Below are 57,186 nucleotides of genomic sequence, written 5' to 3'. Positions count from 1 at the left end.
GACGCTGCCACGTCGGCCTGCTACGCGAACAATCTGATCAATTCGCCGCTCAGTCTCGCGACGCCGGATGCGTGGTTCCAGTCGAACGGCGGCACTGCCGTGCCCGCTACCGACCTCTCCGGGGTCAATCTTGGCGCCGCGACGGTCACGAGCACGAATGGTTCGTCCGTGTCGAACATCCACGAAGTGATCCGGGTACAGGGCGGCCAGTCGTACACTTTCACCGACTATGTGCTCGCCACCACCAACGCAACGGTATTCCCCGGCGGCTCGATCCAGACCGACGACCCGAGCGGCACCGAGTTCGGCTGGGTGCTGAACACGAACACCGGTGCGATCGTGCGCGGCACGTGGGGCGCGGGACAAGCAACGGCGCTGAGCGCGGTGAAAGCCGGCAACTGGTGGAAAGTGACGATGACGCTGACCGCACCGGCGGGATCGAACAACGCGCAGGTGTTCATCGATCCGCCGACGTCGAACAGTGCAGGCGTGCGTTCGCAGCAGGCCGCGTATTTGAGCGCGACACATTACTGCCCGAGCCTCGCGATTCTGAGCGGCACGAAGTCGTAATCACGCTCAGCGCGACGCAGTTATCGACGATTCGTTGACGCGTCGCGCGATCGAAGGCACACTCGCTCACTATGCAAGCCCTCAGGACCCACTCGCTCGCAAAGCATCATCATGCGCATACCCGCGTGGGACTCCCTGTGGGGACTCGCATACGCATACGCCGCTAGACATCATTCGCAGCGGCATGCGCGAGAAAGCCCCGCCGGCAACGACGGGGCTTTTTGTTTTCCACGACCTTATCCGCTCATCGAACGAAGGATTGCCGCCATGACGCAGGAAGCACAGACGCCAGCCGTATCGAAGACCTTTGCGACGCCCATCGATCTTTACCGCGCCCTTGCACGTGTGTGGGCCGCCGATACGTCGAGCCCGACTCACGCGTGGTTGTCGACGAATCCGGCGCAGAATCATTGCAGCGTGACGTCTCTGATCGTGCAGGACTGCTTCGGTGGCGAGATTCTGACGACGCGTACGTCCGGCGGCACGCACTTCTACAACCTGATCGGCGGCAAGAGATGGGATCTGACCGTCAGCCAGTTTGCCGAGCCGATTCCATTCGACGATACGCGTTCGAGTCGTGAGGCGGCGTTCGCGGATACGTCGCGGGAGAAATATGAACTGCTGAAGTCGAGGCTCGCGGAAAGCCAGCTGAAATAAACACTCAATCGAACACGCGCGGCCGAACCGCATCGATATGCGCTCGGCCACGCCACGTCACCTCAACCAAGCACTTCCTGCTTCCCCGGAATGCCTTGCCCGCGCAACGAACACCCGCGCGTTTCAGGCACGAAGACCAGCGCAATCGCACCAACGACGCACGCCGCCATCATGTAGTAAGCGGGCACCAGCGCATTGCCCGTATGCGCGACCAGCCATTCGTTCGCCATCGGCGCCGTGCCGCCGAAAATCGACGTCGACAAGTTATACGCGATCGCCATCCCCGCGTAACGGACCTGGGTCGGGAACATCGCGGGGAACATCGCCGAGATGCTGGCCAATTGCGGCACGTACAACAGCCCGAGCACCGCAAAGCCGATGAACGCACCGGTCACGCTGAGCTTCATCAGCAGGAACATCGGAATCGCCGCGACGAACAGGCCGACCAGCGAAAACCACCACACGTTCTTGCGTCCGACGCGATCCGAGAACGTGCCCGCAAACGGCAGGAACACCATCATCGCGAGCATGCCGATCAGCGGCACGAGCAGGGACATGTTGTCGCTCATGCCAAGCTGCTTCTGCATGAAGGTCGGCATATAGGCGAGCAGCACGTAGTTGACGACATTCAAAGCAACCACGAGTCCGCCGAGCTGGATCAGCGGTCGCCAATAGTCGCTCAGCAAAGCCTTCAGCGTGACGCAGCTATGCTGCTCCTTGTGCATCGTTTCTTCGAGCTCGCGAAAGACCGGCGTGTCTTCGAGCTTGGAGCGCAGATAGAAGCCGATCAGGCCGAGCGGCGCCGCAATCAGAAACGGCAAACGCCATCCCCATGCATGCATCGCCGTGTTGCCGAGCGCGACCGAGCAGCCGAGCATCAGAAACGCGCCGAGCGAGAAGCCCGACAGCGTCGCGAACTCGAGGAAGCTGCCGCAAAAGCCGCGCTTTTTGTCGGGCGCGTATTCGGCCATGAAAGTCGCCGCGCCGCCATATTCGCCCCCCGTCGAAAAGCCCTGGATCATTCGCAGCACGACAAGGATCGTCGGCGCCCACCAGCCAATGCTTGCGTAAGTCGGCACGAGTCCGACCAGCAGCGTTGCGACCGACATCAGAATGATCGTCAAAGCGAGCACGTGCTTGCGGCCGAGGCGATCGCCGAGCGGCCCCCAGAACAGGCCGCCTAACGGACGCACGAGAAACGAAATGGCGAACGTCGCGAGTGCGAATAACGTAGCCTGTGAAGTGCTGCCGGGGAACAACGCGGCCGAAATGTAACTGAGGCCATAGGCGTAAATACCGTAGTCGAACCACTCGGTTGCATTGCCGAGCGCCGATGCGGCGATCGCGCGTCGCAGCAAGCTGCGCGCTTGCGCTTGCGGTTGCGCGCTCTGCGCGGTCCATGAATGTGCGTAATGCATGTCTCCTCCTGGGATGTCTCTATGCGACACAGGCAACGTCGCCCGAATCCAAGATACCGGCGGCACGCTTCTGCAACGATGTTCTAGGACGATGCAGGCATCGGGGTTTTCCATGAAGCCCGCACTGGATGCGGTAATCCGTACGCGTGCGTCGGCGATACGTCGTGCGCGATCGGGAAAAACAACACGATTCGGGTGCAATGCACGCTTTAAAATTTCAAGCCGTCGTTCGTTCTATCGATAAGCATTCGAGTGCGAGGCCAACCGGTGAAAGCAGCGCTCTGCATATGTGTCACCGCTTTGTCGATGCCATCGGCAGGGTGTCACGCCGACGCGGCCAGCTATCCGCCATTGCCGGCGCTCAACATCGATATCTCGCAGACCTCCGTCTCCGGCCTCTCGGCGGGAGGGTTCATGGCGGTGCAACTGGCGGTCGCGTACTCGTCGATCATCAAGGGCGTGGGCGTCGTTGCGGCCGGTCCGTACTATTGCTCGCGAAACAGCCTTCTGATCGCCACCACCCGGTGCTCATGCACCATCCGACCGGCGAGCGCCTGCCGGGTCTCGCCTGACAGCGCCAATGTGCCACGGCTCGTCTCGATGGCCAGGACGTTTTCGGCCAGTCGCCTGAACGACGATGTCGCCTGGATCATGGGCCAACGAATCGTCACGATATCGGGAGCGAAAGATGCGACCGTGCCTGCGCCCATCGTCGCCCAGTTGCAGGCGTTCTATGCGGCACTCGGCGTGCCGGCACAGAACATGACTCAAATCGGCATTGCCGATGCGGGCCACACGATGCCCACCATCGACTATGGCGTGGCCTGCGCAAAAAGCGAATCGCCTTTCATCGGCAAGTGCGATGTCGATGGCGCGAAGCAGATACTGGGCTGGATCTACGGACCTGCTCCGCTCGCGCCGCCTGCCGCGGCAACGCCACCGGGACGCTTCGTCCGCTTCGATCAGAGCCGTTATCTACCGGCCAGCCAGCCAGCGAGCTTTTTGCGCAGGACGGGCATGGACGCCACCGGATGGCTGTATGTACCGAGCGCATGCAATGCCGGGGCACCGTGCCGGCTGCACGTTGCGCTGCACGGCTGCCGGCAGGGGCAGGCGTATGTCCCGCTCGGCTCACCGACTGGGCTCTCCTACGGCACAACGTTCGTCCGACACGCGGGCTATACGCAATGGGCGGACAACAACCGGATCGTCGTGCTATATCCGCAGGCGGTATCGATTCCAACAACCAACCCGAACGGATGCTGGGACTGGTGGGGATATACCGGCCGACATTTCGCCGATCAGCAGGGCGTTCAGATGCGCGCGATCCGCAACATGATCGAACGGCTAACGTCGGGCGCAAGCCACTGAGTGGCTGAAAGCCCAACGTCATTCGTATCAGCGCATCAGCAACGGCAGCGTCATCAAACGCCCCTGCTCCGGCCTCGCGTCGTTCTCGCCGCACAGCCGCAAACACATCCATGCGGTCGCGAGATTGCTGCTGACCACCGGCTTGGCCGTAGCCTCTTCGATTCGCGCGATGATCCGCGCGGCTCGCACAGCGGTGCACGAGATAAACAGCGCGTCGGAGTCCCGCGCCGTCGCTTCGCGCGCAAAGGCGACGATATCGTCGTGCGAAATCCGTGCCATCTCCCGGTCGTCGGTCAAACCGACGCAAGAGAAGCGATCGATCGCGAAGCCTTGTGCGGCAAAGTACTCCGCCATTGGCCCACTCGTTTCGGCGGTGTACGGCGTCAGCACGCTGATACGCCGCGCGCCGAGCGTGTCGAGCGCAGTGACCGCGGCAGTCGTTGGAGTGACCACTCTGGCCGATGGCTTCGCTGCATGAATTGCGCGCTCGATCTGCGCATCACCGATCATCACGGATGCCGACGTGCACGAATACATCACGACGTCGAGCGTTTCGTCGGGCAGGATCAGCGCCGCGGCCGCGGACAGTGACGGTTGCATCGCGCGCAGATTGTCGGGCGTGACCGGGTTCGCATACGGCACGCGATTCACGTAGATGCCGATCCGCTCGCTCGCAACGAGTGCCGCGAAATCCGGCTCGGTGGTGTGATCGGTCGCGAGAATCACGAGGCCGATACGTTTTTCGAAAGCGCGTTCGATCAAATTCGGCGCGCGCTCGAACTGCCGAATAGTTATTTGCATCGTTCAATGCCCCGGAGCCGGAAAGCGCTTTTCAAGGACGCGCACACAGGCCACCGCGATCAGGCTGATGACCAGGAACAGCACACCGACCAGCGTCATCGGCTCCAGATAGCGGTAATCCGTATTCGCGATGATCTTCGCCTGATTCATCAATTCGAGGACCGTGATCGCCGACAACAGCGGCGTTTCCTTGAACATCGAGATCAGGTAATTGGCGAGCGCCGGCACCATCGGCGGCACCGCTTCGGGCAAGATTACGTGCTGCCAGGTTTGCGCGGGGCTCAGATTGCAGGCCTTCGCGGCCTCCCATTGCCCGCGCGGAATGCTTTCGATGCCGGCACGATAGACCTCGGCCGCATATGTCGCGTAATGCGCGCCGATTGCGAGCACACCGGCCGCGAGCGCCGGCATCCGGATGCCGATGTCGGGCAGCACGTAGAACACGAAATACAGCTGCACCAGCAGCGGCGTGCCGCGAATAAAGCTCGCAATCGCCGATGTGCCGCGCGACACCACGCGATTCGGTGCGAGCCGCAACATGGCTATCACCATGCCGACCACGGCGGCCACTACCGCGCCCAGCAAGGTAGCCAGCACGGTGATCTCCAATCCTTGCAGCAGCAGCGGCAGAATCTCTCGCACGAAGCTCCAGTCCCATTCCATACGTCTATCTCCTGATGCGGTCGAGACCGAAACTCATCCGGCTTTCCAGCTTGCGCATACCGAACGAGATCAGACAGGCCATGCCGAAGTACAGCGCGAGAATCGTCGCGAACGGGATCAACGTATTGCCGGTTTGCGAGCGCACCACTTGCGCCTGGAAGGTCATGTCGCCGAGCGAAATCAGCGACACGACGGCCGTGCCCTTCAGTAGCTCGATCGCGTTGTTGCCGAAGGTGGGCAGCATCAGCGGCAAGGCCTGTGGAAGGATCACGTGCCGCATGCGCTGATAGCGGGAAAGATTCAACGCAATGCAGGCGCTGCGCTGCTCGTGGCCGATCGCGGCGACCGCGCCGCGCACCACTTCGGCGCCGTATGCGCCGACGTTAAGCCCAAGCGCGAGCACGCCGGCCTGCAGCGGCGTCAGCGTGAGGCCGACCATCGGCAACACGAAGTACGCCCAGAACAGCTGCACGAATATCGACGTGCCGCGAAAGAACTCGATATACGACGTGGCCAACGCGCGCACCACGAAGAAGCGCGACAGACGCCCGAGCCCCGCGACGAACGCCATTACGAGCGCGAGTACCGCGCCCATCAGCGTCAGTTCGACGGTTGTCCGCGCCCCCTGCAAAATCAGCTCCAAATAACCGGACCAGTGGTTCATCGACGCACCTCGCGCGCAATGTATCGGGGGCCATGCGCGCGACCGTGCCGCGCGCATGGCGTGCTATCGCGGCCTCAGTTCTTCGCCGTGCACAGTTGTTCGCGGCTCGCCGATATCGCCGCCTTCGCCGAGAAGCCATAGGGCTCGACGATCTTCGCGAACTCGCCGGAATCCTTCATCTTCTTCAGCTCGACATCGAACGCATCGCGCAGCGCGGTGTCCTGCTTGCGGAACGCGACGCCGTCGCATTGCACCGGCGTGTTCTGCACCGGCGCGATCGAATCGAGGTTCGGGTCTTTCGCCTTTGAAAGTAGATCGGTGATCGAAAGAAGCGGCAACGCGAATGCGTCGATGCGGCCGTCCTGCAGCATCTTCAGACCGCTTTGCCCGTCCGGCACGATGATCACGCGATCGGTCGGAATATTCGCGGCGGTCGCGAGCTTCTGCTCGGTCGTGCCGCCTTCCACACCGATCACCGCTTTCGGATCTTTCGCGATTTCCTCGTACGTCTTGATGCTCTTCGTATTGCCTTTCTTGACCGCGAACGCTTCGACCGCACACAGCACCGGCTGCGAATAGGCGACAGCCGCGCAACGCTGCGGCGTCATGAACAGCCCCGCCGCAATCGCGTCATGCCGCCCGGCCGCGAGGCCCGGAATCATCGCGCCATACTCGGAGACCGACGCGACGACGTCGTTGACGCCCAGCTTCTTGAACCCCGCGCGCGCGACATCGGGCGCCGCGCCCGTCACTTTGCCGTCGGCGCCGACTGCGGTGAACGGCGGTTCGTTCGCGATCGCGATGCGCGCGAAACCTTGCTGGCGCAGCTGCGTGAGCTTGTCGTCGGCGGCATATGCGAGGCTCGCGAGCGTCAGCAGAGACAACCCTCCCGCAATCAGAATCCTCTTCAGCTTCATGATCTCTGGCTCCTTTGGCGTAGTGGTATGACGTAGTAGTGGGTGATGTGCAGCATGGAAAAACAATCTGTTGCGGCTCGGCTCAGATTCGATGCCCCGCGGCGAGGATCTTGCGCAGGAAGGTCTGGGTCCGCTCATGCACGGGATGAGTGAAGATGTCCTCGGGCTTGCCTTCCTCGACGATCCTGCCGCGATCGAAGAACAGCACGCGGTCGGCGAAATCGTGCGCGAAGCCCATTTCGTGCGTGACGAGTAGCATCGTCATATCGGTTTCGCGCGCGAGCCGCTGCATCACGTTCAGGACTTCCTCGACGAGTTCGGGGTCGAGCGCGGACGTCACTTCGTCGAACAGCATGATTCGCGGCGCGAGCGCGAGCGCCCGCGCAATCGCCACACGCTGCTTCTGGCCGCCCGACAGTTGCGCGGGACGGCTTTTCGCCTTATCGGCCATGCCGACCATGTCGAGCAGCTCTAGCGCGCGTTTCTCCGCCGACTTGCGGCTCTCGCCCTTCGTCAGCATTGGGGCGAGCGTCACGTTGTCGAGCACGCTCTTGTGCGGAAACAGATTGAAGTGCTGAAACACCATGCCGATCTTCTCGCGCATCTTCTGCAGATGCCTTTCGTTCGGGGGCACCATCTGGCCGCCGCGCGGCATATGAAACAGTTGTTCGCCGTCCACCTCGATATGGCCGCCATCGATCGTCTCGAGCGTCATCAGGATGCGCAGGATCGTCGTCTTGCCCGATCCCGACGGACCGATCAGCGCCAGTTTCTCGCCGGGCATCACGTCGAGCGATAGTTCGTCGAGCACGGTCAGCGCGCCATATCGTTTCGTGATCCGGTCGAGTCGGATCAATGGCCTATTCGCGGGGCTTTGTTCGCGGCGCGCCTGAGTGCCTGCGGGCGTGGCCGTGCATTCGGAGGAAAGACTTGCCGGGGCGATGCCTGAAGCGCTCAATAGATCGGTAACTCGCGCAGTGTTCATATCGATTCGATCCCGTTCGTCGTACGTGATTTGAGTCAATGGAATGCGGCTGCGGCGCCGGAAATGCCAGTGATGCGGACCAGAATACGCAGCCATATTTGCAAACCGGATTGCTCTAGAACAATTCTTTTTGCCGCGCCGGCGAAGGCGGGCGAAGGGTGCACTGCAACAAGACCACAGCATGCCCCGATGACGTCACCAACATTGAACTAGCACATTCGGAGGCGTTTTTTCGCGGCATTAGACTGCGGCGAGAAATACCCGTGGCGCCGCATTCACGTGCAACGCGCGCCACGTCCCGCAACGACGTCACGCTCAGAGAGAGGGGAAGATGTCAGATACGACGCAACAGAAATCGCGAATTGAGGTGCCCGTCGTGCGCCTGCCGTTCGAACGCGACGAATATGCCGCGCGTCTTGCCAAGACGCGCAAGGCCATGCAGGCGGCCGGCATCGAGCTATTGATCGTGTCGGACCCGACCAATATGGCCTGGCTCACCGGCTATGACGGCTGGTCGTTTTACGTGCATCAGTGCGTGCTGCTCGCGCTCGATGGCGAGCCGGTCTGGTTCGGCCGCGGTCAGGACGCGAATGGTGCAAAGCGCACCGTCTTCATGCAGCACGATCAGATCGTCGGCTATCCGGACCACTACGTGCAATCCACCGCGAGGCATCCGATGGACTATCTCGCGCGCGAGGTGATCGCGGCGCGCGGCTGGGCCAACGCGAAGATCGGCGTCGAAATGGACAACTACTATTTCAGCGCCGCCGCCTACCGCTCGCTCGTCGCGCATCTGCCGGACGCCAAATGGCAGGACGCGACCGGCCTCGTGAACTGGCAACGCGCGGTCAAATCGCCGCGCGAGATCGAGTACATGCGGGTGGCCGCGCGCATCGTCGAGAAGATGCACGCGCATATCGTCGAGCGAATCGAGCCCGGCATGCGCAAGAATGACCTCGTCGCGGAGATCTACTCGGCAGGCATTACCGGCATCGACGGTCATGGCGGCGACTATCCGGCGATCGTGCCGCTGCTGCCGACCGGCGCCGACGCGGCCGCGCCGCATCTGACCTGGGACGACACGCCGTTCGCGAAGGACGCCGGCACGTTCTTCGAAATCGCCGGCTGCTTCAAGCGCTATCACTGCCCGCAGTCGCGAACCATGTATCTGGGCAAGCCGCCGAAGCATTTCATCGAGGGCGAGCGCGCGGTGGTAGAAGGAATCGAGGCCGGGCTCGCCGCGGCGAAACCGGGCAATACCTGCGAGGACATCGCCAATGCGTTTTTCGCGGTGCTGCATAAATACGGCATCGAGAAGAACAGCCGTTGCGGCTATCCGATCGGCGCGAGCTATCCGCCGGACTGGGGCGAGCGCACGATGAGCCTGCGTCCTGGGGACAAGACCGTCCTCGAACCCGGCATGACGTTCCACTTCATGCCGGGCCTGTGGCTCGACGACTGGGGCCTCGAAATCACCGAGAGCATCCTGATCACCAGGACCGGTGTCGAGACCTTCTGCCGCACGCCACGCAAGCTGTTCGTGAAACCGTAAGCGCACGGGCGTCGTGCCCGCATCGACTCGCGGAGCACGATGCCCGTCTCAACACGAGGGGAAGCATGCTTCCGAAAACGATGAAGGCCATCGTGCTGACCGGGCACGGCGGCCTCGACAAACTGGTCTATCGCGGCGACGTGCCGGTGCCGTTCTGTGCGGCCGGCGCAGTACTGATCGATGTGACCGCATGCGGTCTCAACAATACCGACGTGTGGGTCCGCGAGGGCGCCTACGGCACCGACGACGACCCGCAAGCGGTTTCGACGTGGCGACGCGGCCGCTCGACGCTGACGTTTCCGCGCATTCAGGGCGCGGATATCGTCGGCCGCGTGGTCGCGGTGGGTCGCGGCGTCAGCGATGCGCGGATCGGCGAGCGCGTGATCGTCGACGCGTCGATCTACAACCGCGACGACGACAGCCTCGCCGATATCGACTACATCGGCCACGGCCGCGACGGGGGGTACGCTGAATACACGGCCGTGCCCGCGGACAACGCGCATCGCGTCGACTCCAGCTATTCCGACGCCGAGCTCGCGACGTTCTGGTGCGCTTATCACACCGGCGAGCAGATGATCGAGCGCGCAGCCGTCAAGCGCGGCGAAGCGGTGCTGATTACCGGTGCGTCCGGCGGCGTCGGCTCGGCCATTATTCAGCTGTGCCGTGCGCGCGGCGCAATTCCGTATGCGGTGGTCAGCAAGGGCAAGGAAGAAGCGGTGCTCGCGCTCGGCGCGCAAGGCGTGATGCTGCGCGACAGCGGCGATTTCATCGCGGACGTCGAACGGATGACCGGCGGCCGGCCCGTCGACGTGGTTGCGGATCTGGTTGGCGGGGCGCTGTTCGGCAAGCTGTTGAACGTGCTGCGGCCAGAAGGGCGATATACGACCGCGGGCGCGATCGCGGGGCCGGTCGTACAACTTGACTTGCGCACGATGTATCTGAAGCAGTTGCAGTTGAATGGATCGTCGCAGGGCACGCGCGGCGCGTTCAAACGCGTGCTCGACTATATTCAGAGCGGTACGATTCGGCCGGTTCTCGCAGCGACTTATCCGCTGTCGAAGTTTCATGAAGCGCAGACGCGGTTTATGGAAAAGCGCTTCGTGGGGAATATCGTTGTGATTCCGGATCGGCATTACGGCGACGAAGCTTCGCATTAACTCTCATTGCGATTAAAACACTGGCCGATGTATTGCGGCCCTTCGCAGCTCTAGCCGCGCATTGTCCATTTGCGAGCCCGCCCCTCATGGCGGGCTTTTTTTGCGCGTAGCAGTTGTCGTCAATTTTTTTTCAAGACGGTCTTATCTCGATTTAAAGCAGTTGACGTGGTCCGTTTCGATGGTTAAGTATCCCGACATCGCCTGGGAATTCATGAGGAATCCAATGGAGAAACAGATTCGGGAAGGCACTGGAACGCAGACCCAAGACGAGGACGTCTGTGACCTTTGTCGCATTACCTATTCGATCTACGCCAACTTCCCGCCGGTGCCGTCGGCGCAGGCTTTGAATGCAGAAACCGGAGAGTTCTTTCCTTTTGATCGGCTGCGTTCGCTATCAACCGGTTACGACATGGCCAAAGCGCTAGGTTACGCATGGGCGTGTGATTGTCGCGGACGCACCCCGGTCACCAGGCGTATCAACTACAACGAGCAATTCCAACTTCTCGACACTCACACGGGTAAGCCTTTAGTCAACGTTGAATATGCCGTCGAACGGGCAAGCGGCGATATAGAACATGGAGTGACCGACGCGAGCGGCTATACGCACCGTCTTTCCATGACCAGTTCGGCTGAAGAAATCAATATCTATTGCAACGGGGCGAAACATGCCTAAGACCGTAATCTCCCCGTCGGGTAAGCATCTCGACCATGCCGCGCGAAGAACGACGACGAGTACCGCCGACAGCGCCGCGAAACAGGTTCGCGTTGCGTCACGACAGAAGACGCGCCTCGAAGAGAACGAGGAATATTTCAAAGATGCCAACGTCAAGGCGTTCCTCTATATGATTGGGAAATCTGAAGGCGGCGACTATCACGCGAAGTACGGGTGGTATCCGGGAAATACGACGTGGACCTTTACCGACGAATCAACTCACCCGGGGCCGGGTGAAGATGGACACACTACCGCTGCCGGTCTGTACCAGATTAACAGGGCCGCGTGGACCGAACATGGCAAGAAGGCGATGGGTCTCGACGATTTTTCTCCGCACACTCAGGACCTTATCGCGGTTGAAGACGTTCGCGTCCACAATGTAATTGACTCGGTGATAGCCGGGAACATTAAGCATGCCATTGAGAAGCTAAAGCCTCATGAATGGGTGTCCTTTCAGGTTCATGACTTTGCGACTCTGAAGGCTTGGTTTATTGCGGGCGGTGGGACACCAAAATGAAAAATACTGCTATCGCGCTACTACTCGCAGGCCTTACGGCTGGCCATGCAGTTGCCTCACAAATCTTGTTCGAGAATCGAACTGAAGACTCAACGAGCGGATGGGATCACGTCACTCATGCGTTCGCAAGCGCATTGATGAAACATGAAGAGCGAGCGCAGGATTTAACTGGCTATGCACAAGCGGGCGAGATACCGAAGGACCCAAGCGCAAGGCTCGTATGGAAGACCGTCCCAATTAGCCTTAGGGGGCGGGAAATCCGATTCGTGCGGCCCACCTTGGACCCGTATTTCGCACCTTTCTATGGCGCCCATCAATTCCAGCACTGGCTTGTTTCTAACGGGCGCATCCTGCATGAAGGAAACGCTGATGTTTTTCAGATCTTGCAAGTGGAGCATGGTGGAATGCGAGACATCGCAGAGACGGCTTGTACGGCGATAACGTGTTACACAACCCAGTTTCGCTTCAATCAGAGAAGCGGTCGCTACGAAGCAGCATCTTGCCGAGCAAGCACAATTTCCAGCGGTTCTGATGCGGGTCCATGTACCTATAGCCGTCAGTGACAAGGCGGCGCAAAGCCGCCGCCATCCGAGGAGGAGCGTGCCAATGCATCGTCACAACGCTGTCGGCTCTCGCCGCGTCAAATTTTCTGGGCTATGAAATGAAACGACTGCTTCCGCTCTTGTCGTGTCTCCCGCTTACTGCTTTCGCACTAGATGGTACGGGCTCAGTCGATTTCGATTCATCTATCCTGCCGCTATTAAATCAGAACGCAGACTTAAGAGAACTCGTTCTCTGCAACTTCGATATCGTCAGCGATTCAATGGGAACGCGAATTGGAGACGTTCAATCGAAGGCTTTAGGGGGTTCCAGAATCGGGCCTTACTCGATGTGGGCAAACTGGCGCGGGAATTCAGGTTCAAAACCAGTAGTTCTGACGATAAACACGCGTATACATTTCATCGACTCGCGCGGCAGGAAGGTCAATGGAAATTTGCCTAAGGCAGTCCGCATTGAAGAGCATATCGATAGTGTGACGATACGACCTGCGGAACAAGGGCAACCGGAGTCCGTTCCGGGAGGACTAAAGCACGGCATAGATTTAAAGGCATGCTCGTCCAGATCTTCTGGATCTTGAATCTTGAATAAAAGGATCTGTGCTCAAAGATATATGGCTACGCTGGTCGGAGCGCTATTGATTCCGACCGCTCATGCGGATGGATCGGTCAGTTTTCACGGCGACATTGCTCCAATGCTCAAGGCGCGCGCTCAATTTGAACAGTTCATAACTGAAAACTTTTCAGTTACAGATACGGGATGGGGAGACAGAATAGATAGCGCGACAATGCCGCATATGAGCGGCGCTCGGATCGGACCGTATAAATTTCAAGCCGTTTGGCATAGCTCCCACGGTGACGTCCCAGTTACGTTGATAATCGACACGAAGATCCGATTTCTCGACAGACACCAGCACGAAATCGTGGGCGGTGATCTGCGCGAAACACGATCGGTCAGCGAAACCTTGGATTCTATCGAAATTGAACCGCCTCACACCAATTCCGCCCGAAGTAAATGAAAGGTTCTTCGTAGCAGTCGCCGTCAATGTTTTTCAAGACTGTCTTATCTCGATTTAAAGCGGTTGACTTGGTCAGTTTCGATGGTTAAGTATCCCGACATCGCCTGAAAGTTCTTGAGGAATCCAATGGAGAAACGGAATCACAACCGCCGCAGGTCGATACCAAATAAACATCGATACGTGGCGCGAAATGAGCGAAAAAAATGGGCTGAAGGATTTCAGCCCACATACCCAAGACATTCTCGCCATCGAGATTCTTCGTTCGATTGGAGCAATTGGCTCGGTCAAATCGGGGGATATCAACACTGCGTTGTCAGCCGCGTCGCGCAGATGGGCGGCTTTACCGCAGGGTAAAGGGTTGCCGGGCCGTTATAAGCAGCCCTACGTTACCTATGACGTTTTTTCCTGGTCATACAAAAATTACGGTGGCACAATTGACTAGACTTCCGATTGCAGCAGGGCTATTAGTTGTGTTTTCCATGATCGTTCATGCCGATGAAGTAAAAGTCGCCATGAATTTTTTGAACGCCAGGAAACTTCTAATCCAAAAGGGTTGGCATCCTGTTCAATCAAAAATGCACGGCGAACATATCGGTGTAGAAAATATTTTAATACGCAATGGCATCAAAGAAGTGGAAAGCTGTGCGATAGATCGGCCAATATGTATTTTCAACTATGCGAAGAAAGGTAAGTGTCTGCGGCTTGTTACTACCGGGGAACGCGTTCCTACGATGCAGATTACCGATATTTCTTCCTCTTGCTCATCGTAGGCGATGGTCGCGATGAATCCTATCGCGGCGGCTCTAGCGCCGTGGGCGATCATGAAGCAATAGCGCCAGCACCACCCGAAGCAAACAAAGGCCCCGACCACCTACCGCATAACAACAGCCGGGGCTTTCTCACACCTCAGTTCATCAAAGCGAAGCAGCCGGCGCAAACACCTGCGACGCCACCTCATCCACCGCTTCGCGCGTCAACTTGACGATCTCGTCGACATCACTGCGCGACGTCACCAACGGCGGCGCAAAGCCAAGGATGTCGCCATGCGGCATCGCCCGCGCGATCAGTCCGCGCTGCATCGCGGCAGCCGACACACGCGGCCCCACCTTCAGCGCCGCATCGAACGGCGTGCGGAGATCCTTGTCGGCCATGAACTCCAGCGCGGCCAGCATACCCTCGCCGCGCACTTCGCCGACGAGCGGATGCGAGTCGAACGCCGCATGCAGTTGCTGGAGCAGATAAGCGCCGGTTTGCGCCGCGTTCTGCGTCAGGTTCTCGCGCTCCAGAATGTCGAGGTTGGCGAGCGCCGCGGCCGCGCAGATCGGATGGCCCGAATAGGTCCAGCCATGACCCAACGCGCCCGATTCCTGCGATGCCTTATCGATCACATCCCACACGCCCTCGCTGACGATCACGCCCGACAGCGGCGCATACGCACTCGTCAAACCCTTCGCGACGGTGATCAGATCCGGCTGAATGCCGTAGTGCTGCGCACCCATCTTCGAGCCAAGCCGGCCGAAACCGCACACCACTTCGTCGCAGATCAGCAGAATGTCATGCTTCTTCAGCACCTGCTGGATCGCGGGCCAGTAACCGGCCGGCGGCGGTACGATGCCGCCCGTGCCCATCACCGGTTCGCCGATGAAGGCCGCGATCGTATCGGCGCCTTCGCGCGCGATCAGCTTTTCGAGTTCGTCGACGCAGTACGCGACGAACTGCGTTTCGTTCATGCCCGCCGGCGCGCGGCGATACCAGTGCGGACACACGGTGTGCTTGACGCGCTCGACCGGCAGATCGAAGAACTGATGGAAGCTCGGCAAGCCCGTGAGACTACCGGTGACGATACCCGAGCCGTGATAGCCACGGTCGCGCGAAATGATCTTCTTCTTGTTCGGGCGGCCCTTCACGTTGTTGTAGTACCAGACGAGCTTGATCTGCGTTTCGTTCGCATCCGAACCCGACAAGCCGTAGTACACCTTCTTCATGCCTTTCGGTGACCAGTCGATGATGCGCGACGACAGTTCGATGATCGTATCGGTCGAGTGGCCGACATACGTGTGGTAGTACGCGAGCTTCTTCGCCTGCTCGTAAATCGCCTCTGCCACTTCGGTGCGGCCGTAGCCGATGTTCACGCAGTAAAGGCCGGCAAATGCATCGATAAACGATTTGCCTTGATGGTCCTCGATACGGATGCCCTTCGCGCCGGTCACGATCCGGCCCGGCAGCGCGCCGCTCGCGTGATCGTGCGCGTGCGTCGACGGATGCATGAAATGTGCGCGGTCGGCGCTCAGCAGTTGATCGAAATTAGTCATGGGTCGCTCCTTCGTGTGATGTCTTGATGAATGAATCAGTAGGTTCAGGCCGTTGCGTCCGTCGCCATCGCGTGTGCCGCGGCACGAGCGGGGGCGCTGTCGCTGACCGGCAAGCCGAGCTGGCCAAGGCAGAAATAACGTGTCTCGACGAACGGCTCGAAGCCTTCGACGCCGCCTTCGCGTCCAAGCCCCGACGACTTGATGCCGCCGAACGGAATCGGCGCGCCGGTAAACTTCGCGCCGTTGATGGACACCATCGCGAAGTCGAGTCGGCGGATCAGTTGAAACACAGTGTTCAGATCTTTCGCGCAAACGTAGGCGGCGAGTCCGTACTCGGTGTCGTTCGCGCGTTCGACCACTTCGTCGAGCGAATCGAACGGCGTGACCGCCGAGATCGGCGCGAAGTTCTCTTCGTCATAGATGCGCATGCCGGGCGCAGCATCGGCCACCACGGTCGGCTCGAAGAACCAGCCGCCGCGCTCGTGCGCCGAGCCGCCCACCGTGATGCGCGCGCCCTTCTCGCGCGCGTCGGCGACGCGCTGCACGGTCGAGTCGAACGCGGCCTGGTGCATCAGCGGGCCGACGTCCACGTGCGGGTCGAATGCATTGCCCACTTTCAACGCCCTCACGGCATCGCTGTATTGCGCTACGAACGCTTCATACAACGGACGCGCGACGAAGATCCGGTTCGCCGCGCAGCAGTCCTGGCCCGAGGTCTGGAACTTCGCCGCCACCGCGACGCGCACGGCCTGTGCGAGGTCCGCATCTTCGGTCACGATGAAAGGCGCGTTGCCGCCCAGTTCGAGCGCGGTCTTCTTGATGCCTGCCTGCGCGGCCGTTTGCATCACCAGTGCACCGACGCGCGTCGATCCGGTGAAGCTGACCGAGCGCACGCGGCTATCCGAAACCAGCGTTTCCATCGCCATTTGCGGCTCGCCGAGCACCACGTTGAACACGCCTGCCGGAAAGCCGGCTTCTTCGGCGAGTTGCGCGAGCGCGAGTGCGGAGAACGGCGTCTCGTGCGCGGGCTTCGCGACTACCGTGCAACCTGCGGCCAGCGCGGCAGCGGCCTTGCGCGTGAGCATTGCGCACGGGAAATTCCACGGCGTGATCAGTGCGGCGACGCCGACCGGCTCGATGATCGTGCCAAGATGCGCGCCATCGATATGCGTCGGAATCGTGCGCCCATTCAGGCGCCGCACTTCATGCGCGAACCATTCGACGAAGCTCGCGCCATACGCGATTTCGCCGCGCGCTTCGGCAATCGGCTTGCCCTGTTCGAGCGACAGGATCGCAGCGAGATCCTGCTGATGACGCAGGATCAGCTCATGCCAGCGCAATAGCAGCGCCGAGCGTTTGGCGACCGGCACCCAGCGCCACGTGTCGAACGCGCGCTGCGCGGCATCGACTGCGGCGGTGATCTGCGCCGCGTCGAGCATCGGCACATGGCCGAGTACTTCCTGATTCGCGGGATTCTGCACTGCGACGCTCGCGGCGCTCGCGCTATGGACCCAGCGTCCATCCACGTAGCACAGCGATTTGAATAGGACCGGATGACCCAGCAACATGACGACCTCCTGTGTGCGATGTCTCTGCTATCACTGTAGGTCCTCAGGCACTGCGGATTTTTTTGTTGTCGTGGTTGGAAGACCGCGTTTTTTCTGCAATTCGCCGCGTGATTGATGTTTTTTCGGGCGGGACTTTTGACCGTATTTGGACCGCACTTATCGCGCCATTCAACCGTTCTCGCCAATCGATTGTTCCGCCCAATCAGGCAGTCCTTCGGCGCCGCTTTTCACCACCTTCGTGACGATATAGGTGAAGTACTTCTCGATGCCCAATTCGTCGGTGAGCAACGTATCGATGAAGCGCTGATAGTGGTCGATATCGCGCGACAGCACGTGCATCACATAGTCGACGCCGCCGCCAGTCGCGAGGCATTGCACGACTTCGGGCGCGGCCGCGATGCGCTCCTCGAAGCGCCGCATGTCCGGTGCGGTATGACGCGCCAGCGTCACCTCGACCACCACGCGGCTGCCTTTGAACGCGCGCACCCAATCGATGTCCGCGCGATACCCGCGAATCACGCCCTCTTCTTCCAGGCGCTTCACGCGCTCCCATGCCGGCGAAATCGACAGATTGATTTCTTCGGCGAGGCGCGACTTCGTGATGCGTCCGTCGCGCGCGAGAATGCGCAGAATCGCGAGATCGTAGCGGTCGAATTTCATCGCGCGTTCAGGCCGTTACCGGTATGCCACGTTCTAGCACGTCGGCGACCACCGCAACCGTATCGCCGATCCGCACGAGCCCCGGAAAATGCCGCGCCGCGAGCATGCCCGCGCGTCGCGCGCGATATTCGATCGGCGCGGCGCCGGTGCGATTCGCATCGTAAACCCGCGCGATCACCTCGCCGCTATCGACCATCTCGCCGAGGTCCTTGCACAATTCGAGCAGACCATCGTGCTCGCTCGTCGTGTAGCAGGTGCCATCGGGCATATCGAGCAGCGTGGTCGTGCGTGGTGCGTTACGGCTCGATTCGTCCTGCTCGATGATCCCCGCATGCTGCAGAAAGCCGCGCACGCCACGCTCGGTAACCGCCACGCTCTGCACCGTTGCGGTACCGCCGCCGCCAAGCTCGGTCGACACGAACACCTTGCCGGCTTCCTCGACGGCCGTGTCGTAAAGCCCGACGCTATCTAGCTCGAGCATCCGCATCGAGTACGGCGCGCCGAACGCGCGCATCGCCGCTTCGCAGCGCGCCTGCTGCGTCGCATCGGGCAGCACGTGAATCGCGGCGAACGGCACGAAGTCGAGTGTGCGGCCGCCCGCGTGCAAATCGAGCACATAGTCGGCGAGCGGCAGCAGATAGCGCTGAAAATAATCGGCGATCTTCTCGGTCACGGTGCCGTCTGGCTTGCCCGGAAAGCTGCGATTCAGATTGCCGCGATCGATCGGCGACGTGCGCGTGCCCGCGCGAAACGCCGGAAAGTTCATGAACGGCACGATGATCACGCGCCCGCGTACGTCACTCGCCTTCAAGGTGGCGGCGAGCTTCGACAGCGCGATCGGCCCTTCGTATTCGTCACCGTGATTGCCACCCGTTAGCAGCGCGGTCGGTCCCTCGCCGTTGCGGATCACGGTGATGGGGATCATCTCCGCGCCCCACGCGGAGACGTCGTGAGAATGAGGCAGCTTCAGGAAACCATGCTGTTCGCCGTCGGCGTTGAAATCGACCGTCGGTTGAATCGGGGATGCCCGCATCTGTGCTACTCCTTCGTGAGCCGCTTGTGCGGCGTTTTACCGTTGATCGCGCGTCATTTCAGCGGCGCGCCGTTGCCAAATGTCGTCCCCGCCTTCGCGGCACGCGCGCGCTGCAAGGCGAGCGCGGCTATCGCGGTGTCCTGCGCGCCGGTTCCGGTCAGATCGCAGATCGTCACGTCGGTGTCGCTCGTGCGGCCCGCCGCCTGTTTGGCTATCACCTGACCCAATTCGACGATCGCCGCATCGTCACGCATCGTGCCCGCGGCAATCGCGTGATGCAGTTCGCCGAGCACCCGCGTTTGCTGCGCGCGGTCGCACACGTAGCGCGCCGCCGCGAGCGCGGCCGGCGCGATTTCGTTCTTGTGTTCGGCGTCCGAGCCCATCGCGGTGATGTGCAGGCCCGGATGCAGATCGGCGGCTTCGATGAGCGGCGTGCGGCTCGGCGTCGTCGTGATCGCCACGTCCGCTTCGGCAAGCGCGTCGTGAACGCTGGCCGCGACGTCGCAGCGCACGCCGAGCGTGTTGTTCGCTTCTGCTGAGAAACGTAGCGCGCTCGCCGCGTCGCGCGCCCACACTCGTACGTGTTCGACGCGACGCACCAGCATCAGGGCGCGCAGTTGCAGGCGCGCCTGCTCGCCCGCGCCGATCACCGCGACGTGCGGCGTGTTGGCTTTCGCGAGCCAGCGCGCCGCGACCGCGCCGGCGGCCGCCGTGCGTATCGCGGTCAGATAGCCGTTGTCGAGCAGCACCGCCTCGGTCAATCCGGTCTTCGCCGACAGCACCAGCATCAGACCGTTCAGGCTCGGCAAACCAAGCGACGGGTTATCGAAAAAGCCCGGACTGACCTTGATTGCGAAGCTGTCGAGGCGCGGCAGCCAGGCCGTCTTCACATCGACTTCGCCGTTATGCGCGGGCAGATCGAGCCGCAGGATCGGCGGCATCGCGACCGCTTCGGTCGCGAGCGCGACAAAGGCGGCTTCGATCTGGTCGATAGCCGCGAGATCGAGCGGCACGAGATTGCGAAGCTCGGCTTCGCCAAGGAGCGTGATCGAGGTCATGATGCGGTATGTGGGTTCGGTGGCGGTTCGGCTTGCGATATTTCGTTGCCGACGATCCGCCGATGCAGATCCATATCGATGTTCGCGCCCGTCACGACGAGCACGAGCGGCCCGCGCGCGATGCGCTCAGCGGGCAGCGCGCGATCGAGCACCGCGGCAATCCCCACCGCCGCCGCGCCTTCGACGACGAGCCGTTCCTGCCGATACGCATGCGCGATACCGCGCGCGATCGATGCCTCATCCAGCAGCACCGGTTTCGTCGATCAGATCGCGCGTCAGCGCATACGTGTAGCGGTTTTCGAGTCCGATGCCGCCGCCGAGCGAATCGGCGAGCGTATCGACTTCCTCGACCAACACCGGCTGACCGACCGCTAGACTCGCGTGCATCGCGGCGCCGCGCGCCATCGTCACGCCGGTCAAACCGATCGCGGCACTCGTGCTTTTCGCGGCGAGCGCGATGCCGGCAAACAGCCCGCCGCCCGACAACGGCACGACGATGCTCGCGACATCGGGCAAGGCCTCGACGATTTCGAGCCCGATCGTCCCTTGTCCAGCGATCACGCGCGGATCGTCGAATGGCGGCACGTAGGCATAACCTTCTTCGTGCGCGAGTCGCAATGCTTCGTGCTCCGCCTCGTCCTGGCTTTGGCCGGTAATCCGTACGTGCGCGCCGAGTGCGCGCACCGCATCGACCTTGTTGGCGGGCACGAGGCGCGACAGACACACGGTTGCGTCGATACCGAGCGCGCGCGCCGCATGCGCGACCGCGCGGCCATGATTACCGGTCGATGCGGTCACCACGCGAGTGCAGCCCTGCTCGGCCAGTTGCGCGAGCGCATTGGTCGCGCCGCGCAGCTTGAAGCTGCCGGTCGGCTGGACGGTTTCGAGCTTCAGATAGACCGGCGTGCCGGCGTGCGCCGACAGGCTCGGTGATTCGACGAGCGGCGTACGGCACACGCGGCCGTCGATACGGCTGCGCGCGCGGTAAATGTCGGCTAACGACAGATCGGCTGACGATGGAACGGACATGCGCGAGGCCCTGCATCAAAGTGGTCGATTCCCATTCGATGCGGGCACGGCTGTCGCAGATAAACGCAGTGATTCGCGGCCGCATCGTTTTCCATGCAGCCCAGTCTAGTGTTCTAAAAAAGGATTTTTATTGTCCTAGTTCATTTCGATCAGCGCCGACGCAATTCGCGCACCCGCGCGATCAGGTGAAATCGTGCACCTGCGGGTATTGCTCGAACACATCGTGCATCGTTTCGAGCGCGGCTTTGTAGGTGTCTTCGCTAACCTCGGCGCCGACGCAAACGCGCACCGCATTAGGCCGGTCCGCGTCGCGCACGAGGAATGGATCTGGCGACGTCACCGCGATGTCGCGGTTGCGCAGTTCGCGCACCAGCCGGTCGGTGCGCCAGTGATCGGGCACCCGCAACCATGCCGACAATGCCTGCGGATGCGCGCCCAGGACATATTTACCGAGCGTCTGCTGCAATTGCGCCTGACGCCGCCCGAGCCGTTCACGCTGAATTTCGACGAGCCGCGCGGCCGTGCCGTCGACGATCCAGCGCGTGGCGATCTCGGCCATCGGCGGGGTCGCCATCCAGCTGCTCACGCGCAGCACGCTCTCGGCGCGCAGCGCGAGCCGGCGCGGCGTCGTCATATAGCCGATGCGCAAACCGGCCATCACCGACTTCGTCAAGCTCGTGCAGTAGAACGACAGCTCGGGAATCAGGCTCGAAATCGGCGTGGAATGTTTGGCGGGCAACGGGCCGTACACGTCGTCCTCGATCACGTAGACGCCGTAGCGTTCGGCGATTTTCGCAATCGCGCGACGCCGCGAATCGGGCATCAGCGCGACGGTCGGGTTGTTCAGCGTCGGCGTGCAGACGAGCGCGGAGATGCGCTCGCTGTCGCACATCTCCTCGAAGTGTTCGGGGTGTATGCCGTACTCGTCGATTTCGAGGCCCTTCAGCGTGAAGCCGAGCACGTTGGCCGAACCTATCACGCCGTGATCCGTCAGGCTTTCGCACAGCACGGTGTCGCCCGGTCCCACCAGCGAAGCAAGCGCGAGAAAGATGCCGTGCGCGGCGCCGTTGGTGACGAGCAGCGTATCGGCCGAAGCCGGCATGCCGAGCGACGCGAGCCACGCAATGCCCGCCTGGCGATGATGCTCGAAGCCCGCGATCGGCCGGAACGCGCGAATCCACGGTTGATCGTCGAGCGTCGAGAGCGTCGCGCAGACCTTGCGCCACATCGCATCGTGCTCGGACGTGTGAATGATGCGCGCGATCGAAAAATCGACCACCGAGCGCTCGGCCGTATCGAGCATGTAGCTCGACATCGTTTCGGTGACGCGCGCCGCGACGAAGCTGCCGCGCCCTACCTCGCAGCGGATCAGCCCTTGCCGCTCCAGTTCCTTGTATGCATTGGTCACGGTCTGCACGCTGATCGCGAGTTCGGCGGCGACGTCGCGCTGCGGCGGCAGGCGCGCGCCCGGCGGCAGCGACGTGTTCTCGATGTCGCCGGCAATCGCCTTGACCAGCCGCTTGTATTTCGACTCCACGCCGTGCACCGCGCGCACGGCCTCGCGCCATTGCTCGATCACCGTTGCTCCTCCGTTTATCGCGACGCCGGCTTCGTTTGAAGTCGTGTCGTCTTGCCTGATCTCCAATAGTGAGGCAAAAACGGGGCGGAAAATAATTGTCCTAGAGCAATTGGGGCGAAAAAATGTGGGGTGGGATGCAGGCGATTTGGTTCATCGCCTGAGCACAGTCACGGGGGAAAATCGCGTCAGATACTGAACATCTCGACTGGCGAAGGTAGTTGTGTTCCCCTGCGCTACAGCAACCCCGCAAAATGCATCAGCACAAAAACGATCGCCCCTCCCGCGATCAGCACCAATGCATTGATACGCGTCCTCATCACGAGCACGGTCGCGATTGCCGCGGTCAGCCACGCAATCCATCCGCCTTCGAGGTCCTTGATCAGCACATAGACGGCCGCGAGAATCAGCCCGGCGGCCACGGGGCGCAGCCCAGCCTGCAACGCATTCAGCCAGCGCGCGCCTTCGTGCCGATTCCATACGTGCACGACGCCATACATCAGAAACGCCGTCGGCCCGAATAGCGCAACGGTTGCGACGAGCGCGCCGCCGACGCCGCCGACCTGGTAGCCAATCAGCGTCGCGAGCAATGAGCCGGGACCGGGCGCGAGCCGCGCGATCGCGAAGTCGCTGAGAAATTGCGCATGGGTCATCCAGTGATGCACGTCGACGACCTGGCGTTGCACTTCGGGGATGATCCCCTGCCCGCCACCGACGGTGACGATCGACAGCGGCGCGAAAACCGAAAACAGCGCGATGAGAGTTCTGAGCACGGCGGAAGCTTTAGGGGAGTTTGACTTGTGGCGACAAAAGCCGATCAGGGCTGGCGCGCCTCGCGCACGTACTCGTAGCCAACGCTCAACGCGCCGGCAATCAGTACGGTCCACACCAGCGACACGCGAAACACCGCGGCGGCCGCGAACGTCGCGAGCAGCACAAGATAGGGAAACACGCGGCGCGGCAAGCGGCGCGCCGCGGTGATCGCCATCGACAGCGACAGCCCGATCGCACCGGCCGCGGCGCCAGCGAGCGCGATATGCGTGAGCGGAAACGACGCGATCGCCGAAAAGAACGCGCCCAGCAGAATGATCACGACGGCGGCCGGAAAGATGATGCCGAAAAATCCCGCGACGGCGCCGCGCCAGCCGAGCAGCCGGTAACCGATCCAGATCGCCAGATTCTTCACGTTGACGCCGGGCAGCGCCTGCGACAACGCGAGGCCGTTGAGAAATTCGTCTTCGCTCATCCAGTGCCGGTCGTGCACGAACTCGCGCATGAACCAGCCGCTCAAGCCGCCGCCAAAACTCGTCAGACCGATGCGAGCGAAGATCAGAAAGAGGCCCAGCGAGGTCACATCGCGAGGCGGTGGCGCGTCGTCTTCGGGTGCCGATACCGGGCCGCTGACGTGGTGCCCGTGGATGCCTTTGGCCAATGCTCGTCCTTAGTCGTTTTGATCGTGCCGCGCTTGCCGCGCGCCCGGCATGATAGCCGCAGATGTCCCCGCTGACGTAGCCGATGGAGCAGACGCAGCCGACGATGCAGCCGCCGCCGGATGCCGCGGATCATGCAGCTCACCGGTCGACCACCCGCCGCCCAGATCGCCAAACAACGACGCCGCGTGCAGCAAGCGCGATTCCTGCACGTTCAGCGCGGTCTGCCGCGTGGTCAGCTGCGTCGCTTGCGCGGTCGCGACCGTCGTGTAATCGACGGTGCCCGCCTGGTACTCGTTGAACGCGATCTCCGCGCCTCGGTCCGCATCGCGCACCGCCGTTTCGAGCACGGCCGCCTGCTCGGCGAGAATGCGCAGGCCGGACAGATCGTCCTCGACGTTCTGGAACGCGCCCAGCACCGTGCCGCGATAGTTGGCAACGGCCGAGTCGTAGGCCGCCTTCGCCGCATCGACGTCGGCGCTGCGCAGGCCGCCGTCGAACAGCGTCTGGGTCGCGCTGCCGCCGAGCGACCACACATAGTTCGCGACCTTCAGCAGACCGGACAGCGGCGACTGCGTGAAACCCGCCGTGGCCGACAGCGAGATGTCCGGGTAATACGCGGCCACCTCGACGCCGATCGCCGCATTCTGCGCGGCCATCTTGCGTTCGGCGGCGGCGATGTCGGGCCGCCGTTCGAGCAGCGTCGACGGCACGCCGACCGGCACCGACGGCAGCGCTGGCATCGCGGTGCTATGCGTGATCGACAGCTCCTCCGGGTTCTTGCCGACCAGCACCGCGATCGCATGCGCTTGCTGCGCGCGCGCGACGCCGAGCGCGATCAGATCGGACTTCGCGGTATTCAACTGGCTGCGCGCGGTGATCACGTCGCTCGGCGGAATGGTGCCCGCGCGATCCTGCTCGGTGACGACGTCGAGAGCATGCTGATATGCGACGACCGTTTGCTGCAGCAGGTCGATGTTCGCGTCGCTGGTGCGCAATTCGATGATCGCCGTTGCGAGCGCGACCTGCTCGGAGAGCGTCGCATTCGCGAGCGTCGCTTCGCTCGACTGCGCGCTCGCGGCGTTTTGCTCGACGGTGCGGCGCACCTGACCCCACAGGTCCGGCGCCCAGCTCACGTTGCCTTCCAGCGAACCCGAATTGACGATGCGCGTCGACGTACCATTGACGAAGCTTCCCGCTGCACTGACCGAACCGCTGCTCGCGCGTTCGCGCGTCGCCGAGCCGGTCGCGCCGATCGTCGGGAACAGCGCCGCGTGCGCGGCGCGCACTTCGGCGAGCGCTTGCTGGTAGTTCGCGTAGTCCGCGCGCACAGTCTGGTTCGACACCGCGACGAGCGGTTCGAGTTCGTCGATCAGCGGATCGTTGAACGAGGTCCACCACGTGCCCTTCGGGCCGGTCGCGTTCGGCTCGGCCTGGGTCCAGCCCGGCAGCTCCGAGTACGTGGCGGGAACGCTGACCTGCGGCCGGTGGTAGTCCGGGCCGACCATGCAGCCGGCGTTGAACAGCGCGAGCAGCGCGACGGCGAGCGTCGCGACGCCCGGCAACCCGGCGCGCGGCCCCGTCATTCGTTCAGAAGAAATCTTCATCGTCATGCCTTCGTATCCGGTTGTCCCGGCGTCGCGTCGCGGTTCCAGCGCAGCCCCGCGGACCATCTGACCAGCCGTGCGCGCAGACGGTCGAGATACAGATAAATCACCGGCGTCGTATAGAGCGTGAACATCTGGCTCAGAATCAGCCCGCCCATCACCGTGATACCGAGCGGCTGGCGCAGCGAGCCGCCTTGGCCGATGCCGATCGCGAGCGGCACCGCGCCGAGCACGGCCGCGAACGTCGTCATCATGATCGGCCGCAGACGGATCAGCGCGGCCGCGTGGATCGCATCGCGCGCGGGCATCCGTTCGTGGCGCTGCAACTGGATCGCGACGTCGACCATCATGATGCCGTTCTTCTTGACGATACCGATCAGCAGGATGATGCCGATCATCGCGATCACCGAGAACGGCGTGCCGAAGATCAGCAGCGCAAGCGTCGCGCCGATGCCCGCGGACGGCAGCGTCGACAGGATCGTCAGCGGGTGGATCGAGCTTTCGTACAGCACGCCGAGCACGATGTAGACGACGCCGAGCGCCGCGAGAACCAGCAGCGGCACCACGCCCATCGACTGCGAATAGGCCGCCGCCGCGCCCGCGAACGAGCCGTGAATGCTCGCGGGCATGCCGATGTCGCGGATCGTCTCGTTGATCGCCGCGCCTGCCTGGCTCAACGACCCGCCGGCCGGCAGGTTGAACGAGATCGTCGCGGCGACGAGCCCGCTCTGGTGGTTCACCTGCGTCGACGTATGGCTGTTCCTGTACGACGTCAGCACCGAAAGCGGCACCATCGTTTCGGCAGCCGTACTATCTGCGCTGCCGGTCGAGCTGCCGCCCTTGCTATTGGCGATGCTGTTGTTGGTCGCGTTCGACTGCGCGTCCGAGTTGCGCGAGTTCGTGTTCGACGATGCGCTGGCCGTGGTCGCGCTAGTCGTCGCCGACACCGTGCCATGCGGCATCTGCGTCGCGGCCGTGCCGGTCGGATTACCCGCGGACGCGCTCAGATAGATCTGGCTCAGCGTCTCCGGATACTGCCAATACTCGGGCGCGACCTCCATCACGACGAAGTACTGGTTCAGCGGGTTATAGATCGTCGACACGGTGCGCTGGCCGAACGCGTCGTACAGCACATTGTCGATCTGGTTCGGCGCGAAGCCAAAGCGCGCGGCGGTCGCGCGATTGATCGTCAGGTAGGTCTGCAGGCCGTTCTGCTGCAAGTCGGAGTTCACGTCGAGCAGCCGCCCGCGCTCCTTCGACAACGCGGCGGCGAGTTTCGGCGTCCACGCGAACAGTGCGGCGGAATCGTCGCTCGTCAGCGTGTACTGGTACTCGGCCGCCGATTGCCGCCCGCCGATGCGCAAGTCCTGCTGCGCCTGCAGAAAGAGCCGCGCGCCCGACACTTCGTCGAGCTTCGGACGCAGGCGGTTCACGACCTGGGTGGCCGTCGCGTGCCGCTGCGACAGCGGCTTTAACTCGATGAACACGTTCGCGGTATTGAGCGCGCGTCCGCCGGTAAAGCCGGCGACCGACTGCACCGCAGGATCTCTCTGCACGATCGTTTGCAACTGCGCGAGCTTCTTCTGCATCGCTGTAAACGAAATGCTCTGATCGGCGATGATCTGCCCGATCACGATGCCGGTGTCCTGCTCGGGAAAGAAGGTGGCGGGTACCAGCTTCAGCATGAACACGTTGCCGACCAGCAGCGCGAACAGCAGCAGGATCACCAGCAGCGAATGATCGAGCACGGCCGTCAGCGAGCGCGCATAGACATCCTTGAAGCGATCGAACTGCCGCTCGATCCACTGCGCCCAGCGCGCTTTCGAATGACCCGTTTTGTCGCGGCTCAGCACGTACGCGCACATCGCGGGGGTGACCGTCAGCGAGATCACCAGCGAGATCAGGATTGCGATCGACAGCGTGATCGCGAACTCATGAAACATCAGTCCGACGATGCCCGGAAACAGAATGATCGGCAGAAACACCGCGATCAGCGACAGGCTCATCGAAATCACCGTGAAGCCGACTTCGCCCGCGCCCTTCACCGCGGCCTCTTTCGGACTCAGTCCCAGCTCCATGTGCCGCACGACGTTTTCGAGCACGACGACCGCGTCGTCGACGACGAAGCCGGTGCCGATGGTCAGCGCCATCAGCGACAGGTTGTCGATGCTATAGCCGAGCAGATACATCGGCCCGAAGGTGCCGACGATCGACAGCGGCAACGCGACCGCCGGAATCAGCGTGGCGCGCGGCGACTGCAGGAAGATGAACACGACGCCGACCACCAGCAGCACCGCGATGAACAGCGTGCGCTCGGTATCGCCGACCGACGACGTGACCGACTGCGAGCGATCGATCGCGACATCCACGTGCACGCTGCTCGGCAACGTCGCTTCGATCGCCGGCAGTACGTTGCGGATCTGCTGCACGGTGCTGACCACGTTGCTGCCCGGCATCGGATAGACGATCACCAGAATCGCCGACTTGCCGTTGAAAAGCCCCGCATTGCGGATGTTTTCGTTCGAGTCGCGCACCTGGGCGACGTCGCGCAACTTCACCGGCGCGCCGTCGCGATACGCGACCACCAGGTCGCGATACGGCGCCGCGTGCGTGATCTGATCGTTCGAGGTGACCACGTAGCGCTGATCGCCGACGTCGATATGCCCCTTCGCGCTGTCGGCATTGGCCGCGCTGATCGCCGCGCGCACGTCTTCCATGCCGATGCCGTAGCTATTGAGCCTGCCCGGCTGCAACTCGACGCGCACGCTCGGCAACGCGCCGCCGCCGAGCGTGATCTGGCCGACGCCCTGCACCTGCGACAACTGCTGCTGGATCACCGAATCGGCGGAGTCGTAGAGTTGCGCTTTGGTCAGCGTGTCCGAGGTCAGCGACAGCACCACGATCGGCGCGTCGGCCGGGTTGTACTGGCGGTAGCTCGGATTGCTGCGCAGCGTGGTGGGCAGATCGGCGCGCGCGGCCTGGATCGCCGCCTCGACGTCGCGCGCGGCGCCGTTGATGTCGCGCTTCAGACCGAACTCGACGATGATCATCGACGAGCCGACGTAGCTGATCGAGGTCAGCTCCTCGACATCGGCGATCGTCGCGAGCCGCCGTTCGAGCGGCTCGGCCACCGTCGACGCCATGATGTTCGGGCTCGCGCCGGCCATGTTGGCCTGCACGACGATCACCGGAAACGCGATGTTCGGCAGCGGCGCGACCGGCATGCGGAAATAGGCGAGCGTGCCGGAGATCAGGATCGCGATCGCGAGCAGCGTCGTCGCGACCGGTCGCCGGATGAAGAGCGCCGGGATGTTCACCGCGTGCCCTCCGCGCCACCTGCGTTGCGCTTAGCGCGCTCGGCGCGCCAGCGGTTCACGCGCGTGGCCATCCGGTCGAAGAACAGATAGATCACCGGCGTCGTGAACAGCGTGAGCACCTGGCTCAGCGTCAGACCGCCGATGATCGCGAGGCCGAGCGGGCGGCGCAGTTCCGAACCGGTGCCGGTGCCGAGCAGCATCGGCAGCGCGCCGAGCATCGCCGCGAGCGTCGTCATCAGGATCGGGCGGAAACGCAGCAGCGACGCCTCGAAGATCGCCTCGCGCGGCGCCTTGCCGTGATTGCGCTCGGCGTCGAGCGCGAAGTCGACCATCATGATCGCGTTCTTCTTGACGATGCCGATCAGCAGCACGATACCGATGATGCCGATCACGTCGAGATCCATCCCCGCGAGCATCAGCGACAGCAATGCGCCGATGCCCGCCGACGGCAGCGTCGACAGGATCGTGACCGGATGGATGAAGCTCTCGTACAGCACACCGAGCACGATATACACGGCAACGAGCGCGGCGATCAGCAGGTAGACCTCGCTCGATAGCGAATCCTCGAACGCCGCGGTCGCGCCTTGCAGCGACGACGTGATCGACGGCGGCAGGTCGATCGCCTGCTCGGCCTCGCGAATATCCTTGACCGCGGTGCTCAGCGACGCGCCCTTCGCGAGATTGAACGAGATCGTCACCGACGGGAACTGCGCAAGGTGACTGATCACGAGCGGGGCCTTCCTGATCTCGATCTTCGCGATGCCGGACAGCGGCACCTGACCCGTGCTGCTGGTCTGGCTCGGCAGATACAGATTGCCGATCGATTGCACGGTCGGCATCGACTCCGGCTTCGCGACCAGAATCACGCGGTACTGGCTCGACTGCTCGAAGATCGTCGACACGATGCGCTGGCCGAGCGCGTCGTACAGCGCGTTGTCGATCGTCGCGGGCGTGATGCCGAAGCGCGCGGCCAGTTGCCGGTTCACTTCGACGTTCACGCTGAGGCCGTCGGTGTTGAGGTCGCTCTGCACGTCCGACAGCGACGGAATCTGCTTCAGACGCGCGACGAGTTCCGGCACGTACTTCTGGAACGCCTGCTGGCTCGGTCCACGCAACACGAAGCTGTACTGGTTCGGCGACACCGTCGTGTCGAGTGTCAGGTCCTGCTCGGGCTGCATGAAAAGCTTCACGCCCGGCACATGCGCGACTTCCTGCGCGAGCCGGCGCGCGATTTCCTGCGCGTTGTCTGAACGCTTGTCCTTGTCGCGAAGATTGATCAGGAAGCGGCCGTTGTTCAGCGTCGCGTTGGTGCCGTCGATGCCAACGTACGACGTCAGCGACACCACGTCCGGGTCCTTCAGGACCGCATCGGCGAGCGCGCTCTGCCGCTTCACCATCGCCGCGTACGACACCGAGTTGTCGGCGACGCTGATGCCCTGGATCACACCGACGTCCTGCACCGGAAATAGCCCCTTCGGAATCACCACATACAGGATGCCGGTCAACACGACGGTGGCGACCGCGACCATCAGCGTCGGCGTCTGATGGTCGAGCACCCAGCGCAGGCCACGCTCGTAAGCCGCAAGCGTCTTGTCGAACAGGCGCTCGCTGATGCGCTCGAAGCGGCTCGGATGCCGCTCGGCCTGCGCGCGCAGCATCCGCGCGCACAGCATCGGCACCACCGTCAGCGACACGACCGCCGAAATCACGATCGTGACCGCGAGCGTCACCGCGAACTCGCTGAACAGGCGCCCGATCACGCCGCCCATGAACAGCAGCGGAATCAGCACCGCGATCAGCGAAATGGTCAGCGACAGAATCGTGAAGCCGATCTGCCCCGCGCCTTCGAGCGCGGCTTCGAGCGGCGACATGCCCTCTTCCAGATAGCGCACGATGTTCTCGATCATCACGATCGAGTCGTCGACCACGAAGCCGGTCGCAATGATCAACGCCATCAGCGACAGGTTGTCGATCGAATAGTTGAGCTGGTACATCACCGCCAGCGTGCCGATCAGCGAGACCGGTACCGAGATGCTCGGAATCACGGTGGCGGGCACGTTGCGCAGGAACACGAAGATCACCGCGACGACCAGCACGATCGCGAGAATCAGCTCGAACGCGGCGTCCGCGACCGACGCGCGAATCACGCCGGTACTGTCCGACACCACCGTCACTTTCATGCCGGCCGGCAGCGTCGATTCGAGCTGCGGCAGCACCTTCATGATCTGATTGACCGTCTGGATCACGTTCGCGCCGGGCTGGCGCTGCACGTTCAGCACGATCGCGGGCGAGCCGTTGTACCACGCGCCGCGCTCGACGTCCTGCGCGGCCTGGCTCACGCGCGCGACGTCGCGCATGTAGACCGGTGAGCCGTTCTGATAGGCGATCACCGTGTCCAGATAGTCTTTCGGGTCGGTGATCTGATCGTTGCCGTTGATCGTGTAGTCGAGATCGGGGCCGTCGAAATTGCCCTTCGGCTGGCTCACGTTCACGTAGCTGAGCAGCGTGCGCAGATCGTCGATATTGAGGCCGTAGGCGGCGAGCTTGTGCGGGTCGGCCTCGACGCGGATCGCGGGCACGTTGCCGCCGCTCGTCGTCACGACGCCGACCCCCGCCACCTCCGAGATCTTCGTGCCGAGGCGATTGTTCGCGACGTCCTCGAGCTGCGTCAGCGACATCGACTTCGACGTGACCGCGAGCGTCAGAATGGGCTGGTCGGCGGGATTGACCTTCGCGTACGTCGGCGGCGCCGGCAGGCCCGATGGCAGATAGCTGTTCGCCGCGTTGATCGCCTGCTGCACGTTCTGCTCGGCGATGTCGAGGTTCAGCGACAGATCGAACTGCAGCGTGATCACCGACGCGCCGTCCGAGCTGTACGAGGTCATCTGCTGCAGGCCCGGAATCTCGCCGAGCTGCACTTCGAGCGGCGCCGTCACGGTGGTCGCCATCACCGTCGGGCTCGCACCCGGATAGAAGGTCTGCACCTGAATCGTCGGATAGTCGACGTTCGGCAGCGACGACACCGGCAGCACGCGCATCGCGATCAGGCCGATGAGCACGAGCGCGATCATCAACAGCAGCGTCGCGACCGGGCGAAGTATGAACAGGCGGGAAATGTTCATCGGCGCGGCGGTCCGTTACGACGAAGCCGCTTCTGACGCGGCCGCCGCGGGCGATGCCGCCGCGCTCGACGCCGGCGCTGCTTCGGACGCCGCGGCGGGCGCCTTCGGGCCGGCGGCGGCCGCGCCGCTTGCCGCGGCGGCGGACTTCGGATGCGCCGGCTGGATCTTCGCGCCGTCGTTCAGACGATCCGTACCGTCCGTCACGACCTGGTTGCCGGCCGCGAGACCCGACTCGATCACCGTATTCCTGCCGTCGCTCGGGCCCAGCTTGACCTTGTGCACGGACACCGTGCTGTCCGGATTGACCAGGTAGACGAAGTCGCCCGGCGCGCCGGACTGCACCGCGGCGCTCGGCACGAGCACCGCGTTCTGCATGGTGTCGACGAGCAGCTTCACGTTGACGAACTCGTTCGGGAACAGCGCTTCGTCGTCGTTCGCGAAGGTCGCGCGCAACGTGACGGTGCCGGTCGCGGTCGCCATCTGGTTGCTGACCGCGTACAGCGTGCCGGTCGCGATCTCGCGCGAATTGTCGCTCGAATACGCGGTGACCGGCAGCTTCGCGCCGGTGGACAGACGCTGCACGATCGACGCGAGCGAATCCTGCGGCACCGTGAACTGCACCGTGGTCGGCTTCACGGTCGTGATGACGACGATGCCGGTCGTCGACGACGCGGTCACGTAGTTGCCCGGATCGACGAGCCGCAAGCCGACCTTGCCCGCGATCGGTGCGGTGATGCGGCAATACGCGAGGTCGAGATCGAATTGGGCGATGTTGGCGAGATCGACCTTCACCGCCGCTTCGTCCTGCTGCACGAGAAACTGCTGATCCGCGTAGGTCTGCTGCGCGATCGACTTGCGCTCGTTCAGCTGGGTATAGCGCTCGAGATCGGCGCGCGCCTGCGCGAGCAAAGCGCGGTCTTTCGCGAGTGTCGCCTCCGCCTGCTGCTTGCTGATCTGATACTGGCGCGGATCGATCTGCGCGAGGAACTGTCCTTTTTGCACCTCCTGGCCTTCGTGATAGCCGACCTCGGTCAAATAGCCGCTCAGCTGCGGCAGCACGGTCACGGTCGAGATCGGAATGACGGTGCCGAGCTCGCTCAGCGTGACCGGCATCGAACCGAGCGTCGCCTGCGCAACGGTGACGACGATCGCCGCGTTCTCGCGCGCCGGCTTCTTGCGCGTCAGCAGATGAACCACGACGAGCGCGACCAGCACGAGCAGGACAACCGCGAAGATGATGAGCCCGCGTCGCGAGCGCTTTGGCGGCGGGGACACGGTTTCGCTCATGTTGATCTCCGGAAACGGATATTGGTGTCGAGATTCGGCTGGAAGCTCGTCCTCTGACGGGACTGCGCAAAAGTGACACGGTTCGCGCGCGTTGTCATCAGTCGAAGCCCTCGGGTCCTGTTGTTATGAAGACGTAAGAAAGCGGGGCGCGACTTTGCTGTGGGGCATGCGTGAATGTAGCCGGCTTGCGCAGGGCTTGCGTTACAGGGGTGCAACATGTTGGCGGGTGAAAGGGTCGGGGTGTCGATCAGGCGCCGCGCGGGCGGCGGACATCCGCATGGGTCGAGTTTTGAGCGCGGCGGGACATCGCAACATGCGGTAACAGACGACAGCCAGATGAAAACCGGGCCGTCCGTCCAGAATCGTCACATTCGTCCGATATCATCGCGAGCCAGCGTCGCGCGCGCCGCGATTGTCACGACACCCCACAAGCTCGCCCCGATGTCCATCATCGTCAATTTCCCCGCCGAAGTCCGCGACTGGATCGCCGCGAATCTTTCGCGCGGCGTCGCGCCGCAAGCGATCGTCAACGAACTGGTGAGCCGCAACAACGCGGCCGAGCTGGCCGCGGCGATGGTCGAGGCGGTCGCGTCGGCGTTCCTGTACGGCACGGCGCTGCCCGGCGACAAGCTCGAAGTCGGCGGCGCGCCGCTCAGCTATCAGCCCGAGCCGCTGCGCGTGCCCGAAGGTCCTCTGATCCAGCTCGGCGAGCGCAAGGTGCGCGTGCTGTCGCGGCTGCAACGACCGGCCGCGGTGCACCTCGCCAACTTCCTGAGTGCCGACGAATGCGAGCAACTGATCGCGTTCGCACAGCCGCGGCTGGACCGCTCGGCCGTCGTCGATCCGGTGACCGGCCGCGATGTGATTGCCGCTCATCGCAGCAGTCACGGGATGTTTTTCCGTTTGGGCGAGACGCCGCTGATCGCGCGCATCGAGGCGCGCATCGCGGAACTGACGGCGACGCCGGTCGAGAACGGCGAAGGCCTGCAAATGCTTCACTATGAGGAAGGCGCGGAGTCGACGCCGCACGTCGACTATCTGATGACGGGCAACGCAGCGAATCGTGAGTCGATCGCGCGCAGCGGCCAGCGCATGGGCACGCTGCTGATGTATCTGAAAGACGTGGAAGGCGGCGGTGAGACGGTGTTTCCGCAGCTCGGCTGGTCGGTCGTGCCGCAGCGCGGGCATGCGCTCTACTTTGAATACGGCAACCGCTACGGGATGTGCGATCCGAGCTCGCTGCACGCGAGCACGCCGCTGCGCAGCGGCGACAAGTGGGTGGCAACGAAATGGATTCGAACGCGGCGCTTCGTGCCGCGCATTCAGGCTTGAGAAGGATCGACCGAAGTCGGGACGGCTCGCGCGAGCCTTGGTCAGCTTCGCGCTGCTAGCCGTGGCGGGCTGCAGCGCGAAGGCAGGGCGAGAGAGGGCGCGTCAGACGCCGCGCCCTCGAAGCAAGCAAATCAGAACTGCTCGACCCACGTGGCGAGACGATCGGCCGCGAACTCGCTACCGCGTTGCGCCGGCCGGAAAACAACCGCATCGCCCTCGCGTGCCGGCTGCAATGCACCGTCAGTGCCGTCGAGCCACAGCAGGCTCGCCAGCCATACCGCGTGTCCGCTCGACACCGCGTTGTTGCCCGGCTCCGCGAGAAACTCCGCGAGCGTGGCCGGCTGGTCGCACACGAGACCATCGCCTGCGCGGCGCACATTGATGCCAGCCTCGGAAAACGCCCCGGCCAGCGCCGTCAGCGCGTCACTCGCGGTCACGTTCGCGCCGCCGTGCCGGTTGCGCAGCGTGGCGAGATGCGCCGCGACCGCATGACCGAACGCGCCGCTGCGGGCACTCTCGGCCGCGATCAGGTCGGAGTAGTCCTGCAGCAGCCAGTCCGGCTCGGAGTTCGGCACTTCGGCGAGCACCGCCGCCGCAAGATACGTCTCGACCGGCTGGAAGCGCTCGGGCCCGATCAGCGTGGCCGACAGCGAACGCACCAGACCAATGCGCGTGGCGACCACCTGCTTTTGCAGCACGCCCAGCTTCTCGCGCACCAGCGTGTCGCGCTCCTTGCGCAGCTCGGCCAGTTCCAGCGCCTGCTTCAGCTCCATGCGCAGCGCCGTAATGTCCCAAGGCTTCTTGATGTAGCGATGGATGTGACCGAGGTTGACGGCCGCGACGGTCTGATCGATTTCCGAATACGCGGTGGTCAGAATCCGCACGACATGCGGAAAGCGCTCGCTCGCATAGCGCAGCAGCTCGTTGCCGAACTCGCCCGGCATGCGCTGGTCGGAGACGAGAACGCCGACCCTGTCGCCGTGCTCGTCGAGCAGCGCCTTGCCCTCTTCCACCGAGCCGCCAGTCAGGACCGGCGCCAGGCTTCCGATGGCACGCTGGAAGTACTTTACGGCGGTAGCTTCGTCATCGACGAAGATGATCGCCGGCGCCAACTCCTCTGTGGCTTTTGCTTCGTTCATCAACAACTCCTGTGCGTTTGACCTTTGATATGGGGGAAATCCAGCACTACGGTGGTGCCTCCCCCCGACGTGGACTCGATCCTGAGTCCGCCGCCACAGGACTGCATGACACGGTTGCATAGAATCAGGCCCAAGCCGTTCCCCCCGGATTTCGCGTGCGTTGTAATTGGGTCCGTCAACAGGCGGTCTTTGATCTCGGGCGGAATTCCGGGCCCGTTGTCGCAGATGCCGATGCTCGGGTGGGGTTCCGTCGTTACGGTAAAGCGCACCGACGGCGACGGCACATCCGCGAGCGCGCGCAACGCGTTGGACAACAGCGACGACAGCACGAGCGCCACGCAATTCGGCTGCGTGAGCACCGCAAAGTCGCTTTCGACATCGACATGCACCCACGAGCGCTGCGCGGTCGTAAACGGATACGTATCGAGCAACGCCGAGATCAGCCCATGCGCGGTGCTCTCGATACGCGCCTCGTCGCCCTCCTGTTGCCGGCGCCGCCCGTTGTGCACCGAGCGCCAGAACGACGACACCACCGCCATGCAGTACTGCGCACTCTCGCGCATCGATTTCGCGGCGCCGAGAATTTCGCCTTCGGCATCGCGCTCCGCGTCGGTGCGATCTTCGATGCTGTGCGCGTTCAACGCGATCGCCGCGAGCGGCGTGTTCAGTTCGTGCGCGATGAACGCGAGGGTTTCGTCGATCGCGATCAGACGCTGATTCTGCATCGCGCGTTCGTGGTAGCGGTCAAATGCCAGTTGCAGCGTATCGCGCACCGCCGCCGGCTTCAGCGGCTTTTCGAGGATGCGGAACACCTCGCCGGTGTTGACCGTCTGCAACAGCATCTCGACGTCTGCGTAAGCAGTGACCAGAATTCGCACGATGTGCGGATACTCCAGCGCCACCTGGCGCAGCAGGTCGCCGCCGTCGCGCCCCGGCATGCGGAAGTCCGTGACCAGCACCGCGATGCGGGCACTGTCCTGCTCGAGGATAGCGATGGCCTCGTCGCTGCTCGTCGCGAGCAGGACCTCGTAATCGGCACCGACCGTGCGCGCGAAATATTTGCACGCCAGCTCTTCGTCATCGACGTAGAGAAGAGTGGGCTGTGTCTGACGGATGTCATTCATGGTGTTTCTCAGGGTGCGGGCGACAGATCGAAACTGAACGCCGCCCAACTTCCCAGCTCGCTCTCGGCAAACAGCAGGCCGCCATGGCGCTCGATCACCGCATAGCTGATCGACAGTCCGAGGCCCAGGCCCTGTCCCACTTCGCGGGTGGTAAAGAACGGTTCGAACACGCGCGCGATATTCTCCGGCGCGATGCCCGGCCCATTGTCTTTCACCGTCACGTGCAGGCGCTCTTGCGTCCATCTGACGTTGACGTGAATCGCCGGCGCGGGCGTGCCCGCCTTGCGCATCGCCAGCACCGCGTTCGACAGCAGGTTGATCAGCACGCCGATGATGGCCGCCTCGTCGCCCTGCACCAGCGTATCCGCGGGCAGCTCGCGCGTCACGGTGACGCCGCGCAATTCATGCCCGACGAGCCGGATAGCCGAATCGAGCGCCTTTTCGAACAGGAACGGCGTGCCCAGCTCCGCCTCGGCGCCGGGCTTGCGATACGCGAACGTCTTCAGGTCCGACACGATGTGCTGGATGCGCTGCATGCCCTGCCGCGCATCGACCAGACATTCCTGCAGCGTCGGCTCCTTCTTCGAGATCGGCTCTTCCAGCGCAACCTCGATCGCCATCAGGCAGAAGTTCACCGGGTTGTTCACTTCATGCAGCAGGCCCGCCGCGAGCGTACCGATCGCCGCCATTTTCTCCTGCTGCAGCAGTTGGCCCTTGATGTCGAGCAACTGCCGATTGATCACTTCGAGCTCGGCGTTCTTTGCGGAGACTTCCGCGTTTTTCTCGGACACCTCGGCCTTCAGGCGAAACAGCATGAAGCGCACGCGTTCATTGAAGAACGTGTAGACCGCACTTGCGGCCGCGGCGAACAGAAGCAGCAGGACATTGACGGTCAGCGTGCCGAGCGGCAAGCCGTCATGCGGAGGCAACAGGCAGGCCAGCAGATACAGAAGGCACGACAACACGCCAAACACGAGGTTTTGCCACAAGCCGAACGGCAAGGCAATGCCGGACGCGAAGATGGCCAGATTCAGCCCCATATAGTAGGGCGACAGCACGCCATCGGTGCGCCAGATCATCCATGAAATCATCACCTGCGGCAGCAGCAGCCAGGACAGCGTCAGCCAGGGAGTAAGCCGTCGCCCCATGTCGGTGTCGAGCAAGGCGACGATACCGCCGATCATCAACGACACCAGCAGCCGCGCGAGCGCGAACGACGTCTGATACTGCGGATACTGCGCGTAATCCAGCCCAACGCCGAGCAGCACGAGCGCAATCGCGGTGCACGCGCCGCCCCGGCTGAACGTGACGCGAAAGTCGGCCAGCTCGGTTTGATAGCCGCTCTGCAGGGGACTGGTAGTCATGGACAGGGATGTCGACACGGTTTCAGAGGATCGTTGCTTCCGCGAACACATTCACCCCGGTCTCGTCGACGTAGAGCTTCTGGTCAGTGGAGTTGGGGGGAAGCAGCGAGCTCATGCCGCTCTCGTTCCGATAGATCAGGTACCACTCGAGCAGATGCTCCATCCCGTACTTCTCCGGATTCGCGGAATGGACGTTGGTGACCAGCAAGTGGCCGCCGGGTCGGGTGCGAGCGGCGAAGTAACTGAGCAAACGTGCGCAGACCTTGTCCGACAGATAGTCGAACAGACCGGCGCAGTACACCGCGTCGAACTCGCGCGCGGAGGGGTCCGTGGAAATCTTACGCTTGAGCAGGTCGTGCACCGACTGATGCACCATTTGCACCGAGACCTTATGGCCCGCGGCGTGTGCCGAGCTGTCGATCGCGTCCTTGGTAAACGCCAGCGTTTCCTCGCTGAAGTCGACCAGCTCGAACGACAGCAGCTCCGGATGCGGATATTCACGCACGAAGCGCTGGATCTCGAAAGCGGGCCCGCAACCGACGTTGAGGATGCGGAACGGCCTGCCGGCCGCGCGCGCCGCCTCGGCCTGCCGCGTCAGAAAGTCGATCAGCAGCGTGATGCGGTTGCGGTGCGCGGTCGCGACCGCCGCCTGCAGGAACGCGGTATTGACGATCTGGAAGTAAGTGGTCGGCCCCTGCTGCGGATCGCTGAGGATCTGATTGACCATCTCGTAGTCGCCGGCATAGCCGAGCGGCTTGGTGAACGTGCGGTAGACGAACGGCGCGCGCAGCAGCAACGGATGCAGCGCCGATTGCGCATAGGTGCGATGCACGGGTGCGATCTCCGCGTCGACGCGCTCGGCTTCTTCCTCGAGACGGTCGAGGTAGGACTTGATCTTGAGCATGATCGGCGTGGCGAGCTCGTAGAACAGGTCCTCGCGCAGCCGGCCGCCTTCGGTCTTCGGCAAGCTCTCCGTCAGATCGACCTGCTCCACCCAGCGCGACACTTCCGACAGGAACGCGCGCATCTCGTTCACGACGATCTGATAGTCGCGGCGGATATTGAAGCGCGCGTCCCAGTCGCTAATAAAGAGTTCTGCTTCCCGCCCGACCGACTTCGCTTCATTGGGCAGAACGCTAAGCTCGCGCCATTCGTCGATGAGTGCCAGTGAAACCACCGCAGTCAGACCGGTGTTCACCAGACTCACCACCACCGCCTTGCCGAGATAGGCATTCTTGGTGCCCATGCGCACGCTCAGCTCGCTTAAGACCTCGCTGACCTGCACGATGGAATAGGGGTTATAGACCTCCATGACCAAAGACTTTCTCTGGAGGTTAATGATCGTCCCACGCACATGCTCGCGCTGCGAGTTGCGGAAGCTGACCACCGGGTCGATTTGCGTTTGAGAGTACACGGTATTAGTACCTGAGGAATCCGGGAACGCAGCAGGGTGTTGGAGAAGTCCAGTGAATGGCTGCCGCACGCACGACACCAGCGACAAGTCGTGGACGCGTTTCAAACCACAGTTGAGCTGGAAACACCAAAGCCCTTTGCCAGAATGGCTCCAGCGGCTTGCAGTGTAACATCAACAGATTCAATTCTGAATGAGGTTCAATTTAGGTCGAAACGTATACGCAAGGTTTTCTTGCGAGCATGTCCATGCTATAGAAAGCCGTTTTTGCAAAGAATAATTTGAAACGAGTTGGCGACCGCGTCGGCACAATCGCCGACAATTCGTTTCCCGACAAAGACTTGCAATCGCATCACCGCGACGGCGACACGATCCGCTATAGAGGGGGAGCGTTAATTGTGCCTTTCCGATCTATGCCCGTTGGATAGACCAGCGCTTTGACGCATTACCGCTTCGAGACTCGAAACGATGTGAAATGAAGCGGCAATTGATGCCTCGTGCATTCGCCGAATAAGCTTTTTTGTTTTAACGCAATTCAGGTCCGGCGCGGCAAACGTTTCTCCTTTAAGCTTCGGCGCGAGTGCCGTCGACAATCGAGCGGCTCGCGCACTCGTCGACTCACTCGTGCAAGGCCAAGCCTTTCACGGCCTTGTCGACGGCTTTCTTCGGTCCGTGCAGCGCGAGACCGACGAGGTCGAGATTGGCCGCGTCCTCGGCGCGAAACACTGCGCGGTTCGCCGCGTCATGCCCCGTCGAAAACATCGCGTGCACATACGGCACGATTCTGAGCTCGCGCGACAGCGCCTGCCGGTGCGCACCCTGCAGACCGGAGCGGTCGGCGGCGAACACCATCATCGGCTGGCCGAGCATGCGGCCGTAGCGGTGCCCGGCGGCATCCTCGTAGGGCTCGCCCAGCGCATCGGGCGCCGCGGCCGCGACGCCGGTCGCGAGAAACGCGACCACATTGAGCTTCTGCCAGACCGCGAGATCGCTGCGCACGATCAGCGCCACTTTGGTATCGAACATGACGACTCCTTCGTTGAGCCGCTCATGATCGACGATGCCGCGCGATCAGTCTGGAACGTTTGTGCACATCTGCCGGTACGCGGCTGGCGTCATCCGGTACGCGCGACGAAACCAGCGGCCGAGATGGCTCTGGTCGGCGAAGCCGACTTCGGCGGCGACCTGCGCGGGCGTGCGGCCGGCCGCGAGCAGCCGCCGCGCGGCGCGCAGGCGCAAGCGCACCAGATACGCGTGCGGCGACGTGCCGAACGCGCGCTGGAACAGACGCGTCAGCCTGAACCGGTCGATGCCGGCAACTTCGGCGAGTTCGTCGAGCCCGGGATTGCCGTCCATCTGTTCGTGCAGCAGATCGCGCACCCGCGCGATCGCGGGCGACGTGGCGGGGTCGCCGGCGAGCGGCGCGTCGCGCAACTCTGCGCCGAGTCGCAGCAGCAGACGATCGAGCGTCTGATCGCGCGCGAGCCGGCCCTCGTTGCCGTGAATCGCGACGAACGCCTGGCGGATCGCATCGACGAGCGCATGGTCGTCGACGAGCGTATGGCCGAACGCCGCCTCGACGCCGGCCAGTCCCGGCAGGTCGAGCCGGCGCGCCGCGCGCTCCACCCAGGCTTGCGGCAGATACAGCATCGCGTACGTGAAGCCGCCCGCCTCGGGCGCGTGACCGTCGTGCAGCGCGCCGGGCTCGATCAGGATCGCGCGGCCCGGCACGCTCGTGTGCAACGACCGATGACACTGGAAGCGTTGCACGCCCTGCTCCGTGTAGCCGATCAGCATGTCGTCGTGATCGTGCGGATCGTAGGCGTGGCCGCTGAAATGCGCGCGCGGGCTTTCGATGCCGGTTTCGGCATCGCGGCGGGCGGTTAGCCAGTTGGCGGGATCGAGTGGAGTGGGCATGGGTTGGAGCTGACGGCCCGCGGGCGATGCGGCCAGCGGATAGTGTACGGCAGCGTGGGGATCGGGATCGGCGGGCTCGCCAGCGCCTGGCGCATGCGAAGCGAGCCGCGACCGGGTTCACGGCTTCTTCGAGCGCGGCGGCCGGGCGTTGACGAACGGGTTATAGCCGTGCGGGCTCGCCGGCCGATCCGGTTGTTGGTTCGTGCGGCGGCGCTTGCCGGGCGGTTCGTTGCCGGACAGTTGCGCAAGCAGTTGTTGCGATTCCGTTTCCGTTTCCGTTTCCGTTTCCGCTTCCGTTTCCGTCTCCGCTTCCGCTTCTGTTTCGTCCGCCGGCGGTACGGCTTTTCTGCCCCGTCTCGCGGGCTTCGGTTCGGCTTGCGGGGCGACGCCCGCGATGTGTTCGATCACGGACATGAAGGATGCCGATGCCGATCGCAGCGGCTGTCCGGGCAACATCGTCAGCGCGACGATTTCGTGGAGTGAACGGTCATCCACTGAACGGCCCTGCACAGGGCCATGCCAGTCCACATTCGCTTGTGCGAAAGCGCCGACGACACGTTCAAGCACCGCCGGCGACAGCACCCCGCCGTCGTACAAGCGGATGACGACGCGCTCGAAAATCTGAAACGAGCTGATGTCCGTTGCTTTCGGCGCCACGGTTTGTCGCCTGGTGAGTTTGTCTTCCGGTTTCAGTCAGCAAATGGCATGCCGAGGCTAACGGGTCGAGTCGTCGGTATCGGTCTATGCGAGCAGTAGCAACGCGTCCGCCAGTGACAGCACCGTGGTGCGTGAATCGAATGCGGTAGCAAACAGATGTTCATGGACCACCTCGTCCGGGTCATAACAGCAATCCTTGACCGTGTACAGGCGAAAGTCCGCGTCGCTCGCGTACGCGACCGAGGAGAGCACGACTCCGGTCGACGCGATGCCGACCATCATCAGCGAATCGATACCTTGCGCGAAGAGTCGCGCCTCCAGATCGGTGCCGAAGAACACGCTCGCACGATGCGCGATGACGAGCGGTTCGTTGGCCTGCTGGCCCAACTCGGGCGCGGTCCGGTCTTCGAGGAACAGGCCAAGTTTTTTGATTCCCTGCCCGTTCCTGTTCAACGGGCTGACTTCCGGATAGCCCGGACTGAACCGGAGATTGGCGAAATAGACGCTGACGCCTTTGGCCCGGGCCGCGTCGCATAACCTGCGCGTATTGGCGAGCAACGCCGGCGCGACCGATGGAAACAGTCCGAGAATATCGGTCTGATAGTGCATCACGATAAGCGCGGTTCGCGATGGTGTGATGGCCTCGTTCGCGATGTCGTCAGAACCTGTGTTGCTTGTCATTGCGCCACCTTTATCCCGATTCCACGTCCTGTTGTCAGAGCGGCCGTTTCGATGCCGTGGCAATCATACGCCCCCGCCCGCTTGCTACACTACGTACCAAAGTCGCCGGCACTCCCGCAAGGGTAATGAAGCACCTGTGACGTAACTTCGCAAATACAGAGGATGAGCATCCAAATGACGCTTTTGACGAGAAAATTTGGTCGTACCGGCTGGAATGTGTCGGAAATCGGTTTTGGGGCATGGGCGATCGGCGGCTCGTGGGGCAGTGTTGCGGAAGATGACGCCAAGGCCGCGCTGAACGCCGCGCTCGATAACGGTGTGACGTTCATCGACACGGCCGATGTCTACGGCGACGGTCGCTCGGAACGGATCATCCGGGACGTGCTGCGGCAACGAGGCGGCGAACGTCCCATCGTCGCTACCAAGCTCGGGCGCCGACTCGACCCGCATGTGACCAGCGGCTATCTGAACAGGCGCGAGCTGGAAGCGTTCATCGACCGGAGCCGCTCCAACCTCGGCGTCGACACGCTCGACCTGGTGCAGCTGCATTGCCCGCCGACCGAGGTGTACTACCGTCCCGAAGTGTTCGACGCAATGGACGACTTCGTCGCCGCCGGCAAGATCCGCTATTACGGCGTGTCGGTCGAAAAGGTGGAAGAAGCGCTGAAGGCGATCGAATATCCGAATGTGGTTTCGGTCCAGATCATCTACAACATGTTCCGTCAGCGTCCCGCCGATCTGTTCTTCAGGCAGGCGCAAAAGAAAGACGTTGCGGTCATCGCGCGAGTGCCTCTGGCGAGCGGCATGCTCACGGGAAAGCTGTCCGCGGAATCGGTTTTCGCGTCGGACGATCATCGTGCATTCAATCGGCATGGCGAGGCGTTCGATGTCGGCGAAACGTTCTCCGGCGTGCCCTACGACATCGCGTTGAAGGCGGTCGACGAACTGCGCGGCCTCGTACCCGTGGACGCTTCGATGGCGCAACTGGCCCTGCGCTGGATCCTGATGGAGGATGCCGTCTCCGTCATCATCCCTGGCAGTAAAAACGCCGCCCAGGCGGCATCGAACGTATCGGCCGCGAGCCTCGCGCCGCTGTCCGACGAGCTCATGCAGCGGGTCCGGGAAATCTATCAGCACCATATCGCGCCCCACGTCCACCAGCGCTGGTAAAGGCAACGCGGTGGCGGCTTCGCCGCGGGCGCATTCGACATGCAGGGAGCACTCGGAGTAAATTGTGCTGGCACCTCGACTCTGGAGAACCTCATGACGGACATCGCACTTGCACGCAAAGATGCTTGCCTCGCAGTGGTTCATGCGGTACTGACGGACTTGAGCGACGACAGCAATCTGATCGGCGCGGCGCTACGTGTTGCGGATTACCTCGTCGATGATCTCGAAGGCAAGATCACCGAGACCGACGCGATCCTGCTCGCCGTCACCGCGCTAACCAAGATCAATCGCGCGATTCGCGAGTGGAACGACGTGGACGGCAACGCGATGGACGCGATGAGAGTCGCGGACTTCGTCATCGATGAACAAATGAACGGGTACGACAGCGCAACCATTGCGCATCAGCCTACTTCGTCCGCGGAAAGAATCGAGGCGCGAGCGGCCGCGGTGATACGCCCGACGGGGTCGCCGGTACGGCCCGTTCACCACTGAGTTTCGTCTCTCACTGCGGGCGCGCTACCGCCGCCCGATTCAGCGGCTGGAGGGTCGCCATTGCGAGCCCCGCTCCAGCGAACGCACACGCGGCGCAGACGAGCGCGACGGCGCGCAGCGCGTCGGTCATCGAATCGGCTTGCGCGCGCGCCACGGCTGTGTCGCGCGGCGTAGGCGAGGCGCTCGCTGCCGCTTCCGCTTGCTCGACCGGCGCCAGCAGTTGCCCGCTCTGGCGCACATCTTGCGGTACGTGCAGTTCGTCGAGGCGCGCCGATAGCGCCGCGTGATGTGACCACAGGAAGACGATGCCGAGCACCGCAATCGCCAGCAGGCCCGCCACGCGAGCAACCGCGTTGTTGATGCCGGACGCCACGCCTGTGCGGTCGCTCGGCACCGCGCCCATCACGGTCGTGGTGAGCGGCGCGACGGTGATCGTCATGCCGAGCCCAAGCACGACGAGCGCGGGGAAAAATCCCGTCAAGTAGCTGCCGCGCACGAACGGCAGCGCCAGCAGCGTGAAGCCGATTCCGGCGACGCCCGGGCCAACGGTCAGCAGCACGCGCGAACCGAAGCGGCTCGTCAGACCGCCGGTGAAGCGCGATAGCAGACCGATGATGAAAGGCACCGGCAACAGCGCCGCGCCCGCTTGGGTCGCGCTGAAGCCATGCGCGCGGATCAGCGTGAACGGCAGGAAGAAGAACGCGCCGCCAAGGCCGAAGTAAAGCAGCAGGGTGACGAGATTGGCACCGGTGAAGTCGCGCGAGCGAAACAGATCGAGCGGCACCATCGGGTTAGGGCTGCGCGCTTCAACGATCACGAATGCGGCGAGAATCAGCACGCCGGCGCCAATCGCACCGAATACGAGCGGATGCGCGAAGCCACGCGCCGATGCTTCGGTCAGGCCGAACGTCAGCGCGGCGAGTCCCGTGGCCGCGCTCAGTGCACCGGGCCAGTCGAGCTGTCGCGGCGCATCGGCGCGGTGGCTGTTGGGCACCGCCAATATCGCGAGCGCGATCGTCAGCGCCGCGAGCGGGACGTTCAGGAAGAAGATCGCGCGCCACGACCATGCATCGACGAGCCAGCCGCCCGCCACCGGCCCCACGGCCGACGTGATCGCGCCGACGCCCGCCCAGGTGCCGATCGCCCGTCCGCGCGCGGCGTCGTCGAACACCGCGCCGATGATCGCGAGACTGCTGGGCACGAGCAGCGACGCGCCGATGCCCTGAACCGCGCGCGCGGCGACCAGCGCAGACGCATTCGGTGCAAACCCGCAAGCGGCCGACGCCAGCGTGAAAAGCCCGACGCCCGCAATGAACACCGTGCGTCGGCCGAGTTTGTCGCCCATCGATCCGCCGACCAGCACGAGGGAGCCGAGAAACAGCAGATACGCGTTGACGACCCACTGCATCGCCGCGACGCTCGCGCCGAGTTCGCTCTGAATCGACGGCAGCGCGACGTTGACGACGGAGCCATCGATGAACGCCATGCTCGAACCAGCTATGGTCGCGGCGAGCGCGAGCCGCTTGCGCCGACACGGGCGGTCGATCGTGAGGGGCTGTGTGCGGATGACGAGCTCGTCGCACGGACTCGCCTGCGCGGCAATGATGCGCGCCGTATTCGGCTTGGCCACGTTTCCTCCAGTGCTGGTCGATGGAGACTTAGAGCCTGTGCGTGCCGCCGAGGCTAGTCAACCCCGCAGCGCAACATCGCGGAGCGCGTTTTGCCCATTCGGAACGCCCGGCGCCGCCGGGCGGAACGCTAAGGACTTCGCCGGCGGACGGTTACAGGCGATAATCGGTCGGAAGCAATCGATCTGAAAGGGCGGAAAAGGAATGGACAAGCAAGGCTTCACCACTGGCATCGTTCACGGCGACAGAACCGCGGGCACTGAGCACGGCGCCTTGCGTCAGCCAGTTCATACGTCCGTGCAATACGGTTTCGAGCGCGTCGAGGACCTGATCGGCGTGTTCCAGGGCACGAAGAAAGGGGGCTTCAATTACGCACGGCAAGGCACCCCCACCACCGCCGCGCTCGAGCGCAAGATCACCAGCCTCGAAGAAGGCGTCGGCACGGTCTGCTTCAGCACCGGCATGGCGGGCATCACCGCGACGTTCCTCACGCTGCTGCGCGCGGGCGATCATCTCGTGTCGAGCCGTTACGTGTTCGGCAACACCAACAGTCTGTTCGGCACATTGCGGGCGCTCGGCGTCGAAGTGACGACCGTCGACGCGTGCAACCTCGACGACGTGGAGAACGCAATCCGGCCGAATACGCGCATGGTGTTCGTCGAAACCATCGCGAATCCGGGCACGCAGATTCCGGACCTGCAAGGTATCGGTGACGTGTGCCGCGAGCGCGGCATCGCGTACGTGGTCGACAACACGATTACCTCGCCTGCCTTGTTCAAGCCAAAGGCGGTCGGCGCGAGCCTCGTCATCAACTCGCTGACCAAGACCATCGCGGGTCATGGCGCCGCGCTCGGTGGCGCGGTGACGGATACGGGCCTGTTCGACTGGAGCGCGTATCCGAACATCGCCGACGACTATCGGCGCTCGGCGGCCAAGGATCAGGGGCTTCTGCAGATCCGCAAGAAGGGCCTGCGAGACATGGGAGCGTCATTGTCGTCCGAGCAGGCGCACTCGATCGCGATGGGCGCGGAAACGCTCGCCTTGCGCGTGAAACAGAGCAGCGACAATGCGCTCGCGCTCGCCCAGTTTCTCGAAGGGCACGAAGCGATCGGCAAAGTGTTCTATCCTGGCCTGAAAAGTCATCCGCAATACGAGATCGCTCAGACGCTGTTCAAGGGCGCGTCATGGCTGTTGTCGTTCGAGTTGCTCAACGCGGATCGCATGGTCGAAGTCGTCAACGCGCTCAAGCTGCCGGTTAAGGCGACCGGTCTCGGCGACACGCGCACGCTGATCATTCCCGTTGCGCCGACGATCTTTTTCGAAGCCGGGCCGGAAACGCGCAAGGCGATGGGGATTTCCGACGGCATGCTGCGGCTCTCGGCGGGCATCGAGGACATCGACGACCTGATTGCCGATTTTGCGCAGGCGCTGAAGTTGGCGGCGTAGTTGGCGGGACTTTTAAATTGGGGCGAGACTGGTGCGCCGGTCTCGCTAGTCTCACCGCTGCAGTGCTACTTCCTGCGCCGCTGATTCATCAGCTTCACGATATCGGTTGTCGGCCCGCTGGTCACGAGGCGAGGAATGTCATCCAGGTGAAACCAGCGACACCTGGATATTTCGTTACTCGGGCGAGCTTTGGCGCGATTCGGAATTTCGCAGGAAAACACGTGATGGTGCTTCTGCTTGCCGCGGAAGTCGAAAAGGTGCTTGGCTGACTTCCCGGAGAGTTGTGTTTCTTCCTTGAGCTCCCGAAGTGCGGCGTCAGTGCGGTGTTCGCCACGCTTGAGAATCCCGCCCGGCAAAGCCCACTTTGATGCACTACGTGCGACCAGAAGGATTCGCTTACCTCTGCGACAGATCACGGTGGCGCGTTTCTTCAAACTGAACTCCCACTTATGCCCTGGATGCTCTCAAGACGCTCACGACGCGGCGGCGTATCGGGCGTTATCAGACATAGTTGAGCATGCTAATACAGAACCGCAGAATGCGGTGATGTTTTCGAAGCGCGGACCATGAACGCGCGGCACGTTAAAGCCCGTCATCAGCGCGTCACAATCGCGGCGATCGAAACTCCTGTGGTAAGGTCTCGGCAGTATATTTTTTCCGATTCGAGGCTTCAATGGATATGGATGGCGACTGGTCCTTGCCACGGCCAAATGCGCTCTTCAAGGTCAACCGCCGGACGGCCGGTTCATCACTGTCTAAATCGAGTTCCATTGCCAGTACCTTCTCGTCGCTCGCGGCGCCGGTGGTGGCTGAAGCCGTGCAAAGGGCAAAAGAGCTATCCACGCAGAGCGACGCCGAAGGGTTTCATCAGCTTCGCGTTGCTTTCAGAAAGCTTCGGGCTTTGTACTGGGCGTACTCCCCATACCTCGGAGACGAATCGACCGCCCAAGTCACAGAAGAATTCAAGCGTCTTGCGGCCGTCGCAGGCGGAACGCGTGACTGGGACATAGCAGGCGATCTGCTGAAAGCCGCCCAGCAGTCCGGCGCCTCGATCGAACCGCTGGTGGCCGCGGCGCGCGAGAGGCGAGCGCAGGCGGTCGTGCATAGTCAGACGATGATCAAAAGCGACGATGTCGAGGCGTTCCTGAACGATGCCCTGCTTCGTGCGCAAACCACACTGCTGTCGCGCTGCGACGGTCTAGCCATTCGGGCGTTCGCCGAAAAGCGTGTCCGTTTAGCGCGACGCGCACTTCAAAAGCGCAGCAAACGCGCTGCCCGTAGCATGGACCCGCACGAGGAGGATCTCCACGATGTCAGAAAGGCAGGCAAAAAACTGAGGTACCTGCTGGAGTTTTTTCAACCCGTTATCAAAGGCGGACACGGTCGCACCATCAAGGAACTGACATCCGTGCAGAACAAGCTGGGGCAGTTCAACGACATTGCCGCAAGCGAGGCGCTGATTCGCAACGCGTCTTTCAATGAAGTTCCGCCCGAGGTCGTGCAGGAATCGCTGCAATGGTTGGAAAAACAGAAGTCCCAACGGATGCAGGCGGCATCGCGACAGGTTCGAGCCATCTCTAGCTGAGACGGGCCGAATCAGTTCGTTGACGCTCGCTTTGCGTCATCTCCCGAATAGCTTCTTTTGCGCCACGCTGCAAATGCGTCTTTGAGGTGGGATTGGCAGGTTTGGCGGCGAGTGCGCCGGAAAGCTCTTCCCGAGTTGCACAGGTTGGTCAGGCAGCGTTTGGGGCTCAAATAGATCGGTGCCACTCGACAGTGGTCTTCAGCGAGCAGACCCGCCGAAGTCCTGCAGAACAATGACGACCCATTCTGTCGCTTGAGCAATAGGGAGGATTACGCGCTAGACGCCTACTTCTTCATTACCATCATCTCGTCGAAGTTCACGGGACAACTCGAATTGGCCGGATGCCTCCCCGCCGCAACAACAACGAGACGGTCGTCGCGCAAATCCGCTTCCCAATTCATCTCCGAAGATGCTAGCAATATTGGTTCTTCACCGCACATGATGCGCACTGCAGCCACCTGGTTTTTGTAGTGCGTTTCCTTCAGCAGGAGGTAGCCCGTAACGCTTGCCGCAGCGAGAACCGAGTTCGCGATGGCGACGGCGACTACCACATGGAATAGTTTCCGAGCGGATGAAAAGCCCGCAATGACCAGAAAAGGGACCATATAAAACATCGGCACGTAGCGGGCCCACCAAGATTGCGGATGTAGCAGGACGCTCGCTAACGTCGCGAGAAGAAATATCTTCGCAATCTCACCGCCGCCTCTCCTCCTCCAGAACAAAGAAGCGATGCACGCAATAAACATAACCCCGAAGAAGGGTCCGAATGCGCCAAAACGCGTAGCAGCCGTGTGCAGCGCGATGAACGCGTCGCGCAAGTGTGCGTATGACGGGACGAAGGTAGGCTCCGCGTTCTCGCACGGCCTGCAATCCAGCGGAAGCGAGAAATACGAGAGGAAAATCCTTTGCAAAGGATTCATCGCAAGAAAGTCTGCTGACACTTTTCCACCGATGATATCGACCCTGTCGCTGCCCAGCACGGGGTAGAAAAGGTGTTTTCCAGCGACTATGTTCTCCACGTACGGCGAATAGCCGATCACTACGACAGCAACAAAAGACCAGATGACCAGCTCTCCGATAACTCCCCGGTTCTGAGTCAGAAAGCGTCTCTTTTCGCCGCCAATAAACGCCGCTGTGAAGAGAACAGCAATCGAGATGGCGGCGAAGGCCGGCCCTGTCAGCTTCGAGCCGATCAGAAGCACGAGTGCGATACCTAGTTGAACTCTGGAATAAGGCCTACGCTTGAGGGCGAAAAGCAAATGGACAGAAAAGATGACCCAGCAGAAGTAATGCGCAGCGTCGACATAAAAACTCGTCACCTGGCCGAGCACCACCGGGTTATAAACGCAGCAAGCCGAAGCAATCAGTGAAGGGCTGGCAGATATTCCCGCTGACTGGAGAACACGCATTAGAGCAACACAGGCGGGAACACTGAGCAATAGCGTAAATGACTTTCCACTATTGAATCGTGAAGCCAGAACCTTGGCCGTGTATGCAAAATATTCAAATGCCTTGGGGTAGTGTTCGGCCCAGAAGCTTCCGCCCAGTGCGTCGGTATCGGCAATGCCGTTTAAGGTGTGGTCTATCGATAGCGGTGTCGCGACGTGGTAGTTCAAGCCGTCGAAACTGAATTCCCGCAGGAATCCGAAAGCAAACAACACCACCGCGATGAATAGTACCGTAACGATCGTGGTGCGCCATTCGAAACGGGAAACATAGCCATAGATGACGACGGCTACAACGATCGCGAACGCCCAGATTCCCGCCAGCACGCCGCTATTGATGTCGAAGTTGTAGAGGATTGCGGCATATAGCGACGAGCCGAATACGAAAATGAGGATCTGGTCGCACAACTGCGTCCAGTTCACACGCTCGACGGCTGTTTGCATCCTCATCGATTTCCGCGTGGAGTTCACGCGCTGAGTGGCGTCTTTCGTCATCGTAGAAAAGCGGGCCTTCTCTGGTTGATGGAGACCCCTCGTCCGTCGACGCATGCCCGCCCTCTATCACGTCACCGCTCTGACCATCGAAGCATGCCCACGACAACACAACGCACGGCCGGGATGAACGAAGTAGAGGAGGAACGATAGCGATGTCGAACACTACTGCCGATTATGTGCATTTGTGTGGCGTTGCACAAGCTCGCATTGCGCGAACCGCCAAGGCACTTTTCTGCTGTCGGAGCGCCGCAAATAACGCGGCTCGATGGGTGGTGCTTTGAGTGTCGAGGCGTGCACCCTGACGTGGTGAGTGTTCAACGTTATCGGCCAAGATCACCACATTCCGAGCCCCTGTCACACCGCTTGGAGCCGGCAGGTCTATGCTCGCTGCAGGTTCTAACGTTTCGCTGCTGCGCAGCGAACAGGCGATAGCCAGCGATTGGCCTTATTGTCCGCGCACGAATCTGTCGTGCTACCCCTATCGACAGATCGATGCGGTCAGACAAGGATCGAGTGCATGACGATCACGATCTTCATGCAGGGAGCGTGCGCGCACCCTTCACTGCAGCATGGCGCGTTCCAGCCGCAGTTGCGCTTCTCAAGTAGAAAAATTCACTGGAATCAGGAGATGTTCGTCGCTGGCAGAGCCGGCGATTGCGCTCGCCAGACTCCTTTTGCAACGCCATGAAAGTTGAGAACCCGACCGAGCGACGACGCAGAAATGGGTCGCGGCAGCGGCGCGTGCGCTCGCGGGCTGATCCAGCGGCTCAATGCGGCTTTGCATTGCTCAAACTTTGGAAGGTTTGACGACGATTCAGGTACATCGAGGTCACTATGGCTGCCATCCCACTTTGCGTTGATCTGGATGGGACACTGACGTCCAGCGATCTTCTGATCGAGTCGTTTTTCGCCCTCGTCAAGCGAAATCCGCTCTATCTGCTCTATTGTCTGGAATGGTTGCTGCGTGGAAAGGGTTATCTAAAAGCGCAGATAGCCGAACGCGCCGCAATCGACGTGTCACTGCTGCCATACAACGGACGCCTGATCGACTTCCTGAAGAAAGAGAGCGCGGCCGGTCGCGACCTCTATCTCTGCACTGCGGGGAATCAACGGTTTGCCGAACAGATCGCGCGTCACCTCGGATTCTTCAAAGGGGTGATGTCGAGCAACGAGTCGATCAATCTGTCAGGCACGAACAAGGCGTCGGTTTTAACGGCGGAGTTTGGCGTGCAAGGGTTCGACTATTGCGGAAACGCGCGAGCCGATCTCCCGGTGTGGAAGCAGTCGCGCACGGCAATCGTCGTTGGAGGAAAGAGCATCCAGGCAGCCGCGCGGAAGGTGAATCAAACCACGGTTATCTTCGATAACAAACGGTCTCTCTTCAGACTGGCCGTACGGGAAATGCGCGTCTATCAGTGGGTGAAAAACCTGTTGATCTTCGTGCCGCTTCTTGCGTCGCATCGCTTCACGAATGTCGACGCACTGAAGGTTGCCGGGATCGCATTTCTTTCGTTCTGCTTGTGTGCGTCTTCGGTATATATATTGAATGACATGCTCGATCTCGACGCGGACAGGCGCCATAGTCGCAAGTGCAAACGTCCGTTTGCGTCAGGCGAGTTGCCGCTAGTTAGCGGCATTGGCATGTTGTTCGTCCTGTTGCTGGCATCGGCGAGCCTGGCGGTTTTCCTGCCGCCGGCGTTTCAGCTCGTGCTAGCGTGTTACGTCGCAATGACACTCGCTTATTCCTTCCACCTGAAGCGGGTGATGCTCGTAGATGTCTTCACGCTGGCTGCACTCTATACCACCCGCATCGTGGCCGGGGGCGCGGCGGTCGATGTCGTGCCGTCAGACTGGCTAATCATGTTCTCGGTGATGATATTCCTCAGTCTCGCGTTGGTGAAGCGCTATACCGAACTCGACAAAATGCAGCGGAAGGGCAAGGACTCCACGTCTGGCCGAGGTTATCTGACGGCCGACATGAGCATCGTGCGCTCGTTTGGACCCGCTGCGGGCTATGTCGCGGTGCTCGTTCTTGCGCTCTACATGAATTCTGCTGCCGTGACGGGGTTGTATCGTCATCCCCACAGGCTTTGGATCTTCTTTGTTCTCGTGCTGTACTGGATCAGCCGTGTCTGGATGGTAGCGTTCCGAGGCCAGATGCATGACGACCCGATCGTATATGCGTTCAGGAACCGTTCTAGCCTGGTCATCATGATGCTTTGCGTAGCCGCAGTCCTTTTTGCGATTTGATCAAACGCTAGCTCTTTATTCTGCGCCCAGCCATGCATGCACAGAACCACGGTCCGCTGCGACTGTCACCTGGTGAAGGCGAACATCGTTTGCGGTGGCTCGCTTGTGAGTGAGCATGGTCTACGGCGTGACGACGAGCGCCGTGTGCATTCCCGCTGCATAGTGTCCCGCCTTGTTGCAGATTAACGCGTAATGGCCAGGCGCAAGCTTGAACGACACGCGCTTGCTCTTGCCCGGCGCGATGTCTTCCACTTCGCCGATCTTTTTCAGCCTGCGCTCCAGCACCTGTCCTTTGCTGACGGGCAGTGCATCGTCCGAGAGATCTGTCTTGAGCACCACGAGTTCGTGTTCCATGTTGTTGTCCGCTGCATTCTTGACTTCAAGCGTGATGGGACCCGCCTTGACGGTGTGCGTCCCGAGCTGGATCGAGTCCGATAGCAATGTTGCTTCAACGATTTGCTCCGCCCAGCTTGAATGCGATGTCATCCCGAGCGCGATCACACCTGCGAGGATGGTGATTCTGTAAGTGGCATACATGGCGCCCTTCTTTGAATCGACATATCGCGCGTGTCTGACGTCGAGCGATTGCCGCGGCCAATTCATCGGACAAGCAGATACCCCTGCCTGTGCGATGGCATGGGCGCTTTGTGCATTGCGCGATACGTGCAGTAAACGTGCGCGGCGGAAGGCTTATTCCGTAAGTCCGCTGAGGCGCGGCATATCGCTTTGCTAGCCGCGCCCCGTGAATAGTGTGGTTCGTTTATTACCTGCCATGTAATTGGCGGGACTCGCGCCTCTTACTAATCTGTGCATGTCGCCCGAACGTACCCAGCGATATCCCCGAACCTCAAGGAAATACCATGGCCAACTTTCCCACCTATACGCTCGAATCCGCACCCGAACAATCGAAGCCCGCGCTGAACAGCCTCGCCGAGATCTTCGGTATGGTGCCCAATATGCCTGCCAAAATGGCGGGCTCACCGAGACTGATCACCGCCCTCGTGGCTGTGTTCAATCAGGCGCACGGCGGCAACCTCGACGAACAGCAGATGCAGGTACTGCTGCTCACGAATGCGGTGACCAATGGCTCCGCCTGGCCGGTCGCATTCCACTCATTCCTCGGGCTTAAGGAGGGCCTGAGCGAGACCGACGTGCAGGCGATCCGCGAACGCCGCTTCCCGCAGGACGCCAAGCTTGCGGCGCTGTCACGCCTCGCACGCGCGCTGATCGAAAAGCGCGGCCGCATCGACGACCACGACATCGCTGCGTTCACCGAGGCCGGCTTCGATCAGGCGCTGGTGCTTGATGTCGTCCTCGTGGTCGCCGCCTCGACGATGACGAACTACACCGCGACCGTCACCCAGCCGCCGCTCGAAGAACTCTTGCAGCCCTACGAATGGAAGGCTTGATGCAAGTTGGGGCGGCGTAAAGAGCAATAGAGCCCGCTGCCGCGGAATGCCTGATAAAGCCCTTTCCTCACGGGGAAAGGGCCTTTTCGCCTGCATGCCTGTTCGGTCAAGCACATGAACCGAATTCTGCCTAAGACACGACAACGGTAAATTCGACCCCCGATTCAAAGTTCAGCGTCGTGGTGGAAAAGCGCGAATCGCCGTCGAGGTAGCGCTTGTAGGGCCGAACGGCGTCCTCGGCTGTGTACATATTGTCGGCGAGAACGATCGACCCCGGCCGCAGCAGGCGCTCGATCCCCTTGAACAGATTCAGATAGCTGTCGGCCCATACGTCGATAAACACCATGTCGAAAGTACCGTCCAACTCGGCAACGGTCTCGAACACATCACCCTCCCGCACGTCGACATAAGCGTCTACGCCCGCCATTCCGACATGGGCCCGAAGTTGCGCGCACTTGCCGGCATCGAGTTCAGTCGCGACAACCATGCCACTGCCTAACATGCGAAGAGCCTCGGCGAAATACAGCGTGGACACCCCGCACGAACTGCCGAGTTCGAGGATTCGGGCTGGTTTGTGCGAAAGCACCATGTTGCGCAAAAACCTTCCCGTTTCCGCCGACACCGCCAACGATAAAGGCGGGCCTTGCGACGATTCGAAATCTTCGCTGGATAGTCCGAGCGTTTCGAGAAACCGTCCACGCAGTCGCGGCGCGAGGGTTTCGTAATCCTCCGACTGAGTCAGAAACTCCTCACTCGATCCCTGGAATTGCGCGCGTGCACGGGCTATCGCCTCTGTCTGACTCTGTTCGTGAAGCCGTCGCAGAAGATCCGTGGTTGACGAAGCCATATGCGCTCCTTGACGTGTACCGCTATGCCGTTCTGGCGAGCTTGATCGCGCCTTCGGGGCACGCCGCCACACAAAGACCGCACGACCGGCGCAATCGCGCCCGACCACTGTTTGCAGTCGCCCGTCGATTCCTCGCATGTGTTTAATCTCCGTCGCGCCGGTCGCGGCCCGATCGCCATGCCGCCTGAAAATGCTCGCGCTCTTCAGGCGTCATCGCTTCCCATTTTCGCCAGTGACGCCGTCCGCGCCAGCCGCCATGTCCGCGGAATCCGCCAAACAGGATGCGGCTCAAAACCAGCAAGCCCAACGCATGCGCGAAGTCGATCGCGCGGGCGCCAACGAATAGCGCCGGCATCACCCAATTCCATAGCGTCATCACCACCAACCCGAGCACGGTTATGGCGACCACCACGAGCAGCGCTTTACCCGCGCATCTGATTCGAAACTTCATCCGTCGACTCCTCTAAATATCCAGTTCGTCGTAAATGGCCTGCAGTCGGGCGCGCAGATGCAAGACCGCGTAGCGCTTGCGCGCGAGCAGCGTGTTGAGCGCGACGCCGCTTTCCGCCACCATGTCTTTGAAGGACCGCCCCTCCAGTTCGTGCGCGATAAATACCTCACGTTGATTCGGCGGCAATTCATCGAGCGCATCCTGCAGAGCCTTGAGCAATACAGCGCGAGCGTAGAGGGCTTCGGGACCGGCATCGTGCGCCGGTAGCGCGAGGTCGAGGCGATACTCGCCGCTGGCGTCGTCCTCGGCCTCGGACAAATCGGCCAGCGGTTGCTCTTTCTTCTTGCGAAAACGATCGATGATGCGATTGCGCGCCGCGCGAAAAAGCCACGCGCTCGCCTGTTCGATCGGAGCCGGAAGCCGGTAAGCCTGCACGAATTCGTGGAACACATCCTGCAGGATGTCCTCGGCATCGTCCGGGTCGCGTATCCGACGCCGGATAAAATTGACGAGCCTCGTGCGCTCGCGCACCACGGTCGCGGTGATGTCGCTGTCGCGGTCGGTCATCGGGTGCGAGGTGGGTGGCGGTTCCATGCGCCTGAAGACGTTTCAGCAGCGCGAATATTGTGGCGAGCGCGAAAATTTTTTCCCTGAGAAACTGCCGCTTCGCGCGATGCAATGCGTAGCAGGTTTGCGACCATTACGTAACGGCAAGAAGTGGGAGACCCAGCCATGAAGGTCACGATTGCGTACATCGAAGAGCCCCCGTTCGGTTGGATGGAAA

Annotated in this window: 54 protein-coding genes and 1 pseudogene (2 of these 55 running past the window's edge); 20 read left to right on the top strand and 35 right to left on the bottom strand. The window is 62.1% G+C overall.

Annotated elements, in window-relative coordinates; translation table 11 throughout:
- On the top strand, nt 1-570 hold the 3' portion of the coding sequence (locus QFZ91_RS38975) for an arabinofuranosidase catalytic domain-containing protein (RefSeq protein WP_429570545.1). Its footprint begins 1,209 nt before the window's first position; 570 of the gene's 1,779 nt are visible here — the last part of the coding sequence; its start codon lies off the left edge, out of view; it ends in the stop codon at nt 568-570.
- A 267-nt stretch (nt 571-837) separates the two neighbouring features.
- Nucleotides 838-1,227 (top strand): YunG family protein, encoded by a 390-nt coding sequence (locus QFZ91_RS38970; protein ID WP_429570544.1) that lies wholly within the window; start codon nt 838-840, stop codon nt 1,225-1,227.
- A 62-nt stretch (nt 1,228-1,289) separates the two neighbouring features.
- Here the strand turns inward: QFZ91_RS38970 and QFZ91_RS38965 are convergent, their stop codons facing one another.
- Nucleotides 1,290-2,645 carry an MFS transporter gene (locus QFZ91_RS38965; protein ID WP_429570543.1) on the bottom strand — a complete coding sequence of 452 codons (1,356 nt, stop codon included), beginning with the start codon at nt 2,643-2,645 and terminating at the stop codon, nt 1,290-1,292.
- 306 nt (nt 2,646-2,951) lie between these two features.
- Between QFZ91_RS38965 and QFZ91_RS38960 the strand changes: the two genes are divergently transcribed.
- Nucleotides 2,952-4,016, top strand: coding sequence for an extracellular catalytic domain type 2 short-chain-length polyhydroxyalkanoate depolymerase (locus QFZ91_RS38960; protein WP_429570542.1), 1,065 nt, complete (start codon nt 2,952-2,954; stop codon nt 4,014-4,016).
- Between the two features lie 27 nt (nt 4,017-4,043).
- Here the strand turns inward: QFZ91_RS38960 and eutA are convergent, their stop codons facing one another.
- From eutA to ehuA, 5 genes are all read right to left on the bottom strand, one after another.
- Nucleotides 4,044-4,817, bottom strand: coding sequence for an ectoine utilization protein EutA (gene eutA, locus QFZ91_RS38955; RefSeq protein ID WP_429570541.1), 774 nt, complete (start codon nt 4,815-4,817; stop codon nt 4,044-4,046).
- A gap of 3 nt (nt 4,818-4,820) precedes the next feature.
- Nucleotides 4,821-5,480: an ectoine/hydroxyectoine ABC transporter permease subunit EhuD gene (gene ehuD, locus QFZ91_RS38950; RefSeq protein WP_429570540.1), complete on the bottom strand. Its 660-nt coding sequence runs from the start codon at nt 5,478-5,480 to the stop codon at nt 4,821-4,823.
- 4 nt (nt 5,481-5,484) lie between these two features.
- Nucleotides 5,485-6,144 (bottom strand): ectoine/hydroxyectoine ABC transporter permease subunit EhuC, encoded by a 660-nt coding sequence (gene ehuC / locus QFZ91_RS38945; protein ID WP_429570539.1) that lies wholly within the window; start codon nt 6,142-6,144, stop codon nt 5,485-5,487.
- 74 nt (nt 6,145-6,218) lie between these two features.
- On the bottom strand, nt 6,219-7,061 hold the full coding sequence (ehuB, locus tag QFZ91_RS38940; protein WP_429570538.1) for an ectoine/hydroxyectoine ABC transporter substrate-binding protein EhuB: 843 nt from the start codon (nt 7,059-7,061) through the stop codon (nt 6,219-6,221).
- A gap of 82 nt (nt 7,062-7,143) precedes the next feature.
- A complete protein-coding gene (ehuA, locus tag QFZ91_RS38935) occupies nt 7,144-8,046 on the bottom strand; it encodes an ectoine/hydroxyectoine ABC transporter ATP-binding protein EhuA (RefSeq protein ID WP_429570537.1) in 903 nt (300 codons plus the stop codon).
- Between the two features lie 331 nt (nt 8,047-8,377).
- On the opposite strand from ehuA, the gene doeA reads away from it, so the two are divergent.
- The 7 genes from doeA (at nt 8,378) to QFZ91_RS38900 (ending at nt 14,330) form a co-directional block, all read left to right on the top strand.
- Nucleotides 8,378-9,598 (top strand): ectoine hydrolase DoeA, encoded by a 1,221-nt coding sequence (gene doeA / locus QFZ91_RS38930; protein ID WP_429570536.1) that lies wholly within the window; start codon nt 8,378-8,380, stop codon nt 9,596-9,598.
- Between the two features lie 65 nt (nt 9,599-9,663).
- Nucleotides 9,664-10,755 (top strand): alcohol dehydrogenase family protein, encoded by a 1,092-nt coding sequence (locus tag QFZ91_RS38925; RefSeq protein WP_429570535.1) that lies wholly within the window; start codon nt 9,664-9,666, stop codon nt 10,753-10,755.
- Between the two features lie 223 nt (nt 10,756-10,978).
- Nucleotides 10,979-11,428, top strand: coding sequence for a hypothetical protein (locus QFZ91_RS38920; protein WP_429570534.1), 450 nt, complete (start codon nt 10,979-10,981; stop codon nt 11,426-11,428).
- Entirely contained in the window at nt 11,421-11,984 is a 564-nt protein-coding gene (locus QFZ91_RS38915; RefSeq protein WP_429570533.1) for a paar repeat-containing protein, read from the top strand. Before QFZ91_RS38920 ends, QFZ91_RS38915 begins: the two co-directional genes overlap by 8 nt.
- Before the next feature lie 1,171 nt (nt 11,985-13,155).
- Nucleotides 13,156-13,560: a hypothetical protein gene (locus QFZ91_RS38910; protein ID WP_429570532.1), complete on the top strand. Its 405-nt coding sequence runs from the start codon at nt 13,156-13,158 to the stop codon at nt 13,558-13,560.
- A gap of 190 nt (nt 13,561-13,750) precedes the next feature.
- Nucleotides 13,751-14,002: a hypothetical protein gene (locus tag QFZ91_RS38905; protein ID WP_429570531.1), complete on the top strand. Its 252-nt coding sequence runs from the start codon at nt 13,751-13,753 to the stop codon at nt 14,000-14,002.
- Nucleotides 13,995-14,330, top strand: coding sequence for a hypothetical protein (locus QFZ91_RS38900; protein ID WP_429570530.1), 336 nt, complete (start codon nt 13,995-13,997; stop codon nt 14,328-14,330). Before QFZ91_RS38905 ends, QFZ91_RS38900 begins: the two co-directional genes overlap by 8 nt.
- A gap of 144 nt (nt 14,331-14,474) precedes the next feature.
- Here QFZ91_RS38900 and QFZ91_RS38895 read toward each other — a convergent pair whose 3' ends face one another.
- The 13 genes and pseudogenes from QFZ91_RS38895 to QFZ91_RS38835 all read right to left on the bottom strand — a co-directional run bounded on the left by QFZ91_RS38895 (nt 14,475) and on the right by QFZ91_RS38835 (nt 33,559).
- A complete protein-coding gene (locus QFZ91_RS38895; protein WP_429570529.1) occupies nt 14,475-15,872 on the bottom strand; it encodes an aspartate aminotransferase family protein in 1,398 nt (465 codons plus the stop codon).
- Between the two features lie 44 nt (nt 15,873-15,916).
- Nucleotides 15,917-17,440 (bottom strand): NAD-dependent succinate-semialdehyde dehydrogenase, encoded by a 1,524-nt coding sequence (locus QFZ91_RS38890; RefSeq protein ID WP_429570528.1) that lies wholly within the window; start codon nt 17,438-17,440, stop codon nt 15,917-15,919.
- Nucleotides 17,441-17,608: 168 nt separating this feature from the next.
- On the bottom strand, nt 17,609-18,100 hold the full coding sequence (locus QFZ91_RS38885; RefSeq protein WP_013092605.1) for an Lrp/AsnC family transcriptional regulator: 492 nt from the start codon (nt 18,098-18,100) through the stop codon (nt 17,609-17,611).
- A gap of 7 nt (nt 18,101-18,107) precedes the next feature.
- Nucleotides 18,108-19,133, bottom strand: a complete 1,026-nt coding sequence (doeB, locus tag QFZ91_RS38880; protein ID WP_429570527.1) for a N(2)-acetyl-L-2,4-diaminobutanoate deacetylase DoeB — start codon at nt 19,131-19,133, stop codon at nt 18,108-18,110.
- Nucleotides 19,134-19,186: 53 nt separating this feature from the next.
- Nucleotides 19,187-20,191, bottom strand: coding sequence for a cyclodeaminase (locus QFZ91_RS38875; protein ID WP_429536521.1), 1,005 nt, complete (start codon nt 20,189-20,191; stop codon nt 19,187-19,189).
- Nucleotides 20,188-21,220: pseudogene (gene eutB, locus QFZ91_RS38870) on the bottom strand (hydroxyectoine utilization dehydratase EutB). Before eutB ends, QFZ91_RS38875 begins: the two are co-directional and overlap by 4 nt.
- A 181-nt stretch (nt 21,221-21,401) precedes the next feature.
- Complete coding sequence (locus tag QFZ91_RS38865; protein WP_176378678.1) at nt 21,402-22,799, bottom strand: PLP-dependent aminotransferase family protein; 1,398 nt, start codon at nt 22,797-22,799, stop codon at nt 21,402-21,404.
- A gap of 233 nt (nt 22,800-23,032) precedes the next feature.
- Complete coding sequence (locus tag QFZ91_RS38860; protein WP_176121023.1) at nt 23,033-23,569, bottom strand: chromate transporter; 537 nt, start codon at nt 23,567-23,569, stop codon at nt 23,033-23,035.
- Between the two features lie 44 nt (nt 23,570-23,613).
- Complete coding sequence (locus QFZ91_RS38855; RefSeq protein WP_429570526.1) at nt 23,614-24,228, bottom strand: chromate transporter; 615 nt, start codon at nt 24,226-24,228, stop codon at nt 23,614-23,616.
- A gap of 9 nt (nt 24,229-24,237) precedes the next feature.
- The gene (locus QFZ91_RS38850; protein ID WP_429570525.1) at nt 24,238-25,839 is read right to left on the bottom strand and encodes an efflux transporter outer membrane subunit; all 1,602 of its coding nucleotides are present in this window, start codon (nt 25,837-25,839) and stop codon (nt 24,238-24,240) included.
- Entirely contained in the window at nt 25,836-29,150 is a 3,315-nt protein-coding gene (locus QFZ91_RS38845; RefSeq protein WP_429570524.1) for an efflux RND transporter permease subunit, read from the bottom strand. Before QFZ91_RS38845 ends, QFZ91_RS38850 begins: the two co-directional genes overlap by 4 nt.
- Nucleotides 29,147-32,272 carry an efflux RND transporter permease subunit gene (locus QFZ91_RS38840; RefSeq protein WP_429570523.1) on the bottom strand — a complete coding sequence of 1,042 codons (3,126 nt, stop codon included), beginning with the start codon at nt 32,270-32,272 and terminating at the stop codon, nt 29,147-29,149. Before QFZ91_RS38840 ends, QFZ91_RS38845 begins: the two co-directional genes overlap by 4 nt.
- 15 nt (nt 32,273-32,287) lie before the next feature.
- Complete coding sequence (locus QFZ91_RS38835; protein WP_429570522.1) at nt 32,288-33,559, bottom strand: efflux RND transporter periplasmic adaptor subunit; 1,272 nt, start codon at nt 33,557-33,559, stop codon at nt 32,288-32,290.
- Nucleotides 33,560-34,000: 441 nt separating this feature from the next.
- Between QFZ91_RS38835 and QFZ91_RS38830 the strand changes: the two genes are divergently transcribed.
- The gene (locus tag QFZ91_RS38830) at nt 34,001-34,891 is read left to right on the top strand and encodes a 2OG-Fe(II) oxygenase (protein WP_429570521.1); all 891 of its coding nucleotides are present in this window, start codon (nt 34,001-34,003) and stop codon (nt 34,889-34,891) included.
- Nucleotides 34,892-35,022: 131 nt separating this feature from the next.
- On the opposite strand, the gene QFZ91_RS38825 is transcribed toward QFZ91_RS38830, so the two are convergent.
- The 8 genes from QFZ91_RS38825 to QFZ91_RS38790 form a co-directional block, all read right to left on the bottom strand.
- Nucleotides 35,023-36,030: a response regulator gene (locus QFZ91_RS38825; protein WP_429570520.1), complete on the bottom strand. Its 1,008-nt coding sequence runs from the start codon at nt 36,028-36,030 to the stop codon at nt 35,023-35,025.
- Nucleotides 36,030-37,154, bottom strand: a complete 1,125-nt coding sequence (locus tag QFZ91_RS38820; protein ID WP_176106910.1) for a hybrid sensor histidine kinase/response regulator — start codon at nt 37,152-37,154, stop codon at nt 36,030-36,032. Before QFZ91_RS38820 ends, QFZ91_RS38825 begins: the two co-directional genes overlap by 1 nt.
- Nucleotides 37,155-37,162: 8 nt before the next feature.
- Nucleotides 37,163-38,518, bottom strand: a complete 1,356-nt coding sequence (locus tag QFZ91_RS38815) for a sensor histidine kinase (protein ID WP_176366342.1) — start codon at nt 38,516-38,518, stop codon at nt 37,163-37,165.
- Nucleotides 38,519-38,540: 22 nt separating this feature from the next.
- Nucleotides 38,541-39,932: a class I SAM-dependent methyltransferase gene (locus QFZ91_RS38810; RefSeq protein WP_368715601.1), complete on the bottom strand. Its 1,392-nt coding sequence runs from the start codon at nt 39,930-39,932 to the stop codon at nt 38,541-38,543.
- 615 nt (nt 39,933-40,547) lie between these two features.
- Nucleotides 40,548-40,955 (bottom strand): DUF2000 domain-containing protein, encoded by a 408-nt coding sequence (locus QFZ91_RS38805; protein ID WP_013092622.1) that lies wholly within the window; start codon nt 40,953-40,955, stop codon nt 40,548-40,550.
- A gap of 45 nt (nt 40,956-41,000) precedes the next feature.
- On the bottom strand, nt 41,001-41,846 hold the full coding sequence (locus QFZ91_RS38800; RefSeq protein ID WP_429570519.1) for an AraC family ligand binding domain-containing protein: 846 nt from the start codon (nt 41,844-41,846) through the stop codon (nt 41,001-41,003).
- Between the two features lie 117 nt (nt 41,847-41,963).
- Nucleotides 41,964-42,503, bottom strand: coding sequence for a hypothetical protein (locus QFZ91_RS38795; RefSeq protein WP_429570518.1), 540 nt, complete (start codon nt 42,501-42,503; stop codon nt 41,964-41,966).
- Between the two features lie 84 nt (nt 42,504-42,587).
- Entirely contained in the window at nt 42,588-43,184 is a 597-nt protein-coding gene (locus QFZ91_RS38790) for an isochorismatase family cysteine hydrolase (RefSeq protein WP_429570517.1), read from the bottom strand.
- Between the two features lie 174 nt (nt 43,185-43,358).
- Here QFZ91_RS38790 and QFZ91_RS38785 point away from each other — a divergent pair, with 174 nt between their 5' ends.
- Together QFZ91_RS38785 and QFZ91_RS38780 are read left to right on the top strand one after the other, a co-directional pair.
- Nucleotides 43,359-44,354 carry an aldo/keto reductase gene (locus tag QFZ91_RS38785; protein WP_429570516.1) on the top strand — a complete coding sequence of 332 codons (996 nt, stop codon included), beginning with the start codon at nt 43,359-43,361 and terminating at the stop codon, nt 44,352-44,354.
- A gap of 93 nt (nt 44,355-44,447) precedes the next feature.
- On the top strand, nt 44,448-44,846 hold the full coding sequence (locus tag QFZ91_RS38780; RefSeq protein ID WP_429536516.1) for a hypothetical protein: 399 nt from the start codon (nt 44,448-44,450) through the stop codon (nt 44,844-44,846).
- A gap of 10 nt (nt 44,847-44,856) precedes the next feature.
- Here the strand turns inward: QFZ91_RS38780 and QFZ91_RS38775 are convergent, their stop codons facing one another.
- Nucleotides 44,857-46,476, bottom strand: coding sequence for a DHA2 family efflux MFS transporter permease subunit (locus QFZ91_RS38775; RefSeq protein WP_429570515.1), 1,620 nt, complete (start codon nt 46,474-46,476; stop codon nt 44,857-44,859).
- Nucleotides 46,477-46,678: 202 nt separating this feature from the next.
- Between QFZ91_RS38775 and QFZ91_RS38770 the strand changes: the two genes are divergently transcribed.
- Nucleotides 46,679-47,920, top strand: coding sequence for a cystathionine gamma-synthase family protein (locus QFZ91_RS38770; RefSeq protein ID WP_176366348.1), 1,242 nt, complete (start codon nt 46,679-46,681; stop codon nt 47,918-47,920).
- Between the two features lie 65 nt (nt 47,921-47,985).
- Here the strand turns inward: QFZ91_RS38770 and QFZ91_RS38765 are convergent, their stop codons facing one another.
- A complete protein-coding gene (locus tag QFZ91_RS38765; RefSeq protein ID WP_176121004.1) occupies nt 47,986-48,354 on the bottom strand; it encodes an NUDIX hydrolase in 369 nt (122 codons plus the stop codon).
- A gap of 239 nt (nt 48,355-48,593) precedes the next feature.
- Here QFZ91_RS38765 and QFZ91_RS38760 point away from each other — a divergent pair, with 239 nt between their 5' ends.
- Entirely contained in the window at nt 48,594-49,505 is a 912-nt protein-coding gene (locus QFZ91_RS38760; RefSeq protein WP_429570514.1) for a CHAD domain-containing protein, read from the top strand.
- Between the two features lie 284 nt (nt 49,506-49,789).
- Here the strand turns inward: QFZ91_RS38760 and QFZ91_RS38755 are convergent, their stop codons facing one another.
- A complete protein-coding gene (locus tag QFZ91_RS38755) occupies nt 49,790-51,394 on the bottom strand; it encodes a hypothetical protein (RefSeq protein WP_429570513.1) in 1,605 nt (534 codons plus the stop codon).
- A gap of 568 nt (nt 51,395-51,962) precedes the next feature.
- On the opposite strand from QFZ91_RS38755, the gene QFZ91_RS38750 reads away from it, so the two are divergent.
- Complete coding sequence (locus tag QFZ91_RS38750) at nt 51,963-52,133, top strand: hypothetical protein (protein ID WP_176378694.1); 171 nt, start codon at nt 51,963-51,965, stop codon at nt 52,131-52,133.
- A gap of 146 nt (nt 52,134-52,279) precedes the next feature.
- Complete coding sequence (locus QFZ91_RS38745; RefSeq protein ID WP_429570512.1) at nt 52,280-53,695, top strand: UbiA family prenyltransferase; 1,416 nt, start codon at nt 52,280-52,282, stop codon at nt 53,693-53,695.
- A gap of 120 nt (nt 53,696-53,815) precedes the next feature.
- On the opposite strand, the gene QFZ91_RS38740 is transcribed toward QFZ91_RS38745, so the two are convergent.
- Entirely contained in the window at nt 53,816-54,232 is a 417-nt protein-coding gene (locus QFZ91_RS38740) for a plastocyanin/azurin family copper-binding protein (protein ID WP_429570511.1), read from the bottom strand.
- A 323-nt stretch (nt 54,233-54,555) separates the two neighbouring features.
- On the opposite strand from QFZ91_RS38740, the gene QFZ91_RS38735 reads away from it, so the two are divergent.
- On the top strand, nt 54,556-55,104 hold the full coding sequence (locus QFZ91_RS38735; protein ID WP_429570510.1) for a carboxymuconolactone decarboxylase family protein: 549 nt from the start codon (nt 54,556-54,558) through the stop codon (nt 55,102-55,104).
- A gap of 130 nt (nt 55,105-55,234) precedes the next feature.
- Here the strand turns inward: QFZ91_RS38735 and QFZ91_RS38730 are convergent, their stop codons facing one another.
- Genes QFZ91_RS38730 through QFZ91_RS38715 form a run of 4 tightly spaced genes read right to left on the bottom strand, consistent with a single transcriptional unit; the run spans nt 55,235 to nt 56,996 of the window.
- Nucleotides 55,235-55,951 (bottom strand): O-methyltransferase, encoded by a 717-nt coding sequence (locus tag QFZ91_RS38730; protein WP_429570509.1) that lies wholly within the window; start codon nt 55,949-55,951, stop codon nt 55,235-55,237.
- A 22-nt stretch (nt 55,952-55,973) separates the two neighbouring features.
- Nucleotides 55,974-56,045 (bottom strand): 4Fe-4S binding protein, encoded by a 72-nt coding sequence (locus tag QFZ91_RS38725; RefSeq protein WP_176378958.1) that lies wholly within the window; start codon nt 56,043-56,045, stop codon nt 55,974-55,976.
- A gap of 48 nt (nt 56,046-56,093) precedes the next feature.
- Nucleotides 56,094-56,402 (bottom strand): hypothetical protein, encoded by a 309-nt coding sequence (locus tag QFZ91_RS38720; RefSeq protein ID WP_429570508.1) that lies wholly within the window; start codon nt 56,400-56,402, stop codon nt 56,094-56,096.
- A gap of 12 nt (nt 56,403-56,414) precedes the next feature.
- On the bottom strand, nt 56,415-56,996 hold the full coding sequence (locus QFZ91_RS38715; RefSeq protein ID WP_176106926.1) for an RNA polymerase sigma factor: 582 nt from the start codon (nt 56,994-56,996) through the stop codon (nt 56,415-56,417).
- On the opposite strand from QFZ91_RS38715, the gene QFZ91_RS38710 reads away from it, so the two are divergent.
- Both QFZ91_RS38710 and QFZ91_RS38705 read left to right on the top strand, forming a co-directional pair.
- Nucleotides 56,995-57,138, top strand: coding sequence for a hypothetical protein (locus tag QFZ91_RS38710; RefSeq protein WP_429441127.1), 144 nt, complete (start codon nt 56,995-56,997; stop codon nt 57,136-57,138). The two genes, QFZ91_RS38715 and QFZ91_RS38710, sit on opposite strands and share 2 nt — an antisense overlap.
- On the top strand, nt 57,135-57,186 hold the 5' portion of the coding sequence (locus QFZ91_RS38705) for a transporter substrate-binding domain-containing protein (RefSeq protein WP_429570507.1). Its footprint extends 686 nt past the window's final position; the window shows 52 of its 738 coding nt (coding positions 1-52); the start codon lies at nt 57,135-57,137; its stop codon lies beyond the right edge, outside the window. The genes QFZ91_RS38710 and QFZ91_RS38705 overlap by 4 nt, the downstream gene beginning before the upstream one ends.

It is taken from the genome of Paraburkholderia sp. JPY419 (genome assembly GCF_050435705.1).
In the GTDB taxonomy this organism is placed as follows: Bacteria; Pseudomonadota; Gammaproteobacteria; order Burkholderiales; family Burkholderiaceae; genus Paraburkholderia; species Paraburkholderia youngii.
This window is presented reverse-complemented; position numbering and strand designations above follow the sequence as displayed.

Excerpts from the sequence above, each read along its gene's own strand:
- QFZ91_RS38970 (WP_429570544.1), top strand. The coding sequence starts at position 838 with ATGACGCAGGAAGCACAGACGCCAGCCGTATCGAAGACCTTTGCGACG.
- QFZ91_RS38965 (WP_429570543.1), bottom strand. The coding sequence starts at position 2,645 with ATGCATTACGCACATTCATGGACCGCGCAGAGCGCGCAACCGCAAGCG.
- QFZ91_RS38960 (WP_429570542.1), top strand. The coding sequence starts at position 2,952 with ATGCCATCGGCAGGGTGTCACGCCGACGCGGCCAGCTATCCGCCATTG.
- eutA (WP_429570541.1), bottom strand. The coding sequence starts at position 4,817 with ATGCAAATAACTATTCGGCAGTTCGAGCGCGCGCCGAATTTGATCGAA.
- ehuD (WP_429570540.1), bottom strand. The coding sequence starts at position 5,480 with ATGGAATGGGACTGGAGCTTCGTGCGAGAGATTCTGCCGCTGCTGCTG.
- ehuC (WP_429570539.1), bottom strand. The coding sequence starts at position 6,144 with ATGAACCACTGGTCCGGTTATTTGGAGCTGATTTTGCAGGGGGCGCGG.
- ehuB (WP_429570538.1), bottom strand. The coding sequence starts at position 7,061 with ATGAAGCTGAAGAGGATTCTGATTGCGGGAGGGTTGTCTCTGCTGACG.
- ehuA (WP_429570537.1), bottom strand. The coding sequence starts at position 8,046 with ATGAACACTGCGCGAGTTACCGATCTATTGAGCGCTTCAGGCATCGCC.
- doeA (WP_429570536.1), top strand. The coding sequence starts at position 8,378 with ATGTCAGATACGACGCAACAGAAATCGCGAATTGAGGTGCCCGTCGTG.
- QFZ91_RS38925 (WP_429570535.1), top strand. The coding sequence starts at position 9,664 with ATGCTTCCGAAAACGATGAAGGCCATCGTGCTGACCGGGCACGGCGGC.
- QFZ91_RS38920 (WP_429570534.1), top strand. The coding sequence starts at position 10,979 with ATGGAGAAACAGATTCGGGAAGGCACTGGAACGCAGACCCAAGACGAG.
- QFZ91_RS38915 (WP_429570533.1), top strand. The coding sequence starts at position 11,421 with ATGCCTAAGACCGTAATCTCCCCGTCGGGTAAGCATCTCGACCATGCC.
- QFZ91_RS38910 (WP_429570532.1), top strand. The coding sequence starts at position 13,156 with ATGGCTACGCTGGTCGGAGCGCTATTGATTCCGACCGCTCATGCGGAT.
- QFZ91_RS38905 (WP_429570531.1), top strand. The coding sequence starts at position 13,751 with ATGAGCGAAAAAAATGGGCTGAAGGATTTCAGCCCACATACCCAAGAC.
- QFZ91_RS38895 (WP_429570529.1), bottom strand. The coding sequence starts at position 15,872 with ATGACTAATTTCGATCAACTGCTGAGCGCCGACCGCGCACATTTCATG.
- QFZ91_RS38890 (WP_429570528.1), bottom strand. The coding sequence starts at position 17,440 with ATGTTGCTGGGTCATCCGGTCCTATTCAAATCGCTGTGCTACGTGGAT.
- QFZ91_RS38885 (WP_013092605.1), bottom strand. The coding sequence starts at position 18,100 with ATGAAATTCGACCGCTACGATCTCGCGATTCTGCGCATTCTCGCGCGC.
- doeB (WP_429570527.1), bottom strand. The coding sequence starts at position 19,133 with ATGCGGGCATCCCCGATTCAACCGACGGTCGATTTCAACGCCGACGGC.
- QFZ91_RS38875 (WP_429536521.1), bottom strand. The coding sequence starts at position 20,191 with ATGACCTCGATCACGCTCCTTGGCGAAGCCGAGCTTCGCAATCTCGTG.
- QFZ91_RS38850 (WP_429570525.1), bottom strand. The coding sequence starts at position 25,839 with ATGACGATGAAGATTTCTTCTGAACGAATGACGGGGCCGCGCGCCGGG.
- QFZ91_RS38840 (WP_429570523.1), bottom strand. The coding sequence starts at position 32,272 with ATGAACATTTCCCGCCTGTTCATACTTCGCCCGGTCGCGACGCTGCTG.
- QFZ91_RS38835 (WP_429570522.1), bottom strand. The coding sequence starts at position 33,559 with ATGAGCGAAACCGTGTCCCCGCCGCCAAAGCGCTCGCGACGCGGGCTC.
- QFZ91_RS38830 (WP_429570521.1), top strand. The coding sequence starts at position 34,001 with ATGTCCATCATCGTCAATTTCCCCGCCGAAGTCCGCGACTGGATCGCC.
- QFZ91_RS38825 (WP_429570520.1), bottom strand. The coding sequence starts at position 36,030 with ATGAACGAAGCAAAAGCCACAGAGGAGTTGGCGCCGGCGATCATCTTC.
- QFZ91_RS38820 (WP_176106910.1), bottom strand. The coding sequence starts at position 37,154 with ATGAATGACATCCGTCAGACACAGCCCACTCTTCTCTACGTCGATGAC.
- QFZ91_RS38815 (WP_176366342.1), bottom strand. The coding sequence starts at position 38,518 with ATGACTACCAGTCCCCTGCAGAGCGGCTATCAAACCGAGCTGGCCGAC.
- QFZ91_RS38805 (WP_013092622.1), bottom strand. The coding sequence starts at position 40,955 with ATGTTCGATACCAAAGTGGCGCTGATCGTGCGCAGCGATCTCGCGGTC.
- QFZ91_RS38800 (WP_429570519.1), bottom strand. The coding sequence starts at position 41,846 with ATGCCCACTCCACTCGATCCCGCCAACTGGCTAACCGCCCGCCGCGAT.
- QFZ91_RS38790 (WP_429570517.1), bottom strand. The coding sequence starts at position 43,184 with ATGACAAGCAACACAGGTTCTGACGACATCGCGAACGAGGCCATCACA.
- QFZ91_RS38785 (WP_429570516.1), top strand. The coding sequence starts at position 43,359 with ATGACGCTTTTGACGAGAAAATTTGGTCGTACCGGCTGGAATGTGTCG.
- QFZ91_RS38780 (WP_429536516.1), top strand. The coding sequence starts at position 44,448 with ATGACGGACATCGCACTTGCACGCAAAGATGCTTGCCTCGCAGTGGTT.
- QFZ91_RS38770 (WP_176366348.1), top strand. The coding sequence starts at position 46,679 with ATGGACAAGCAAGGCTTCACCACTGGCATCGTTCACGGCGACAGAACC.
- QFZ91_RS38760 (WP_429570514.1), top strand. The coding sequence starts at position 48,594 with ATGGATATGGATGGCGACTGGTCCTTGCCACGGCCAAATGCGCTCTTC.
- QFZ91_RS38755 (WP_429570513.1), bottom strand. The coding sequence starts at position 51,394 with ATGCAAACAGCCGTCGAGCGTGTGAACTGGACGCAGTTGTGCGACCAG.
- QFZ91_RS38750 (WP_176378694.1), top strand. The coding sequence starts at position 51,963 with ATGACGATCACGATCTTCATGCAGGGAGCGTGCGCGCACCCTTCACTG.
- QFZ91_RS38745 (WP_429570512.1), top strand. The coding sequence starts at position 52,280 with ATGGCTGCCATCCCACTTTGCGTTGATCTGGATGGGACACTGACGTCC.
- QFZ91_RS38740 (WP_429570511.1), bottom strand. The coding sequence starts at position 54,232 with ATGTATGCCACTTACAGAATCACCATCCTCGCAGGTGTGATCGCGCTC.
- QFZ91_RS38735 (WP_429570510.1), top strand. The coding sequence starts at position 54,556 with ATGGCCAACTTTCCCACCTATACGCTCGAATCCGCACCCGAACAATCG.
- QFZ91_RS38730 (WP_429570509.1), bottom strand. The coding sequence starts at position 55,951 with ATGGCTTCGTCAACCACGGATCTTCTGCGACGGCTTCACGAACAGAGT.
- QFZ91_RS38720 (WP_429570508.1), bottom strand. The coding sequence starts at position 56,402 with ATGAAGTTTCGAATCAGATGCGCGGGTAAAGCGCTGCTCGTGGTGGTC.
- QFZ91_RS38710 (WP_429441127.1), top strand. The coding sequence starts at position 56,995 with ATGCGCCTGAAGACGTTTCAGCAGCGCGAATATTGTGGCGAGCGCGAA.
- QFZ91_RS38715 (WP_176106926.1), bottom strand. The coding sequence starts at position 56,996 with ATGGAACCGCCACCCACCTCGCACCCGATGACCGACCGCGACAGCGAC.